General features: G+C 63.2%; 51 protein-coding genes, 2 tRNA genes and 2 pseudogenes (1 of these 55 running past the window's edge). 25 read left to right on the forward strand and 30 right to left on the reverse strand.

Going from position 1 to position 57,671, the window contains the following annotated elements:
• Positions 1-641: IS200/IS605 family accessory protein TnpB-related protein (locus tag C476_RS19400; RefSeq protein ID WP_008014007.1), on the forward strand; the 641-nt coding region annotated here is incomplete at its 5' end.
• Positions 642-1,038: 397 nt separating this feature from the next.
• On the forward strand, positions 1,039-2,118 hold the full coding sequence (locus tag C476_RS13775) for a hypothetical protein (RefSeq protein ID WP_008014011.1): 1,080 nt from the start codon (positions 1,039-1,041) through the stop codon (positions 2,116-2,118).
• Between the two features lie 20 nt (positions 2,119-2,138).
• Here the strand turns inward: C476_RS13775 and C476_RS13780 are convergent, their stop codons facing one another.
• From C476_RS13780 to C476_RS13790, 3 genes are all read right to left on the reverse strand, one after another.
• Entirely contained in the window at positions 2,139-2,903 is a 765-nt protein-coding gene (locus C476_RS13780) for a hypothetical protein (protein WP_008014012.1), read from the reverse strand.
• A gap of 135 nt (positions 2,904-3,038) precedes the next feature.
• Positions 3,039-4,427: a selenium-binding protein SBP56-related protein gene (locus tag C476_RS13785; RefSeq protein ID WP_049911885.1), complete on the reverse strand. Its 1,389-nt coding sequence runs from the start codon at positions 4,425-4,427 to the stop codon at positions 3,039-3,041.
• Between the two features lie 401 nt (positions 4,428-4,828).
• A tRNA-Val gene (locus tag C476_RS13790) sits at positions 4,829-4,903 on the reverse strand.
• Positions 4,904-5,090: 187 nt separating this feature from the next.
• Here C476_RS13790 and trpD point away from each other — a divergent pair.
• Genes trpD through trpG form a run of 4 tightly spaced genes read left to right on the forward strand, consistent with a single transcriptional unit; the run spans position 5,091 to position 9,128 of the window.
• Positions 5,091-6,107, forward strand: a complete 1,017-nt coding sequence (gene trpD, locus C476_RS13795; protein ID WP_008014017.1) for an anthranilate phosphoribosyltransferase — start codon at positions 5,091-5,093, stop codon at positions 6,105-6,107.
• Positions 6,104-6,760: a phosphoribosylanthranilate isomerase gene (locus C476_RS13800; RefSeq protein ID WP_008014019.1), complete on the forward strand. Its 657-nt coding sequence runs from the start codon at positions 6,104-6,106 to the stop codon at positions 6,758-6,760. The genes trpD and C476_RS13800 overlap by 4 nt, the downstream gene beginning before the upstream one ends.
• 5 nt (positions 6,761-6,765) lie before the next feature.
• Positions 6,766-8,484 (forward strand): anthranilate synthase component I, encoded by a 1,719-nt coding sequence (gene trpE, locus C476_RS13805; RefSeq protein ID WP_008014021.1) that lies wholly within the window; start codon positions 6,766-6,768, stop codon positions 8,482-8,484.
• Positions 8,481-9,128, forward strand: a complete 648-nt coding sequence (gene trpG / locus C476_RS13810) for an anthranilate synthase component II (RefSeq protein ID WP_008014023.1) — start codon at positions 8,481-8,483, stop codon at positions 9,126-9,128. The genes trpE and trpG overlap by 4 nt, the downstream gene beginning before the upstream one ends.
• 128 nt (positions 9,129-9,256) lie before the next feature.
• Here the strand turns inward: trpG and C476_RS13815 are convergent, their stop codons facing one another.
• On the reverse strand, positions 9,257-9,448 hold the full coding sequence (locus C476_RS13815; protein ID WP_008014025.1) for a hypothetical protein: 192 nt from the start codon (positions 9,446-9,448) through the stop codon (positions 9,257-9,259).
• Between the two features lie 453 nt (positions 9,449-9,901).
• Between C476_RS13815 and C476_RS13820 the strand changes: the two genes are divergently transcribed.
• Both C476_RS13820 and C476_RS19405 read left to right on the forward strand, forming a co-directional pair.
• Positions 9,902-13,021 (forward strand): adenosylcobalamin-dependent ribonucleoside-diphosphate reductase, encoded by a 3,120-nt coding sequence (locus C476_RS13820; RefSeq protein WP_008014026.1) that lies wholly within the window; start codon positions 9,902-9,904, stop codon positions 13,019-13,021.
• A 146-nt stretch (positions 13,022-13,167) separates the two neighbouring features.
• Positions 13,168-13,302: an HVO_2523 family zinc finger protein gene (locus C476_RS19405; protein ID WP_241430493.1), complete on the forward strand. Its 135-nt coding sequence runs from the start codon at positions 13,168-13,170 to the stop codon at positions 13,300-13,302.
• Positions 13,303-13,326: 24 nt separating this feature from the next.
• On the opposite strand, the gene C476_RS13825 is transcribed toward C476_RS19405, so the two are convergent.
• A complete protein-coding gene (locus C476_RS13825; RefSeq protein ID WP_008014028.1) occupies positions 13,327-14,043 on the reverse strand; it encodes a TVP38/TMEM64 family protein in 717 nt (238 codons plus the stop codon).
• A gap of 233 nt (positions 14,044-14,276) precedes the next feature.
• On the opposite strand from C476_RS13825, the gene C476_RS13830 reads away from it, so the two are divergent.
• Both C476_RS13830 and C476_RS13835 read left to right on the forward strand, forming a co-directional pair.
• Positions 14,277-14,361 (forward strand) — tRNA-Leu (locus C476_RS13830).
• A 216-nt stretch (positions 14,362-14,577) separates the two neighbouring features.
• Positions 14,578-15,141, forward strand: a complete 564-nt coding sequence (locus C476_RS13835; RefSeq protein ID WP_008014029.1) for a DUF420 domain-containing protein — start codon at positions 14,578-14,580, stop codon at positions 15,139-15,141.
• 28 nt (positions 15,142-15,169) lie between these two features.
• Here the strand turns inward: C476_RS13835 and C476_RS13840 are convergent, their stop codons facing one another.
• Positions 15,170-15,367 carry a DUF5800 family protein gene (locus tag C476_RS13840; protein ID WP_008014031.1) on the reverse strand — a complete coding sequence of 66 codons (198 nt, stop codon included), beginning with the start codon at positions 15,365-15,367 and terminating at the stop codon, positions 15,170-15,172.
• A gap of 138 nt (positions 15,368-15,505) precedes the next feature.
• Between C476_RS13840 and C476_RS13845 the strand changes: the two genes are divergently transcribed.
• The 6 genes and pseudogenes from C476_RS13845 (at position 15,506) to C476_RS13870 (ending at position 21,733) form a co-directional block, all read left to right on the forward strand.
• Positions 15,506-16,363, forward strand: coding sequence for a polymer-forming cytoskeletal protein (locus C476_RS13845; RefSeq protein WP_008014034.1), 858 nt, complete (start codon positions 15,506-15,508; stop codon positions 16,361-16,363).
• Between the two features lie 191 nt (positions 16,364-16,554).
• Positions 16,555-17,421 carry an electron transfer flavoprotein subunit beta/FixA family protein gene (locus tag C476_RS13850; RefSeq protein WP_008014036.1) on the forward strand — a complete coding sequence of 289 codons (867 nt, stop codon included), beginning with the start codon at positions 16,555-16,557 and terminating at the stop codon, positions 17,419-17,421.
• Between the two features lies 1 nt (position 17,422).
• Positions 17,423-18,856: pseudogene (locus C476_RS13855) on the forward strand (electron transfer flavoprotein subunit alpha/FixB family protein).
• Positions 18,856-20,538 carry an FAD-dependent monooxygenase gene (locus C476_RS13860; RefSeq protein ID WP_008014038.1) on the forward strand — a complete coding sequence of 561 codons (1,683 nt, stop codon included), beginning with the start codon at positions 18,856-18,858 and terminating at the stop codon, positions 20,536-20,538. The pseudogene C476_RS13855 and the gene C476_RS13860 overlap by 1 nt, the downstream one beginning before the upstream one ends.
• Before the next feature lies 1 nt (position 20,539).
• Positions 20,540-20,962 (forward strand): hypothetical protein, encoded by a 423-nt coding sequence (locus C476_RS13865; RefSeq protein WP_008014040.1) that lies wholly within the window; start codon positions 20,540-20,542, stop codon positions 20,960-20,962.
• Between the two features lie 153 nt (positions 20,963-21,115).
• Positions 21,116-21,733, forward strand: coding sequence for a hypothetical protein (locus C476_RS13870; RefSeq protein WP_008014043.1), 618 nt, complete (start codon positions 21,116-21,118; stop codon positions 21,731-21,733).
• Positions 21,734-21,818: 85 nt separating this feature from the next.
• On the opposite strand, the gene phoU (C476_RS13875) is transcribed toward C476_RS13870, so the two are convergent.
• From phoU (C476_RS13875) to C476_RS13930, 12 genes are all read right to left on the reverse strand, one after another.
• Entirely contained in the window at positions 21,819-22,490 is a 672-nt protein-coding gene (phoU, locus tag C476_RS13875) for a phosphate signaling complex protein PhoU (RefSeq protein WP_008014045.1), read from the reverse strand.
• A gap of 165 nt (positions 22,491-22,655) precedes the next feature.
• Positions 22,656-23,147: a metal-dependent hydrolase gene (locus C476_RS13880; RefSeq protein WP_008014046.1), complete on the reverse strand. Its 492-nt coding sequence runs from the start codon at positions 23,145-23,147 to the stop codon at positions 22,656-22,658.
• Positions 23,148-23,304: 157 nt separating this feature from the next.
• Positions 23,305-24,180 carry a phosphate ABC transporter ATP-binding protein PstB gene (pstB, locus tag C476_RS13885; protein ID WP_008014048.1) on the reverse strand — a complete coding sequence of 292 codons (876 nt, stop codon included), beginning with the start codon at positions 24,178-24,180 and terminating at the stop codon, positions 23,305-23,307.
• A gap of 18 nt (positions 24,181-24,198) precedes the next feature.
• Positions 24,199-25,701, reverse strand: a complete 1,503-nt coding sequence (pstA, locus tag C476_RS13890) for a phosphate ABC transporter permease PstA (RefSeq protein WP_008014050.1) — start codon at positions 25,699-25,701, stop codon at positions 24,199-24,201.
• 387 nt (positions 25,702-26,088) lie between these two features.
• Complete coding sequence (gene pstC, locus C476_RS13895) at positions 26,089-27,036, reverse strand: phosphate ABC transporter permease subunit PstC (protein ID WP_008014052.1); 948 nt, start codon at positions 27,034-27,036, stop codon at positions 26,089-26,091.
• A 48-nt stretch (positions 27,037-27,084) separates the two neighbouring features.
• Positions 27,085-28,050, reverse strand: coding sequence for a phosphate ABC transporter substrate-binding protein PstS family protein (locus tag C476_RS13900; protein WP_008014054.1), 966 nt, complete (start codon positions 28,048-28,050; stop codon positions 27,085-27,087).
• 359 nt (positions 28,051-28,409) lie between these two features.
• Positions 28,410-29,435, reverse strand: a complete 1,026-nt coding sequence (locus C476_RS13905; protein ID WP_008014056.1) for a PstS family phosphate ABC transporter substrate-binding protein — start codon at positions 29,433-29,435, stop codon at positions 28,410-28,412.
• 125 nt (positions 29,436-29,560) lie between these two features.
• Positions 29,561-30,280 carry a phosphate signaling complex protein PhoU gene (gene phoU, locus C476_RS13910; RefSeq protein WP_008014058.1) on the reverse strand — a complete coding sequence of 240 codons (720 nt, stop codon included), beginning with the start codon at positions 30,278-30,280 and terminating at the stop codon, positions 29,561-29,563.
• Positions 30,280-31,206, reverse strand: a complete 927-nt coding sequence (gene pstB / locus C476_RS13915; protein ID WP_206536891.1) for a phosphate ABC transporter ATP-binding protein PstB — start codon at positions 31,204-31,206, stop codon at positions 30,280-30,282. The genes phoU (C476_RS13910) and pstB (C476_RS13915) overlap by 1 nt, the downstream gene beginning before the upstream one ends.
• On the reverse strand, positions 31,203-32,774 hold the full coding sequence (pstA, locus tag C476_RS13920; protein WP_008014061.1) for a phosphate ABC transporter permease PstA: 1,572 nt from the start codon (positions 32,772-32,774) through the stop codon (positions 31,203-31,205). The genes pstB (C476_RS13915) and pstA (C476_RS13920) overlap by 4 nt, the downstream gene beginning before the upstream one ends.
• Positions 32,771-33,835: a phosphate ABC transporter permease subunit PstC gene (gene pstC / locus C476_RS13925; RefSeq protein ID WP_008014063.1), complete on the reverse strand. Its 1,065-nt coding sequence runs from the start codon at positions 33,833-33,835 to the stop codon at positions 32,771-32,773. Before pstC (C476_RS13925) ends, pstA (C476_RS13920) begins: the two co-directional genes overlap by 4 nt.
• A 49-nt stretch (positions 33,836-33,884) precedes the next feature.
• Entirely contained in the window at positions 33,885-34,949 is a 1,065-nt protein-coding gene (locus C476_RS13930; protein ID WP_008014065.1) for a PstS family phosphate ABC transporter substrate-binding protein, read from the reverse strand.
• Positions 34,950-35,230: 281 nt separating this feature from the next.
• Here C476_RS13930 and C476_RS13935 point away from each other — a divergent pair, with 281 nt between their 5' ends.
• Together C476_RS13935 and twy1 are read left to right on the forward strand one after the other, a co-directional pair.
• Complete coding sequence (locus tag C476_RS13935; protein WP_008014067.1) at positions 35,231-35,563, forward strand: hypothetical protein; 333 nt, start codon at positions 35,231-35,233, stop codon at positions 35,561-35,563.
• Positions 35,564-35,810: 247 nt separating this feature from the next.
• Positions 35,811-36,818 carry a 4-demethylwyosine synthase TYW1 gene (gene twy1 / locus C476_RS13940; RefSeq protein ID WP_008014069.1) on the forward strand — a complete coding sequence of 336 codons (1,008 nt, stop codon included), beginning with the start codon at positions 35,811-35,813 and terminating at the stop codon, positions 36,816-36,818.
• Between the two features lie 46 nt (positions 36,819-36,864).
• Here twy1 and C476_RS13945 read toward each other — a convergent pair whose 3' ends face one another.
• Positions 36,865-38,316, reverse strand: a complete 1,452-nt coding sequence (locus C476_RS13945; protein WP_008014070.1) for an oligosaccharide flippase family protein — start codon at positions 38,314-38,316, stop codon at positions 36,865-36,867.
• 308 nt (positions 38,317-38,624) lie between these two features.
• Here C476_RS13945 and C476_RS13950 point away from each other — a divergent pair, with 308 nt between their 5' ends.
• Complete coding sequence (locus tag C476_RS13950) at positions 38,625-39,578, forward strand: alkaline phosphatase family protein (RefSeq protein WP_008014071.1); 954 nt, start codon at positions 38,625-38,627, stop codon at positions 39,576-39,578.
• 25 nt (positions 39,579-39,603) lie between these two features.
• Here C476_RS13950 and C476_RS13955 read toward each other — a convergent pair whose 3' ends face one another.
• The 8 genes from C476_RS13955 to C476_RS13990 form a co-directional block, all read right to left on the reverse strand.
• Positions 39,604-40,527 carry an alkaline phosphatase family protein gene (locus C476_RS13955; RefSeq protein ID WP_008014072.1) on the reverse strand — a complete coding sequence of 308 codons (924 nt, stop codon included), beginning with the start codon at positions 40,525-40,527 and terminating at the stop codon, positions 39,604-39,606.
• 40 nt (positions 40,528-40,567) lie between these two features.
• A complete protein-coding gene (locus C476_RS13960) occupies positions 40,568-41,701 on the reverse strand; it encodes a sulfatase-like hydrolase/transferase (RefSeq protein ID WP_008014073.1) in 1,134 nt (377 codons plus the stop codon).
• Positions 41,698-42,609, reverse strand: a complete 912-nt coding sequence (locus tag C476_RS13965; protein WP_160162901.1) for a glycosyltransferase family 2 protein — start codon at positions 42,607-42,609, stop codon at positions 41,698-41,700. Before C476_RS13965 ends, C476_RS13960 begins: the two co-directional genes overlap by 4 nt.
• Before the next feature lie 67 nt (positions 42,610-42,676).
• Positions 42,677-43,630, reverse strand: coding sequence for an alkaline phosphatase family protein (locus tag C476_RS13970; protein ID WP_008014075.1), 954 nt, complete (start codon positions 43,628-43,630; stop codon positions 42,677-42,679).
• 46 nt (positions 43,631-43,676) lie between these two features.
• On the reverse strand, positions 43,677-45,095 hold the full coding sequence (locus C476_RS13975) for a sulfatase-like hydrolase/transferase (protein ID WP_008014078.1): 1,419 nt from the start codon (positions 45,093-45,095) through the stop codon (positions 43,677-43,679).
• 16 nt (positions 45,096-45,111) lie between these two features.
• The gene (locus C476_RS13980) at positions 45,112-45,831 is read right to left on the reverse strand and encodes a glycosyltransferase (protein ID WP_008014080.1); all 720 of its coding nucleotides are present in this window, start codon (positions 45,829-45,831) and stop codon (positions 45,112-45,114) included.
• Positions 45,828-47,057, reverse strand: a complete 1,230-nt coding sequence (locus C476_RS13985; RefSeq protein WP_008014083.1) for a glycosyltransferase — start codon at positions 47,055-47,057, stop codon at positions 45,828-45,830. The genes C476_RS13980 and C476_RS13985 overlap by 4 nt, the downstream gene beginning before the upstream one ends.
• Entirely contained in the window at positions 47,054-48,217 is a 1,164-nt protein-coding gene (locus C476_RS13990) for a glycosyltransferase (protein ID WP_008014084.1), read from the reverse strand. The genes C476_RS13985 and C476_RS13990 overlap by 4 nt, the downstream gene beginning before the upstream one ends.
• Positions 48,218-48,448: 231 nt before the next feature.
• On the opposite strand from C476_RS13990, the gene C476_RS13995 reads away from it, so the two are divergent.
• The 4 genes from C476_RS13995 (at position 48,449) to C476_RS14010 (ending at position 52,408) form a co-directional block, all read left to right on the forward strand.
• A complete protein-coding gene (locus tag C476_RS13995; protein ID WP_008014086.1) occupies positions 48,449-49,648 on the forward strand; it encodes an AI-2E family transporter in 1,200 nt (399 codons plus the stop codon).
• Between the two features lie 227 nt (positions 49,649-49,875).
• Positions 49,876-50,583 carry a DUF120 domain-containing protein gene (locus C476_RS14000; RefSeq protein WP_008014088.1) on the forward strand — a complete coding sequence of 236 codons (708 nt, stop codon included), beginning with the start codon at positions 49,876-49,878 and terminating at the stop codon, positions 50,581-50,583.
• Positions 50,580-51,296, forward strand: coding sequence for a 3,4-dihydroxy-2-butanone-4-phosphate synthase (gene ribB, locus C476_RS14005; RefSeq protein WP_008014089.1), 717 nt, complete (start codon positions 50,580-50,582; stop codon positions 51,294-51,296). The genes C476_RS14000 and ribB overlap by 4 nt, the downstream gene beginning before the upstream one ends.
• Positions 51,297-51,469: 173 nt before the next feature.
• A complete protein-coding gene (locus C476_RS14010; protein ID WP_008014091.1) occupies positions 51,470-52,408 on the forward strand; it encodes a branched-chain amino acid transaminase in 939 nt (312 codons plus the stop codon).
• A 353-nt stretch (positions 52,409-52,761) separates the two neighbouring features.
• Here C476_RS14010 and C476_RS14015 read toward each other — a convergent pair whose 3' ends face one another.
• On the reverse strand, positions 52,762-53,451 hold the full coding sequence (locus tag C476_RS14015) for a DUF502 domain-containing protein (protein ID WP_008014093.1): 690 nt from the start codon (positions 53,449-53,451) through the stop codon (positions 52,762-52,764).
• A 121-nt stretch (positions 53,452-53,572) separates the two neighbouring features.
• Between C476_RS14015 and C476_RS14020 the strand changes: the two genes are divergently transcribed.
• The gene (locus C476_RS14020) at positions 53,573-54,949 is read left to right on the forward strand and encodes an MFS transporter (protein ID WP_008014094.1); all 1,377 of its coding nucleotides are present in this window, start codon (positions 53,573-53,575) and stop codon (positions 54,947-54,949) included.
• An 8-nt stretch (positions 54,950-54,957) separates the two neighbouring features.
• On the opposite strand, the gene C476_RS14025 is transcribed toward C476_RS14020, so the two are convergent.
• A complete protein-coding gene (locus tag C476_RS14025; protein WP_008014095.1) occupies positions 54,958-56,484 on the reverse strand; it encodes a stage II sporulation protein M in 1,527 nt (508 codons plus the stop codon).
• Between the two features lie 246 nt (positions 56,485-56,730).
• On the opposite strand from C476_RS14025, the pseudogene C476_RS17910 reads away from it, so the two are divergent.
• Positions 56,731-57,541 (forward strand): annotated as a pseudogene (locus tag C476_RS17910) (MBL fold metallo-hydrolase); the annotation flags it as partial.
• A 12-nt stretch (positions 57,542-57,553) separates the two neighbouring features.
• Here C476_RS17910 and C476_RS14040 read toward each other — a convergent pair.
• Positions 57,554-57,671: the 3' end of a nuclear transport factor 2 family protein gene (locus C476_RS14040; protein WP_008014096.1), read on the reverse strand. The gene runs 242 nt beyond the window's last position; the window shows 118 of its 360 coding nt (coding positions 243-360); the start codon falls outside the window, past its right edge; its stop codon occupies positions 57,554-57,556.

The raw sequence follows: 57,671 nt of genomic DNA on the forward strand, positions 1-57,671 counted from the left end.
CGACGCTGAAACGGCTCCAAGAGCGTGACGCCGCGGAGTGGCGGATTGACGAACGATTCGGCCATTACCAAAACGCGCTCACTGACATCCTCGAGAAGGCGTCTCGACGTGCCGTCGAGTACGCCTGCCAGTTTGAGAAGCCAGTTCTCGTGCTGGAAGATCTCTCGTACATCCGCGAAGACCTCGATTACGGCGAATGGATGAACCGACGCCTCCACGCATGGGCGTTCGCCCNGTTTGAGAAGCCAGTTCTCGTGCTGGAAGATCTCTCGTACATCCGCGAAGACCTCGATTACGGCGAATGGATGAACCGACGCCTCCACGCATGGGCGTTCGCCCGCCTCCAACAGCGTATCGAGGACAAGGCACGAGAGGCCGGGCTGCCGGTCAAATACGTCCGACCGGAGTACACGAGTCAGACGTGTCACGAGTGCGGCCACGTCGGACACCGAACCGGCGACGAGTTCCGGTGCCAGAATGACGAGTGTTGGATCACAGAGTACCACGCAGACCTCAACGCGGCGGTCAACATTGCTGACCGCCACGACCCGTGGGGTGAGAGCCTGCCGCTGAAACCGGCGGGCGATGACATCTCACGAGATGGGAGCGCCTGTGACAGCGCCACGACCCCCTCCGAGTAGAGCCAACCACAGCAGATGACGCTCGGAGAGNGCGATGACATCTCACGAGATGGGAGCGCCTGTGACAGCGCCACGACCCCCTCCGAGTAGAGCCAACCACAGCAGATGACGCTCGGAGAGGTCGGGTCGGAACCCACTGCCGGTAGTTAGCCGGTATTCCCCTGCAGGGAAGCCGCGCCGTTCACGGCGCGGAGGATGTCACGTGTCGAGCTTTCACACCTCAGTTTCGTCTGAGTCAGCTCTTTGTCGGAGGCGCTCAGCCAGCGTGAGTGAGCGTACTGATCGATATCGACCGCGACAGCCCCGTTCGATCGATCGGCAGGAACCTGATAGCTACCCTGCAACACGGCGTCGATTCAGAAATGCTCATGATGTGTTATACATATCGATCACTATCATGAAACTCACCCGTCGGAACGTGCTAGGAGTTGCAGGCGCGTCGATGGCGACCGGTGTCGCCGGCTGTCTCGGATCGAATGAAGCGGGGAACGGCAACGGCAATGGCGTCGACTTGCCCGAGTATCACCGCTGGCTCACGACCCACAGTAACGGCTCGCTCAGTTACGTCTACGTCGATTGGAACCATCTTTCGAACCTCGAGTCCGGAAACCAAAGTACCAGCAACGCCACCACTGGCTCACAGTCGGACCCGATGCTTGGACTTCCGCTGACCGGCATGGTGGCATCGGTTTTCGTCGTCGGGTTTGGCCTCAGCGCGTACGGGCTCTCGGGGATGATCAACTACGGCCAGTACAGTCAGTCAGGAACTGAGACTGACGAGACCGGGGGCATGAACTCGAAAAGTGATGCAATGCTCTCGACGAACGAGGCCATCGTCCTGACTGGAGACATCGACACTGAGGAGGTCGATGGGATTCTGACAGCCGAGCCGGAGGGCTTCTCGCTTTCCAAACAGTACGAGCAGACCGACGAAATCGACGATTACGCCGTCTATACGCCGGTCGACGAGGAGGGCAGCGAGGCGATCGCCGTCAGCGATGGCGCGCTCGTCTTTACCAGTGGTGACGACATCACCGAGCCCGTTGACGCGATTCGGACCCCGATCGAAGCCGCCGCGGGTGAGACGGAGCGGGCGACTGAGGCGAACGACGACCTCGAGTGGCTCGTCTCGACGGCGGGGCACGGTCACCTCGTGATTGGCGGCTACGGCGAGTCGTTCGAGCCCGCCGCCGAAAGCGACGACGGCGATAGCGGCGACAACGTCTCCGATTTCGGAAGCGGAACCCAGGACGAATTCAACATGGAGTATACCGAACTCGAGGCCGTCGACAGCGGCGTCAGTTCACTCACGTTCGACGACACCGGGTCGCAGGCGACCGGCGAGTTCGCGGCGATCCTCGACGACGGGGACGCGAGCGCGCTCGAGGACTCGCTCGGCTCGTCGGCCGCTGAGAGTTCGGTCGAAATCGAGGACGGTCGCGTGACCGCCTCCGCGACCTGGGAATCACTCAACTGACGCTCGCAACGCGTTCGACGTCACGCCTCGAGACGATGCCGTCGCCCCATCGCCGCCACGCGGAACTCGGTCGTACCCGTGACGAGGAGGGCACCTCCGACACCCGCGAGGAGGAGGGTGGTGACCGGCGGTGTGATGGTGGCGACGAGGACACCCCCACCGACGGCACCGGCGACGAAGCCGAACTGAACCGCGAGGACGCTCGCGACTCCCCAACTGCGGCTGACCGGCGCGTACAGCCCGCCGACGGCGACCGTCTCAGCGAGTGCGTGTACCGTCAGGACGGTGAGCGCGACCAGGCCGAACGAGGCGCTCGTCGCGTAGATGCCCGCCACGAGGACCCCTTCGACGACGCGGTGGGTCAGTATCGCGCCGAGTGCCGCATCCGCACAGCCGGCGTGGGGTGACACACCGTGTGTGCGCCCGATCCAGGCGACTGTTCCGCCGAGCAGCCCGCCACCGATCGCCAGGAGCCACTGTTGGGTGAGTCCCGACAGCAACGCTGCGAGTCCCAGTACGATCACTAGGACCGTCACCTCGCGTCGCGTCGTCGCGTCGTGGACGTCCGTGACGGCAGCGGCAGCGTCGGATCGGTAGTGAGAAACGGTCCCGAGTCCGACCGCGACGCCGAGCAGCGCCGAGAACCCGATCGCGACGACGAACGGAATCGCCGGCTCGTTGGCACCGGCCGCTGCTGTCTCCGAGCCGGTCCCGTGGGCGCTGACAACTGGAGGCCAGATTGCGAGCGCGACGAGCGCGCTCGCGGTCGCTCGGCTCACCCGCATCGCCGCCCACCAGTTTTCGTTGAGTAGATCATCATCGTATCGTCACCGTTTCGATCGGCCCGGTATCCCACAGCGGGCCGCCGCCCACCCCCACGAGCGATCGTCGTCTCGAGGGGGTGCCTTCGATCGTCGTTTCTACATCCAGACGTCGCTCGTGCAGTCGCCGTCGGGCCAGCGGATCTCGTGGGCGCGAGCTGGACCTTCCGGCAGCGTCCCGAAGTCGACGAGGAAGTCCTCGTCGAGGGTCATCGTCCCCCTGCGGGGATCCACGTCGGCTTTCAGCATCACCGAGCCCTGTTTTCCTTCCTCGGGGAAGAACTGGTCGTCCCACGTCGAGTACAGCGACGTCGTGAAGTACAGGCGCTCGCCGTCGAGCGAGAGCTGGAGCATCTGCGGGCCGGCGTTGATCGGCCGGCCCTGCACCGCCTGGCGGTCACCGAAGAGCCCGCCCACGGAGAACGTGTCGGCCAGCCGTGGGTTCGATGGATCGGAGATGTCGTACATGCGGACCTCGCCGTGGAGCCAGTTCGCAAAGAACAGGTAGCGGTCGTCCATCGAGACCAGGAGGTCCGTGATGAGGCCGGGCACGGGCATGTCCCAGTCTTCGTGTTCGCGGGCCTCCACATCGATGACGTTGTCCGCGTGCCATTCGCCGTTCTCCCGGTACAGGTGGAACATGTTCGAGGAGAGCGCAGCCCCGACGTAGGCGTGGTCCGATTCGGGCGTGTGCAGGAAGCGCACCTCGAGTGGGATCATCCCCTCTTCGCCGAGGTCGATCGTCTGCTCGACCGTCCGGTCGTCCCAGTTCCAGAAGTGCAGTTTCTGGCCATACTTCCCGGCTTCGACGTCCTCGAGGTCGAATCCCGGCTGGTAGGTCGAGGGTGCGGCCCACTCGCTCGAGACCATCACGTTCCGGCGGGGCTGATACCAGTAGTCGTAGTTCATCTCGATGTCGCCAGGCGTATCCCACCGCCCTTCGACCTCGAAATCCTCGTTGAGGAGGAGGAATCCGCCCGGGAGGTCGCCGTCGGCGTCGCCGAGCATGCTGATCATGATCTTCCCTTCTGGGATGCAGTGGACCGTATGCGGGGCCGAGAGGTCGTACTCGAAGACCTCCTCGGGTTCGATCACGTTGACGAGTTCGGGGTTCTCGCGGTTTTTGGTATCGATGATGTGAATACGCGACGAGCGGTTGCCGGGAACGACGAGGTACCGTCGCTCTGCACCCTCGACGTGGCAAGACGACGAGCAGGCGTTCCACCCGAAGTGGTGTAGCTCGTCACCGACGGTCGGCATTTCGATCCGATCAATGACGTTACAATAGGTCGACGAGTCGGGGTCGACGTCGATGACAGTCAGCATATCGGGCGCGTCGATTCCCGTCCCGACGTAGAGCGCCGGGACGTAGGCGACGCTCTCTCGAGTCGCCTCCTCGATGGCAGCCTGTGGCGTCTCGTAGCCCACCGCCCCGGGGTGGTGTTCGTGGACGCGACTTTTACTGCCGTGCTTTGAGTGCGAACTCATATCCTATATTGCATCGAGTAGTAGCATAAACAAATATCGTGGAAAACAGTGACAATTTTTCAGTCAGGTGTTTCGGTGAACCAGTCTTCTGCTGGGAAAAGGCACAGTCGACTCGAGCCGTCTGTGGCTGATTCGGGATAATTCAGAAGGGTGGCTTGTCCGCGGTACACAGTGCTACACCCGCTCGTCGGTCGCTGTTGCGCTGTAGTAGTCACTGAATATCAGTGTGTGAATGGTTTCGGTTGTTACGATAGACGGGACTGGAACAGATTTGAACCTCGCCGAGACGTGCTCGCTCACTGACGTTCGCTGTGTGCGACTCGTCTGGTTCAAACGACCCGTAACGACTTTTCGAGCGACGCGCTCGTCGCGTCGCTCCTCGCGTAGTATCGCTCGAAAAATGGGTTGGGGCAGATTTGAACTGCCGGCCTCCTCCATGTCAAGGAGGTGTCATAACCAGACTAGACCACCAACCCGTCTGGCTTCGGTCTGCGTGACCTCACTGCCACGCTTCCTGACTGCATTCAATCGTTGCTCGCCACCGTAATTGAAGGTTTCGAATCGGACGCCGTTCGGGAGTCGGACCCATGGACCCGGGCGATACGCTTAAGTTGATGTACGGATTTGAGCATTACAAGACAACAACGTACATCGGTGTCTACTATGAAGGAATATGTCGAGCGGGTGACCGAGGGACAGGATCTGACACAGAACGAGGCTCGAGCGGCGTCAACGGCCGTTTTCGAGGATGCAACCGAGGCACAGATCGGCGCGCTCTTGACGGCGCTGCGCGCAAAAGGAGAGACGGAAGCCGAGATCGCGGGCTTCGCCGAAGGGATGCGCGATGCGGCCAGAACGATCTCGCCGGATCGGGAGCCGCTGGTCGACACCTGCGGTACCGGTGGCGACGACTACAACACGATCAACGTCTCGACGACGAGCGCGATCGTCGCTGCGGGCGCTGGCGTTCCAATCGCCAAGCACGGCAACTACTCGGTCTCCTCGTCGTCGGGCAGCGCGGACGTCTTGGAGGAAGTCGGTGTCGACGTCGAGGCCGAACCGCCGGCGGTCGAGGAAGCAATCGAAGACGACGGTATCGGCTTTATGCTCGCACCGGTGTTCCACCCGGCGATGAAGGCCGTCATCGGGCCGCGCAAGGAACTCGGGATGCGGACGATCTTCAACGTCCTCGGGCCGCTGACCAACCCCGCCGGCGCGGATGCACAGGTTGTCGGCGTCTACGATCCCGATCTCGTGCCTGTGCTCGCGGACGCGCTCTCCCGGATGGACATCGAGCGCGCGCTGGTCGTCCACGGCGCAGGCACCGACGAAATCGGCATTCACGGCGAGACCGTCGCCGCCGAAGTCGACGGCAGCTCCGTCGAGGAGTATACGCTCGAGCCCGCTGATCTGGGCCTCGACGAGCACAATATCGACGACATCGCCGGCGGCGCTCCCGAGGAGAACGCCGCGGACATGCGCGGCATTCTCGAGGGCGACGTAACCGGTGCCAAACGCGACGTCATCCTGGCCAACGCTGGCGCGGCGATCTACGTCGCGGGCGAAGCAGCGTCGCTCGAGGCCGGTACCGACGCCGCCCACGAGGCGATCGAATCCGGCGCGGCGGCCCGGAAACTCGAGCAACTCTGTGGCGCGGCGCCACAGCCGGAGGGACGATGACGCGGGTCAAGGTCTGTGGACTCACCAACGAAGCCGATCTCGAGACAGCCGTCGACGCGGGCGCGGACGCGGTCGGCTTCATCTGTGACGTGCCGGTCGAGACGCCGCGTGAGGTGTCGCTCGAGCAGGCCACGAAACTGGCGGCTGCCACGCCGCCGTTCGTGACGAGCGTACTCGTGACGATGGCTGACGACCCTGCCGACGCGGTCGAACTGGTCGAGGCGATCGAGCCCGACGCACTCCAACTCCACGGCGGCGGCCATCCTGACGACCTCGACGCCCTGCAATCGGCGGTCGACACCGATCTCCTGCTCGCGATCGACGCCGATGACGTGACGAGCGCTGCGGTCTACGATGGCATCGTCGACGGACTCATCGTCGACACCGCGGGCGAGGACGGCGGTGGCGGGACCGGCCGGACCCACGACTGGGATCGAACCCGGTCGGCCGCGGCCGACCTCGAGTCGCCGGTGATCCTCGCGGGCGGGCTCACGCCCGCAAACGTCACCGATGCAGTCAGGACCGTCGAGCCCTTCGCCGTCGACGTCGCAAGCGGCGTGGAGAAACGTGGCGGCGTCAAAGACGTCGACGCCGTCCAGTCGTTCGTCAACCGCGCGAAGACCGCCCGCCGACCGGCGGAGCCGGAGCCGTGACCACTATGACCGAGTCCGATACTACTGAGCCGCCGACGTTCGACATCGACCGCGAAACGTTTCGTTCCTACGCGGGTGCGAGCGCGGATCGAGCAGATCAGCCGGCCGTCGTCCGCACCGTCGCGACGCTCGAGGTCGACACAACCCCGCTTGCAGCCTATGCCGCGCTCACCGGCCGAACTGACGCGACCGACCGTGACCGCACGCCGTATGCGTTCCTCCTCGAGAGTGCCGAAAAGACCGCCTCGAGCGATCCGGACGGGGCGTTCCGACCGAGTACGACAGGGGCCGAGCGCCACGCGCGGTACTCCTACGTGGGCTACGATCCCGAGGCCGTCGTGACGGTCGAATCCGGCGACGCAACAGTCGAAGCGCTGTCCGATGACGCGCCGCTTGCAGCGATCGAGACGGACGCCGACGGCGACACCGTCGACGCGCTCCGGGCGGCGATGCCGGACGTACGCCTCGAGAACGTCCCTGACCACGACCGCCAGCATCTCGAGGGCGGGCTGGTCGGCTTTCTGGCCTACGACGCCGTCTACGACCTCTGGCTCGAGGAGGTCGGACTCGAGCGGCCCGACTCGCGATTCCCCGACGCACAGTTCCTCCTGACGACGAAGACGCTGGCGTTCGACGAACGCGATGGGACGGTCTCGCTGGTCTTTACGCCCGTCCTCGAGGCCGACGACAATCCTGACGCGGTATACGACGCGCTCGTCGACGAGGCGGCCGCCGTCGCGGCAACGCTGCGCGAAGCCGCCCAGCCCGAGACTGGCGGGTTCGTCCGCGAGGACGAGGTCGCGGGACCGAAAGACGAATACGAGGAAAACGTTCGGCAGGCCAAAGAGCACGTCCTCGACGGTGATATTTATCAAGGCGTCATCTCCCGCACGCGAGAGCTGTACGGCGACGTCGATCCCCTCGGCTTCTACGAGGCGATGCGCGAGGTGAACCCGTCGCCGTATATGTACCTGCTAGACCACGACGACCTGACAGTCGTCGGAGCCAGCCCCGAGACGCTCATCTCGGTGCGCGGCCGCGAGGTCATGTCCAATCCGATCGCGGGGACCTGCGACCGGGGCTCGAGTCCCGTCGAGGATCGCCGACTCGCGGGCGAGATGCTCGCTGACGGGAAAGAACGGGCCGAGCACACGATGCTGGTCGACCTCGCGCGCAACGACGTGCGCCGCGTCTCGGAGCCAGGGTCCGTTCGCGTCGACGAGTTCATGAACGTCCTCAAGTACAGCCACGTTCAGCACATCGAGTCGACAGTGACCGGCCGGCTGGCCGACGATTCGGACGTTGCCGAACCGCGTTCGACAGCCCGGGAGACCAAGTCTCCCGACGCGTTCGATGCGACCCGGGCCTCGTTCCCCGCCGGGACGCTTTCGGGCGCGCCGAAGATCCGCGCGATGGAGATCATTGACGACCTCGAGTCCGAGCCACGCGGCCTCTACGGCGGTGGCGTCGGCTACTACTCGTGGACCGGTGATGCAGACTTCGCGATCGTGATCCGGACTGCAACTGTCGAAAACGAGGGTGATCAGGACCGCGTTACGGTACAGGCCGGTGCAGGACTGGTCGCCGACAGCGACCCGACCGCCGAGTACGAGGAGACAGAAAAGAAGATGGGTGGCGTTTTAGCGGCGCTCGAGGAGATCGAACGCCCGGCTGCAGAGTCGGACATCGGTGACACGGAAGCAACGCCGGAGGTGAGTCGATGAGCACGACGACGGGTGAAGTGGACGCGACCGAAGACGAGCACGACGGCGTGACAGCGGAGCCGCTCACGGTCCTGTTCATCGACAACTACGACTCCTTTACGTACAACCTCGTCGAGTACGTCAGCCAGCTATCCAACACTGAAACCGAGGTGCTGAAGAACACGGCCTCGCTCGCGGACGTGCACGCCGTCGACCCTGATGCGATCATCATCAGCCCCGGCCCCGGCCACCCGAAACACGACCGCGACGTCGGCATCTCGATGGCCGTCCTCCGGGAACTCTCACCCGAGGTGCCGACGCTGGGGGTCTGTCTGGGCCTCGAGGCCGCCGTCTACGAATACGGTGGGACTGTCGGCCGGGCTCCCGAACCGATCCACGGCAAAGCCTCCGCGGTCGACCACGACGGCGAGGGCGTCTTCGACGGCTTAGAGCAAGGCTTTCGTGCGGGCCGATATCACTCGCTGGTCGCGACCGAGGTCCCCGACTGTTTCGAGGTGTCGGCAACCGCAGAACACGGCGAGGAAACGCTCGTCATGGGTGTGCGCCACTGCGAGTATCCACTCGAGTGCGTACAGTTCCATCCCGAAAGCGTGCTCACGGCGGCCGGCCACGACGTGATCGAGAACTTCCTCGCGCAGGTTTGATACGGACTCCTGTAAATCAGTGCCGGTGCAACTCAGGACGGTCGCGGTTGCACCGGTACACAGTTACAGCAGACCGTATGAGTCCGACAAGCCTGCGGTTTCGTGGCAGCGAAACGTGACGGTAGCGCTCAGAAAAAGGGGAGAAACGAGAGATCGGTGATGCCAGCAGCGTAGAGCCCCGCGAGGACGACGGCGGCGACGATCCCGATTCTGACGGCGAGTTTGATCGCGATCTTGACCGCGACGACGATGACGGCGAAGGCGGCAAGCGCAGTCAGCACCAGCAGGATCGGTGGTACCGACGTGAGTGCGTCGAGCATACGTGATTCACCACACTACAGGGACGTAATCTTTCTGGATATCGTGACTGCTCAGCGACAGTGAGTGATCGGTTGAGAGCCAGTGACTCGAGCCACCTCGGTCCAATGGCCGCTTCGGCTGCTTTGTGAAAGAGAAAACCACGCGAAAGCGATGGGTTTCCGTCGCTTACAGTCACTTTCAGTCCGGTCTGAAAATCGTTAAGACGGTTGGCAACGTAGTGTCGAACGACCGCACAGGCGGCCGTTTCGACGGCCGCGGGAGACCTAGACACGATAGGCTACAGAGACATCTATACAACTATATTTGTACTACTACAAGAAGAGTAGGAGAAAACACCACGCTTAAGATGAATACGTGAATACTGAACCTTCGTCACGAATGATTAGAGTCAGGACCCGGACCCTCGACAGAATCGACGCGTTGCAGCGGTGTAGCGACGAGGTGGCTCGCGCATGAGCGACGCCGACCTCTCCGCGGCGGAGTTGACCCTCCCGATCAAGCGCACCGAGGGCGACACCCTCGAGGAGCGACTGACCGACAACGCCTACCACAACATTCTGCCAGCGCGCTATCTGCGCAAGAACGCCGACGGCGACCTCATCGAAGAACAGGAGGATCTCTTCGAGCGCGTCGGAAAGAACATCGCGCTCGCAGAAGCCGTCTACGAGGCCGAAAAGCAGGACCTCGAGATCACGGTCACGCCCGGCCAGCTCAAGCCCGACCACCCGCGGCGAGACGAACTCGCCGAGGAGGTCTTCGGTGCCGGTACCACTACGGACGACGATACTGAAACGACGCTTTCTATCTACAACGTCAACAAGTTCGCCTACGACACCGTCGTCCCCGAACTCCCCGACGAGATCCGCGAGCACGTCGAGGACGTCGCCGACGAGTTCCAGGAGATGATGGCGAACCTCGACTTCATGCCGAACTCGCCGACCCTGATGAACGCGGGCGACGAACTCCAACAGCTCTCGGCGTGTTTCGTCGACTCCCCCGACGACGATATCGACGACATCCACCAGACCGCCAAGGAGGCCGCGCAGGTCTTCCAGAGCGGCGGCGGCATGGGCTATGCCTTCTGGCGGCTCCGTCCCTACGGCGACGCGGTCGGCTCGACCGGCGGCATCGCGTCGGGACCGATCACATTCATGCGCACGTACGACCAGATGTGCGAGACGATCGCCCAGGGCGGCGCTCGCCGCGGCGCGCAGATGGGCGTCATGCGCGTCTCCCACCCCGACGTCATTCAGTTCATCCACGCCAAGAACAAGGACGTCTCGCTGGCCGAGACGCTGCGCCTGAACGACCCTGACGACTACACCCACACCTCCTTCCAGGACGCCTTGGACGAAGCCCGCGAACTCATCGACGACGAGGGGCGGGTCCCCAAGCATCTCCGGAACGCCGTCGAGGGCCACCTCTCGAACTTCAACATCTCCGTCGGCATCACCGACGACTTCATGGAGGCCGTCCAGAACGGCGAGGAGTTTACGTTCACCAACCCCCGAACGGGCGAGGCACACATCGCAACGGAAGAGACGAAAGAGCTCTACGACATGTTCGGCCTCGGCGAATACGTCACGGTCGGCGAGGAGCTGTCGATCCCAGCCGAGGAACTCTGGGACGACATCGTCGAGGGCGCTCACGAGAACGGCGAGCCCGGCGTTATCTACCTCGAGCGGGTGAACAAGCAACACTCCTTCGACGTCGAGAAACACCCCGACCACCGCATCCTCGCGACGAACCCCTGTGGCGAGCAGCCCCTTGAGGAGTACGAGGCCTGTAACCTCGGCCACATCAACCTCTCGACGCTTGCGGACCTCGAGGCCCCTGACTGGCGCGTCTGGTACGACGAGCACGGCGATGAGTACGACACGCTCGCGGACGCCGTAGACGCTTTCCTCGACGACGCCGTCGACTTCGAGGACCTCGACCGCCGCATCGAGATGGGCACCCGATTCCTCGAGAACGTCGTCACGATGTCGGACTTCCCAGTCGAGAAGATCGAACAGAAGGTCCGGGAGATGCGCAAGATCGGCCTGGGCATCATGGGTCTGGCGCAGCTGTACATCCAACTTGGCATGGAGTACGGCAGCGAAGCCTCCAACGAGGTCGCGCGCCAGCTGATGACCCACATCGACCACACCTCGAAGTGGACATCCCACGAACTCGCCGAGGAGCGCGGGAGCTTCGACGAGTGGGACAAGTCCAAGTACGCGAACCCGACCGAGTACCGCGAGTGGTTCGAGAAGCAGACCGGCCTCGACGCCGACGAGTGGGAAGACGGGTTCCCAGTCCGGAACCACAACACGACGACCATCGCCCCCACAGGCACCACGAGCATGGTCGGCAACACCACCGGCGGCTGTGAACCCATTTACAACGTTGCCTACTACAAGAACGTCTCCGACGACGTTCAAGGCGACGAGATGCTCGTCGAGTTCGACGACTACTTCCTCCGCGTCCTAGAGGACAACGACATCGACGTCGACGCGGTCAAGGAAGAGGCCAAAGAGCAGATGGCGACCAACCAGTTCAACGGCGTCGAGGGACTCTCGACGGTGCCCGACGCCATTGGCGAACTGTTCGTCACGACCGGTGATCTCTCGGCAAAAGAGCACGCCGGCGTGCAGGTCGCCTGTCAGGAGGGCGTCGACTCCGCGATTTCGAAGACCGTCAACGCGCCCAACGACTCCACGCTCGAAGACGCCAAGGACGTGTTCGAGTACATTTACGATCACGGCGGGAAAGGCGTCACCTACTACCGTGACGGCACCCGCAGCAAACAGGTCCTGACGACGCGAGCGGACAACGCCGACTTCGCTGACGAGACCGAAGCAGCCGAGACGCTGGTCGAGCAGATCGACGAGATCTTCGGCGGCTTAGAGCAGTTCCTCGAGAGCGAGGAGGTTCAGGACGTCCTCGAGGACGACGTCGACTCGCTGCTGGGCGACGCCGAGCCGATGCAGGTCGACTTTACCGAGAAGCGCGAACGGCCCGACGCCCTTCAGGGCGTCAGCCAGCGCATCGACACCGGCTACGGGAAGATCTACGTCACGATCAACGAAGATCCCGAGACCGGCCAGCCGTTCGAGCTGTTCGCCAACATCGGCCACTCTGGTGGTTTCACCAACTCCTTTACCGAGGCGCTGGCGAAGGTAATCTCGACCTCGCTGCGCTCGGGCGTCGATCCAGACGAGATCGTCGACGAGCTCTGTGGGACCCGCAGTCCCAAGGTCGCCTGGGACAAGGGCGAGCAGATCCAGTCGATCCCCGATGCGATCGGTACCGCGATGCGTCGCTATCTCGAGGGCGAGATCGACAAGCCGTATCCGAAACAACAGACGCTCGAGGAGTCGGCTGACGCGGATCGCGTCGAACCCGCCGGTCATGAAACCGACGGCGGTGCGGCCGCCGCACAGGGCGGCGCGGCGGCTGCCGACGACGATGCGACTCAAGATCTCATCGATGCCGGCGAGTCGCCGGAGTGTCCCGACTGTGGGTCGATGTCGCTGTACTTCTCCGAAGGCTGCAAGACCTGCGAGTCCTGTGGCTGGAGTGAGTGCTGACTAGGCGCTTCGACGTCTATCTCTCTGTCTCGTTTCGCTCTCGCTTTTCGTCGTGTACCCAGCAGAACACCACACTTAGCACTTGCCGGCGAGAACACGGTGCCATGACTGGCAACGGTGGGGAACGTACTGCCGGTGGTGCAGAGATGGACGACACAAGTGACCGCGGGGCCGGTGGTCCGCGCTGTCCACACTGTGAGGAACCGATGTACAAACGCCACTGCAAGTACGTCTGTCCACACCACGGCGTCATTATCGATTGCAGCGACCCCTTCCGGTGAGTGGTTTTCGAGCGCAGAACTTCGTTAGCCGTCCGTCGATCGCCTCGAGCCGTCGGCTCGCCGCTGGGTCCGCGCGCGCAGCGCACGATAGAGCGGACCGGCGAGCAAGAGGGTCGCAGCGAGCGCACAGCCAAGCGAGAGTACGAGCCCGAGATCACCGAGCCCGTTCGTCGAGACCGTCGCCGCGGAGGCACCGACGACGACCGCGGCGATCGTCCAGGGTAGTTCACCGATCGCCGTTCCGACGATCAGATGCCGGTGGTCGACATCGCTGACGGCGGCTGCACACGTCGCGACGTCAGAGGGGATCGGTGCCAGCCGCGAGGCGGTGACGCCCCGTAGCGGCCCCGCAGTGTCGTAATAGCGCGCGACGGTTTCGCCGGCTCTCTCGAGCAGCCCGCCGTCGTTGTCGGCCGCGGGAGCTGTGTCGTCGCCGGTAAGCCACCGAACCGCGACGAACGTCGGGAGGACCGTCGTGACGACGCCGGCGAGCGCGATGGGAACGCCGGCCGCGACGCCGAAGCCGTAGCCGACGACGGCTGCAAGCGGCGTGGTTGGCCAGGCCAGTGCTGGTCGCACGAGATAGAGTCCCGCGACGGCGGCCCCAAACAAGACCGGATCCGCGGCCATCGCGTCGACGGCCTCGAGCACTGTCGTCGGCGAGACGAGGATGCCGGCGGCGACCATCCCAACGGCGACGAGCGCCCCGGCGAGCGCGCGCGACCGACTCGACACAGCCATCGGTCGAACCTATCGCTCGAGCGTTGAAACCTTTGTGACTGTCCTGCTCGTCGTGAAGATAGCGGCAAGTATCGCGACTATCGGGGATCGATCGACCAGCAACGAGGCGAATCGAGCGGAAACTCATCATTCAGGTATAACTAGGGGTGTGTGATTCGACCGCAGTCGCGGACGCAAAGGAAAGGGCTTTTATAATCACACTGGATACGATTGAGTGCAGACAAAGACAGCGAGCGTGGGTAGCCAAGCCAGGCCAACGGCGCAGCGTTGAGGGCGCTGTCCCGTAGGGGTCCGCCGGTTCGAATCCGGTCCCACGCATCGCATGCGCGGCCACAGGCCGCGGAACGCAAGGCGGTGTAACCGCCGAGCACAACGATGCAGGTGATCTCCCTTCGTGGACATCACCCACGCATAATCCTTTCCGACACTACTTCCGACGAGTGACAGCCATCGTCACGATGATGCGCTGACTCGAGCAGAAGCGACAGCACCCCAGAGAGTAACCACTTTCCCGCTGCGCTCGAACGACCACACATGGAATACGTCCCCAGAGAGCGCGTGCGGCTTCTCACCGGCGTGTTGAGCGTGGTATCGCTGGCAGTCGTCTTCGCGGCTGCGGGCGGCCGAATTCCGTCCTCGAGCGTCCCTGCAGCTCCGGAGTGGGTCATCGAGACGATTCCGCTCGTGAACGCCGTGATCAGCGCGGCCGCGATCGGAACGATCACGATGGGGTGGCGAGAGATCCGTCGCGGGAACGTCGACCGCCACCGGATCGCGATGATGGCGTCGTTCGGGCTGTTCGTGGGCTTTCTCGTCCTCTATCTGTACCGATTGACTGTGACTGGCGGCCCACAGCCGTTCCCTGGCCCGGAGACCGTCTACCAGTTCGTCTATCTGCCGTTGCTGGCGATCCACATCCTGCTGGCGATCGTCTGTATTCCGTTGGTTTACTACGCCCTCATGCTCGCGTTCTCCCGGCCGGCTGCGGAACTCGCGCGGACGAGCCACGCCCGCGTGGGCCGGATCGCGGCAACGCTGTGGCTAATCTCGTTTACACTCGGGATCGTGGTGTTCGTGATCCTCCACGTCGTCTACTAGCGACCCAGAGACAGGATCGCAATCCGCTTCAGTCCAAAATATCGCCGATCCGGCGTGGCTCGCCCTGCAGGTTCGGCTGTTCGGCAACGATTTTCAGGACTTCGTGGTCGGTCACGTCGTAGTAGGATTTCTCGGTGGCTTCCTCGACTAAGTCCCGCTCGAGGCGGAACTCGGTCCCTTCGTAGACGACATCGACGCCGTCGTCGTCGAACGCGAGTGTAGTCATGACTGGCCGTACGCAACGGGAGTGTAAAAACGGGGCGACTGTCCGCGACCGCCACTGCTCTCATCCGGCAGACACACGTCAGACGAACGGCCGACGACGCGCGACATTTATTAGGTGATATGTCCTTGTGACGTGAATGTGGCCTTCAGCAGGGATCCACTCGACGAACTCATCGTTCCGGATGGAACGGAAACGCAAGAGCGCGACGTCGTTACCGACGGGGACGTCCTCGTCGGTGGGCGCTCGACCGTCGAGTTTGGGGTCCGCGGCCGGAACGTCTTGGCCGGCGAAGGGGCCGAGTTCGGCGGCGCGATCGAGGCCGACGGTGACTGTCGGCTCGACATGTGGTGTGACGTCGCCGAAAACGTCCTCGTCGGGCAGGACGCATATATTGGCGAACGCGTCCACGTTGGCGGCAGGCTGAAAGTCGCGGGCGATCTCGACATCGGCGACGACGTCGAAATCGAGGAGGGATTCGAGGCAAACGGCTGGATCGTCATCCGCAACCCGATGCCGACGATCGTCTTCCTGTTCGTCTATCTCAAACACCTCCTGTTGATCGGCGAGGACGACACCGCCCAGCAACTCGTCTCCGAACTCCTCGAGGACGACGCGGACGACGCCGACACCGAACCGCTGGTGATCCCACAGAACGCGACCGTCGGTGACGACGCCTGGCGCGTCTCGACGCCCGCAACGATCGGCGACAACTGTCGCCTTCACGGGAACGTCCGCGCGGAGACGATCGACGTCGGAACGTCATGCAATATCTTCGGGAGTCTCCGGGCACGCGGTGATATCTTCGTCGGTGACGGTACGCGAATTCACGGCGACGTCACCACTCGTAACGGCGATGTCGAGGTCGGTGCCGATGCGCGCGTCCTCGGTGACGTCTCCTGTGGCGATCTCGAGCTCGGCCCTGACGCCGAAGTCGACGGCACGATTCGCGCTGCCGGCGAGATTACGATGGGGACGACCGAACGCGAACAGGAATAAGACCGATCGGCCATCCCGATCGCACGCGGGTCACGGCGGCTCCTGCCGACGCGATTTTCCTGATATCACTCGAGAGAAGCCCGCTTCGTGGCCATTTCCTGCTAGCGATTACCTCCCCTATTCTTAATACTGATACTATGATAGGGGGCCACAGACATGCGAAGAGTAACCACACAGTTGCGGAGGGGACGATGAGATCAATCGTACTCACGAAAGGCGTCCCGGACTTCTCGGAAGGGGCCGTCTCGTTCGACGAAGACGGCCACCTAGAGCGGGGGAAGACGCCGACCGTGATGAACCCCAACGACGAGTTCGCGTTACAGGCCGCACTGCAGACGAAAGTCCGCCACGGCGGCCACGTCACCGGCATGAGCATGGGGCCGCCGGGGTACGCCGAGGTCTTGCAGGGGGCGATGGAGACGGTCTACGCCGACGACAGCTATCTCCTCTCGGATCGGGAACTGGCCGCCTCCGATACCTGGGCGACGGCGATCACGCTGAGCGCCGGCCTCGAGAAGTATCAGGAGGAAATCGCGAACGTCGATCTGGTCTTTGCTGGATTCAAGACGGCAGACGGAGAGACTGGCCAGACCGGTCCGCAGACCTGCTGGGCGATGGACTGGCCGATCGTCACCCACGTCATCGCACTCGACATCGATCCCGATGAGCGAACGTTGCGTGCGAAACGGCTCGTCGAGGGCGATATCGACGAGGTCGAAACCGTGGAAGCTCCGTTGCCCTGTTTCGTCGTCACGGATCCCGAGTTCGAGCCGACCTACCGGAAGGCCTCGCATCGACTAACACACAAGGAACTGCGAGCCGAAACCCAACAGCGAGCCGCGAACCACGACGACTACCTGACGATGTGGGATCACACCGACCTCAATCTCGATCCCGACTACATTGGGCTCGACGGGTCGCCGACGATCGTCTCGTCGGTCGATCCGATCCCAAAAGCGCCCTCCGAGCGGGAGGCGACGATGATCGACCCTGCCGAAGACGAGATGGCACCGGTTCTTGAGGAACTGCAGCCCCACGCCGCGGAGGCAGGTGATTAACATGACCGCCATCGATCCGGACGACTACACTGTCGAGGAACTGACTGACGAACTCGAGACGATCGACGACGTCGACGACTTGCAGGCGATCTTCGAGGCCGAGCAAGCCGGTCAGGATCGGACGACGGCCCGCGAGGCGATCCAAGACCGGCTCGAAGCGATCGAGGCCGCCGACGGCGAACACGGCGATACCGAAGCAGGTGAAGCGGCGGCGGACGGAGGCGATGCGGATGACGAGTCGGAGCCAGACAGCGAGGAAGCCGAAGAAGACGATGACCTCTCACGTCCCACTCGGGACAAAAAACACGTCCGGGCGCTCGAGGACGGCGAATACGCGGACATGTGGGTCTTCTGTGAGACCCAGGGTGGCGNTCAGAGATGTGTATAAGAGACAGTGGGCGACGACTGCGAGGGGCTGGCCGAGGAGTGTATTGCCTACGGGGCTGACGTCGCGGTCTATCACGACGACGAGCGCCTCGAGCGATTCTTGCACAAACCCTACACTGAGATCGCGGCTCACATGGCACGCGGGAAGGGAACCGTCGAGAGCACCGACTGGCGCGACTACGACGAGCCACGGTATATCCTGTTCCCCGCGACGAACAACGGGCGGGACCTCTCTGCGAAGGTCCAGGCCGAACTCGACTCCGGGCTGGCATCGGACTGTTCGGACCTCTTTATCGAAGCGGAGGAGGTATCGAACCCAGTCAAGACCGGCGAACCCGGCGTCAAGAAAACCTTCGAGAAGGTCTTGCACATGAAACGGCCGGACTTCTCTGGCTTCGAGTACTCGACGATCCTCTGTCTCGACAATCCGGGCCGGGAGTTCCACCCGCAGGGCTGTTCGGTCATTCCGGGGAGTTTCGAGCCCATCGAGCGCAACCCCGACCGCGATGGGTTGGTCGTGGAACACGACATGGATCTCGAGGATGACTGGTTCCGCGTCGAAATCACCGACCACGACCGTCTCGAGGCCGGGATCGACCTCACTGGCCACGACGTGATCGTCTGTCTCGGCCGCGGGATCGCCGACGACCCCACCGAGGGGATGGAACTGGGCCTCGAGTTGGTCGATGCCTTCGACGACGCCGCACTCGGCATTACACGGGGGATCGTCACGTCCTCCTACCAGTTCGAAGGCCACGTCGAGTCATACTCGAACGAGGAGCGCCAGATCGGCGAGACCGGCCAGGTCGTCGCGCCCGACGTCTACATCGCCGCGGGCGTCTCCGGGGCGGTCCAGCACAAGGTCGGCATGGACGAATCCGACACGATCGTCGCGATCAACACTGATCCCGATGCCCGCATTCGAGACTTCAGCGACTACTTCATCGAGGGCGACCTCTTCGAGGTCCTGCCACGGCTTACGGAGGCCGTCGAATCGGGTGGGCTGGGCCTCGAGCCCGAGGCCGTCGCCGACGGAGGTGACGAGTGATGACGAGCGAAACGGACGTCTACGAACACTATGAGGCCGTCGTCGTCGGCTGTGGTCCCGGCGGGGCTGCAGCGGCCTCCCGGCTGGCAGATCACGACATCGAGACACTTGTCCTCGAACGCGGCACGGAGGCGGGTGCGAAGAACGTCTCCGGTGGACTGATCTACGCCGAAGAGTCGGCTCCCTACACGATCGACGACCTCTTCGATGGCTTCCGCGAGCGCGCGTCCGAGCGGCCGGTCACGGACTATTACATCCACAACATCGCCGGCAACGCAGTCAAGACCTACGACCTGACCGATCTCCACGAGCACGACACCGACTGGTGTGACGCCGTCCTCCGCCGGGAGATGGACACCTGGCTCGAGCAACGAGTCCACGAAAAGACCAGCGAAACCGGTGGTGGCGTCCTGACGAACGTCCGCGTCGACGGCCTCCTCAGAGAAAACGGCGAGATCGTCGGTGTCACCTGCGACGAACTCGACCCGATCAAGGCGGACCTGATTGTCGCGGCCGACGGCGTCAACTCCGAGCTCGCCCGCGAGGCAGGGCTGATGGACTGGGAAGAACCCGACGAGTGGTTTCAGGGTGTCAAGGCCGTCGTCGATATGGACCCCGGCGCGATCGACGACCGGTTCGACATCGCGCCCGACGAGGGGGCCGCCCACCTGTTCTCGGGTGACCTCTTCAGTGACGTTCGCGGCGGTGGCTTCCTCTATACGAACGAGGATTCGCTGTCGATCGGGACTGTCTTCCACCTCGATAGCCTCGTCGAGCAGGAGGCCGAACCACACGACCTGCTCGACGCACTGCTGACGCATCCGGTCTTGGCGGGCTGGTTCCAAAACGAGTACCACGAGCGCGAGTACGCGGCGAAACTCGTCCCCGACTCGAAGAAGGTCGCCCACCGCCGTCCCTACCGCGACCGGCTCGTCCTCGTCGGCGACGCCGCCGGCCAGATGCAGGCCCAGGGACCGATCATCAAGGGGATGAACCACGCCGTCAGCGCGGGCGCGCTCGCGGCCGATGCCTTCGCCGTCACCCGCGGCAACCGCGATCCGGAAGCCGCTGGCCGGCGCTACACGAAACTACTCAATGACTCCGGGACGATGGATAAGCTCCGGCCTCGACGGTACGAACTCAGCCGAACCGTCAGCGAACACGATGCCGTGACGAACGCGGTCGAGCGAGTACTCGACTCGCCGCTTGGCTCGCTGGCCGTCGGCAATCCGATCGCCGACCGGCTGCTCGAGCGGGCGTACAACTCGCCGTTTTTGGTCTCGATGTTGCCCGATACGAAGACCGGCTACGTCTCCCTGCCGACGCTGATCGCTGCGGAACACGGCAAGACGATCTACTGGGAGAGCGACATCGAGCCACCGTCTCTCGAGGAGCGCATCGGCGAGCTTACGTACGATACCGACGTCGGCAATCCGCACATCGAACTGCTCGACGAGTCCTACGAGGAAAGCGGTGCAGCCGTCACTGCCTGTCCGGTCAGTGCCGAAGATTTCGGCGGCGGCTGTTACCGGTCGGAGACGGTCAAGACCAACGGTACCGCCGAGACGCTAGTCAGTCTCGACACCCAACCCTGCGTCGAGTGTGGGACCTGTGCGGTCGTCGCCGACACGGCGTGGGAACACCCCCGCGGCGGCAAGGGCGTCGAGTTCCGCGAGGGATAGTATGAGCCGGTATGGGCCGCAGATCGCCGCGCTCGCACGTCGCGCCGAACGCGAGCGAGCGGCGTTCGACGCGGTCGAGGTCACGGCGAGATCGGGCAGCGATCCGATTCCGGACGGCCCGGCGAGTCCCGACAACGCCGTCGGCTACCTCCGAGCGGGCGCAGGGCAGTCAATCTGGCTCTACGTCGAGGCCCGGACCAGCGGCCGGCTCGTGCCGTTCTCGGACGCCGAATTCACCGCCCTCGAGACCGCGATGAACCGCTGGCTCGAGTGTTACACGCGCTGTCACGGCGTCGCGCTCGAGGCCGAGTTTTCCGTTCGTGAGGCAGCAGAGCTGTTGCTCGAAACGCGAAACATCGTCGATACGGCACAGTTGTTGACCTGCGTTCCGGCTCGCCGTGCCCGCCAGCAACCGACGCAGTGACGCGGGGCGGGCACCCAGATTGTGAAGTTATGATATAAAACTGTCATACACCTGCCCGTATTTGACTTCCACGCAGGAGACGGGTATTCGGCTATTCCTGTTGAGCGCAAAGCCAGCGTGATGGCACGAGACGATCGGTTATCCCGACGACGAATGCTTCAGTTGACAGGTGTTGCCGCGTCGACGGCGTTTGTCGCAGGCTGTGGCGGCGATGGTGGCAACGGTAATGGGAACGGAAACGGTGGGGATGGCGGCGGCGTCGAAATCGAACCCGGGACGACGATCGACTTCAGCGGCCAGACGACCCACTGGGAGGGTCTCGAACCGTCCGCGATCGAGGGCGAACAGAATCCGGCACTCATGCTGCAGGAAGGCGAAGACTACACGATCGGCTGGTCGGAAGGTGATGGTGCCAACCACAACATGGAGATCCGCAATGCCGACGGCGAAGTAATCGACGACCTGACTACCGGTGATCCCGTCTCAGACCCTGGCGANGATGGTGCCAACCACAACATGGAGATCCGCAATGCCGACGGCGAAGTAATCGACGACCTGACTACCGGTGATCCCGTCTCAGACCCTGGCGAAGGCCAGTACATCGACTTCACGGCAAGCAGCGATATGGCGACGTATAACTGCGAACCGCACCCGCAGATGGAGGGTGAAATCCAGATGGGGAGCGGTGGTGGCGGCGGTGGCGGCGGTGGTGGTGGCGGTAACGAGACCGGTAACGAAACTGGAAACGAAACCGGTAACGAAAGCAGCTAGCGCTTGAATTGCGCCGAGTGTCTTTTTCGAAATGCTCGATACCAGTCCGTGAACGCCCGATCGCACGCGAGACGCGATCGGTAGATCAGTAGATGAGTTCGTCGTCGTTTTCGACCATATACAGCGTCCGCGCGGCGATGTTGACCGTGTGATCGCCGACGCGCTCGAGGTCACGAATCGTCAAGAGAAGCCGTGACACGTCCTGGAGTAGCTGTTCGACCTCGTCGGGTGACTCGAGTTCGCGCTCGATGAGGTCGCGGACGACGATCTCGCTTGCTCGTTCGGCGAAGTGGTCGAGTTCATCGTCGCGGGCTGCCAGTTCGCGACAGGCGTCGGTGTTCTCGTCGTCGTAGGCGAGCATCGCGTCCTCGAGCATGTCGAGAGTCAACTCGCCCATTTCCTGGACGTCGACGTCGGGGAACAGATCGCGCTCGGCGTCGAGTGTGTACTCGCCGAGGTTGGTCGCGAGATCGCCGATTCGCTCTAAGTCGGTGATAATCTTGAACGAGGCGGCGATAAAGCGCAGATCGCTCGCCACCGGCTGCTGCAGCGCGAGCAGGTCGATACAGTCCTGCTCGAGATCGAGGTACATGCGGTTGATCTCGCCGTCGCCTTCGATCACTTCGCGGGCGAGGTTCTCGTCTTTCTGTTCTAAGGCGTCCAGTCCCATGCGAAGCCGTTCCATGACGACCTCGCTCATGTAGAGCACGTCCTCACGGAGTTCCGTGAGCTTGTCCTGATACGATTGTCTGGCCATACCGTTTCCACGGTGTCCGTTCCTGATAAAGGCTGTGTGCAGTCCCAATTTTGTCGATAGCGACAGTATGGGAACTCCTGGCGAGGCACACGGCTCGGGCGTCGCTGCTCTCTCCATTCGGGATGCATAGCGAGTGGCCCACTGGCGATCGGTCGGAAGAACGGGCTATCGGAGCCACTCGAGAACAGCGGTCAACGACAATGAGGGGAGTCGGTACTCGACGTCGTGTTTCAGTGTGAGCAACCCCCCGAGGATCATAGGGACTGCAACGGCTGATGTGAGCGAGTTGAGCAGCAACCAATCGACCGACAGCCCATACAGTGTCTGGTCGAGAGGTGCGAACAGTTGGACACCGCCGGAGAAGACATCGAGAACGAGATGCGATCCGAACCCTATAGCAGCAGCCCACCGAGGGCCGAAATACGCGAGGAGGGCGACCACGATGATCCCGCCGAGAAGCGAGTGTGTGAGCCCCCGATGACTCCAGAGGGCACCGGCGACGTATCCGAGTTCGACCAGTGGCTGAAAGACGAACGTATCGCTGTCGGGAACGGTCGCGGCGAGCGCCGCAACGAGGTACGGCTCGGGCCGTCTGGATCGACCCATCAGCATGACCAGTGCCAGCCCGACCAGGATGTGAACCCCAGTGGCGACCATCGTGTCCGATTCATGTGAGAGCGACCAATAAACAGCATAGTTAGTAACTCACACACAACGCGTGCCATAACTGTCTCTGTACGGACTACGTTGGGATGAGAACACACAAGCGATCGTACGCGACGGGCCGAACGAAACTGCGAGTCGAAAGCGGAGACTATCCGAACTTACCGGTGATGTAGTCTTCGACGCGTTGGCTCTCGGGGTTCTCGAAGATCTTGTCGGTGTCGTCGAACTCGGCGAGTTCGCCTCCAGTCAGGAAGACCGCCGTCTTATCCGAGATCCGGGCGGCCTGTTGCATGTTGTGCGTGACGATGACGACCGTGTACTCCTCGGACAGCTCTTCGATCAGATCTTCGATCTTCGAGGTTGCGACCGGGTCCAGCGCCGACGCCGGCTCGTCCATCAGGAGCACGTCCGGGTCGGGTGCGATCGCACGCGCGATACAGAGGCGCTGTTGTTGCCCACCGGAGAGGTCTAGTCCGCTCGAGTCGAGTTGGTCTTTGACCTCGTCCCAGAGTGCAGCGCGGCGGAGCGCCTTCTCGACGATGGCGTCGTAATCGCCCTCGATTCCCTGAACGTCCAGGCCATAGGCGACGTTGTCGTAGATGCTCTTGGGGAATGGATTCGGCGACTGGAAGACCATCCCGATTTTGCGCCGAAGGACGACCGGATCGACGTCGTCGTCATAGACGTTTTTCCCTTCGAAGTTCAACTCGCCCTCGATTCGTGCAGCGTCGACGAGGTCGTTCATCCGGTTGATACACCGGAGGAACGTCGATTTGCCACAACCGGACGGACCGATGATCGCCGTGACCTTCTCGGCCGGGATCTCGATGTCGACGCTCTGCAGCGCCTGCGTCTCGTCGTAGAACACGTCGAGGTTCCGGGATTCGATTACTGTCCGGGTTTCTCCCCCGGAACCGCCCGACTGGCCAGCGTCGATCGACGAATCGACGAGCGGATCACTCGGTTGATTCGATCCCTCGAGATCGGTCGATTGGCTACCAGTACGGCTGTCCGGGTCAGTCATTGAATCTTGTGTCATAGGTTACTCTCGGCGTTGATACTTGTTACGAATCAGGATTGCAGCACCGTTCATGAGCAGGAGAACGACCAGTAGCGTGACAACGCCAGCTGCCAGCACCCCGTGTCGGAACGCGGCGTCGATCTCGCCCGACCAGGTGTAGATCTGGCGCGGCATTGCGCTGAACTTGTTCGTGAACGAACTCGGCGCGATGCGAACGACCGCTGGCGCGCCGATGATGAGCAGCGGTGCTGTCTCACCGATCGCTCGGCCCATCGCGAGGATGTTTCCAGTCATGATCCCCGGTAGTGCCTCCGGAAGGACGACGTTGCGAGTCGTCTGCCACTTGGTCGCGCCCATACCGTATGATGCCTGGCGCATCGAGTCAGGGACGGCACTGATCGCCTCTTGTGAGGAGATGATGACGATCGGGAGAATCAACAGTCCGACGGTGAAGCCGCCGACGAGGGCAGTTCCTGAACCGAGCCCGCCCGCTCTGATGAACAGTGCGAGCCCGAGGACCCCGTAAACGACCGATGGCACGCCGGCGAGGTTCCCGATGTTGACCTCGATCAGGTCGACGAGCCGGCCCCAGCGACCTCGTTGCGGGGCGTACTCCTCGAGATAGAGCGCAGCGCCGACGCCGACCGGGAACGCGGAGATGACAATGATGAGCAACATCATCACCGAACCGACCAGCGGCGGATAGAAGCCAGCATCTTCGGGCGTCCGCGAGGGTGTGTTTGTCAGGAATCCCCAGTCGAGCCACGGCGTCGGGCCGGCGAATCCGAGCGCGTCCGTGAGGACGACGCTCGCGACGATCCCTCCGACAACGATCAGCGGGAACGCAAGCCCGGACACGCCGGCCCCACGGCGGATGACGCTCTCGACGTAGAGACTGACAGGGACGGCAGTGACCGTAACGAGCAGCATCCAGACGAACGGGGTGATGCCGACGATGGGTGCAACGCCGAATCCTGCTGCCGCCCCGACGAGTGTCAGTACCGCAGCGATCGCACCGTCACGGTCGTTTTCGCGCTGTCTGCGGACGAACAGGCCGACGACGACTGCGACCGGCACGACGAACGATCCCAACAGCGTGAGCGACTGCGTCGGCAACATCGGCAGTGAGAGGATGAGCCCCGGAATGAACCAGAGTGCAAGCGCTGGCACAGCCACGACGACCACGAGTCGCTCGAGGTCGGCCTCCGTCCGAACGCGGCTGTGGGCGTACACGATCCCGCCGGCAACGACGAGCGAGACGAGGATCGAGAGCCACTGATAGACGCTGACGACGTGTTCGAACGTGATGAACACCCCGCCGGTGAGCAACAGCGAGACGACCGGTAAACCGAGCGCGATGGTCGCCGTCTCACCCGCTCTCGTATCGCGCGTATAGTAGTAGCTGACCGTCGCGAGGGAGGGGATAATGACCGTCCCGATGGGGACGAGCAGCCACCCCATGTCCGCCGAAAAGGGCTGGAAAGCGTCGTTCGCGACGTACAGGAGGAGCACGAAGACGGACACCAGGGCCAGAAGGGTCGCACTGAGACCTGTNCCCCGCCGGTGAGCAACAGCGAGACGACCGGTAAACCGAGCGCGATGGTCGCCGTCTCACCCGCTCTCGTATCGCGCGTATAGTAGTAGCTGACCGTCGCGAGGGAGGGGATAATGACCGTCCCGATGGTGACGAGCAGCCACCCCATGTCCGCCGAAAAGGGCTGGAAAGCGTCGTTCGCGACGTACAGGAGGAGCACGAAGACGGACACCAGGGCCAGAAGGGTCGCACTGAGACAGAGCGTCTTGAACGCTTTGCCACGGACGCGGCTAACTGCCTTGCCCGTTCCGTACCACGTCCCGGTCTGCTGGTCGGTCGCCATTATCGGTACACCTCCATCATCTCGTTGGTGTCACTCATTGGTACTCCTCCTTGTAGCGTGATGCGACGTAATCGCTCGCGAGGTTCATCACGAACGTGATGACGAACAGCGTCAGTCCGAGTGCGAACATGCTCAGATACGTTGCCGAGCCGCCGGTCGCGTCACTGGTGACGGCGCTGACCATACCCGCGGTCATCGGTTGGCCTGAACTGAGCAGGTTGTCGAGTGGGTTCGCGAAGTTGAACATCCGCGGTCGCAAGCCGGCGGCCATAACGACGATCATGGTTTCGCCAATCGCTCGTGAGAGCGCAAGGATGAACGACGAGAAGATGCCGGAGATGGCGGCCGGAATCACGATCCCGGTCGATACCTCGTACTTCGTCGCCCCCATTCCGTAGCCCGCTTGCCGGAGCGAATCCGGGACGGAACTCATCGCGTCTTCCGACAGCGATGAGACCATCGGGATGATCATGATCCCGACCATGATTGACGCGGACAGCAGATTGAACGTGCTGACGGGGATGCCGATCCACTGGAGCGCAGGGGTCAGGTAGACGAGCGCCAGATAGCCGTAGACGACCGTCGGAATCCCGGCGAGGATCTCGAGCGACGGTTTCAGAATCGACCGCATCCGGTCGCTGGCGTACTCACTGAGGTAGACGGCGGCTGCGACGCCGGTCGGCACCGCGACGAGCGCCGAGACGAGGGTGATAGTTAGCGTCGCAGTCACGAGCGGCCAGACGCCGAAGGTCCCGCCGTCGGAGCGGGCGATCCACTCCGTTCCGGTAAAGAACCCAGCTACCGTGGCGTCTTCCGTCATGAAGAACGAGATCGCGTCGGTAGCCAGCGTGTAGATGATCGCCGCGGTAACGAACACGGTCAGCGCGGCACAAGCGAACAGCAGCCACTTGTAGATGCGCTCTTTGACGACTCGACTTGACGATGCGCGTGTCAAGTCGACATCTATCGATCGTTCACTCATTTGTGGGGCGTAATTGACTTACCATGGTGAATCGTTCGATTCGCCGCGTCAGTTCGCTTCGCTCTCGAGTTTGTCGAGGTTCGACTGGGCCTGCTCTTCGCTGACGGGGACGTAGCCGACATCGGAGATGACGTCGGTCGAAGACTGCTCGATGTAGAACTCGACGAAGTCGTAGACCGCATCCTGCTGGAGCGCGTCCTTGTTAACGTAGATGTACAGCGGTCGCGCCATCGGATAGGCATCCGACTGGGCCGCATCGATGCTCGGTGCGGCACACTCGTCGTCCTCGGTCTCGCGGATCTCGAGTGCTTTGAGTGCGTCCTGATTCTCCCGATAGTACGCGTAGCCGAAGTAGCCGATCGCGTTTTGAGTCGACGAGATGCCCTGCACGAGCTCGTTGTCGTTTTCGGTCTTCTCGTACTGTGTGACGTGGCTCCCGGCGTCGCCGATGACGTTGGTGCTGAACCAGTCGAAGGTTCCAGACGTCGATGGCGGGCCGAAACGTACGATCTCCTCATCGGGCCAGTCGGAGTTGACGTCGGACCACGTTTCTGCGCCATCTTCGCGCCAGATTTCGGCGAGTTCGTCGTAGGTCATACAGTCGATCGGCGAATCGTTGTGGACGGCCATCGTGACCGCGTCTTTGCCGATCTGGAACTCGATGGGTTCGACACCGCTGTCGCTGCATTCTTCGACCTCGGCGTCCTTAATCTGCCGCGAGGCACCATTGATCTCGGAGTCGCCTGGGCAGAAATTGTTGTTGAAGCCGCCACCGGTCCCGGTCGAGTCGGTGGTGACGCTTATGCCGTCGTTTTGATTCATGAACTCTTCGGCGAGTCTGTCGGAAACCGGGAACACCGTACTACTTCCCGTGACGACGACACGCTCGTTCCCACCATTACCCGCGTTTTCGGTACAGCCAGCGATCGCGGCGGCGCCCACTGCGCCCGTCGCGGCCAGGAGCTTTCGTCGAGAAAACGAGCGACCCGAACGATCCATCTGGGTATCGGTCATCAGGTGAACGTTCGACTGTGTATAGAAATACGATGCTATGTTAGATATATACTGCTATATAGAACAGCGACCTCCTCGCGGCTCATCCAGCGAAGAACAATTGCGCTCTATTGCACGGCCAGACGTGTGAATGACGGTACTAGGAGATATGATTGCGTTCACCATATCTTACATAGCCGACTACAGCTGGCGTGGACTATAGTTTTGCAAAATCTATAGTGGGCGTCCGTCTAAACGAGATATCGTTGCCACTCTCAAAAAACCGTTCCGATACGGCGACATCATAGCTTCGAAATCCGCAGCAAAGATGCCGGCCGATTCAGCTCGTCCCTGTTCGGTCGAAGCTGACCGCAGTCCCATTACTCCCCGACGATTTCCGCGAGCGTCTGGAGATTCGTCTCGGCCTGCTCGTCGCTCGAGGGAACGTAGTTGATCTCGTCTGCGATCCAGTCGGCCGTCGCGTTCTCGAGGTAAAAGCGCACGAATTCGGCGACTGCCTCGCGCTGGAGTGCTTCCTCGGATGGATACATAAACAGCGGCCGAGCCATCGGATAGGTGCCCGTTTTGGCTGCCTGCAGGCTCGGGTCACCACACGCGTCATCCTTGTTCGCTTTGACCGCGAGCGCTTTGATACGGTCTTTGTTCTGTGCGTAGTAGGAATACCCGAAGTAGCCGATCGCGTACGGACTCCCCTCGAGCCCCTGGACGATGGTCTCGTCGTCCTCGGTACTGACGTAGTCGGATCGGTGGGTGCCGGCACGGCTGACGACATGCTGGGAGAACCAGTCGTAGGTCCCCGATGTCGTGTCGGGGCCGTAGCGTTCGAACGGCTCGTCGGGCCAGTCGGCGTTCAGGTCGGCCCACGTTTCTGCGCCGCCCTCGCGCCAGATCTTGGCGAGCTGGTCAAAGGAGAGACACTCGGCCCACATGTTCTCGGTACTGACGGCCATCGTGAGCGCGTCGCCCGCGATCTGCATCTCGACCGGCGTCACGTCGTTTTTCCCACAGTGGGTTTTCTCCGCGTCCTTGATCGGGCGCGACGCTGCATTGATATCCGAATCGCTGGGACAGAAGTGGTTCTCGAACCCGCCGCCGCTGCCGGTCGAATCGACCGTAACGGTGACGTCCGGATGCTTCTCCATGAATCGAGTTTTCATCTCTTCGGAGATCGGATACACCGTACTCGAGCCCGTAATCGTGACCTCGCCGGAGAGGCTGTCGCCATCCTCAGTTTCATCCGTGCCATTACCAGTGGGTTCGCCATCACTACTGGTCTCGCTCCCGAGACAGCCGGCGAACGCAGCCGCCGTTATCCCACTAGTTGCCGTCAGGACGTTCCGTCGTGACACTCCCTCGAGAGACCGCTCGAACAGATCTCGTCTCATTACGTGAACGTCTCGGAACAATATAAAAATACGATGCTATGAGGACTGTATATCGATCAATAGTAACCCGTTGATATATAGATGCGTTCTGGAGACCGCTTCTCACCCGATCGTCTATGTCGGCGTCAGGCGAGCAGCTCCTCGCTGTTCTCGAGTGCATAGAGCGTCCGCGCGGCCACGTTTACTGCGTGGTCGCCCACCCGCTCTACATCGCGCACGATCACGAGCGTCCGGGAAACGTCCGTGAGGACGTCCTCAAGCGGCCACTCGTCCGACTCGGTTGGAAACGCCTGTGCACTATTGACTGCATCGCCGTCGACGCGGAGGTCGATGAGCGTGCGGACGACGCGCTCGGTCACGGCTTCACAGCGGGCATCGAGTTCGTCGTCACGGTCTGCGACCGCAAAACAGGCGTCCACGTCGTCCGTGACGAACGCCTCGATCGCGTCCTCGACTAACTCGAGTGCGAGCGCGGCGATCCGCTCAAAATCGACATCGGGAAGGGTCGGTGCAGACCCAGTCGACGCCAGCGTATACTCTGCCAAGTTGGTCGCGAGATCGCCCACGCGCTCGAGGTCGGTGACGATCTTGAACGTCGCGATGACCTGCCGAAGGTCACCGGCGACCGGCTGGTACAGCGCCAGCAAGTCGAGACATTCGCCCTCGATCTCGAGCGAGCGGCGATTGACGGTCCGATCGCTTGCAATCACCTCGCGTGCGAGCGAACGATCGCTGGCGAACAGCGCGCTGAACCCGTCTGCGAGCTGGTCGCGGACGAGATCGCCCAGTGCGATGACCGTCTCGCGAAGGCGCTCGAGGCGGTCCTGATAGTCCTCGCGCGTCATCACCCGAACTTGCCGGTGACGTAGTCCTCGACGCGCTGGCTCTCGGGGTTCTCGAAGATCTTGTCGGTGTCGTCGAACTCGACGAGTTCGCCGCCGGTTAGGAAGACGGCCGTCTGATCGGAGATCCGCGCGGCCTGTTGCATGCTGTGAGTGACGACGATGACTGTGTACTCTTTGGCCAGTTCCTCGATCAGGTCCTCGATCTTCGCGGTCGCGATGGGATCCAGCGCGGAGGCCGGCTCGTCCATCAGGATGACGTCGGGATCGACGGCGAGACAGCGCGCGATACAGAGTCGCTGTTGCTGTCCACCGGAGAGGCCGAGCGCGTTGTCGTCGAGGCGATCGCTCACTTCCTCCCAGAGTGCGGCTTGCTTGAGACAGCGTTCGACGAGTTGCTGTTCACGATCGGTCGAATCGGTGCCACGCAGCCGAGCAAGCAGTCCGGTCTCGAGTTCGCCGTGCTTTCGCGGGCCGTAGGAGATGTTGTCTCGGATTGATTTGGGGAACGGGTTGGGCGACTGAAACACCATCCCGACGCGTTTCCGGAGTTCGACGAGGTTGATGCCGTCCTGATAGATCTCTTCCCCGTCGAGTTCGACCGATCCCTCGACGCGGGCGCTTTTGATGCGGTCATTCATCCGGTTGAGACACCGGAGGAACGTCGATTTCCCACAGCCAGAGGGCCCGATCAGCGCAGTCACGCTGTTCTCGGGAACCTCCATCGTGATCCCCTGTAGCGCCTGCTCGTCCCCGTAGTAGACATCCAGATCCTCGACCGAGAACTTCGGGTCGCCCTGGAACTCGTATTCAGTCCACTCCGGCTGTGTCTTCTCCTGGGATTCACCGGCTGTCGTCTGCGTAACGCTATCAGTCGATCGTCGATTCGATTCCGCTGGTTCTTGTGGTTCGTTCATTCGATTGCTCATGCGTGTAGCTTTTTCCGGAAGTACATCCGCGTCACAATGCCGATCACGTAGAACGAGAGGACGACGAGCAAGAGGACGAACGCTGTCGCCCACCCGTATCCTGGGTCATCACCCACGACACCGGTCGTGATCGCTCCGTACAGCTGATAGGGAAGTGCGCTCGAGCCACTGAGCAACGCGTCGTTCACGATAAACGGTGGCGTCGCCGTGAACTCGAACGAGCCGAGGACGGCCGGTGCGAACTTCCGCTGTGGATTGTCGGCGGTGACGATCAGGATCGGTGCCGTCTCGCCGGCGATGCGACCGATACCGATGATGACGCCGGTGACGATGCCAGGCATCGCCGACGGAATGGTGACCTCCTTGATCGTCTCCCACTTGGAGACGCCAAGCGCTGCGCTGGCGTCACGGTACTCGTCGGGGACGCTCTTGATCGCCTCGCGGCTCGTGATCAACACGAGCGGGAGCAGCATGAATCCGAGGACGATCATCCCGGCTAACAGGCTCGTATTGTTTCCGAGTCGAGGAACGAGGAATGCGTAGCCGAACAGGCCGAAGACGACGCTGGGGGTGCTCCAGAGACCGTTCGTCGCGACCTCGACGACGGACGTGAACCGTCCCTGTTCGGCGTACTCGGTCAGGAACACTGCCGCGCCGACGCCGATCGGAACCGCCAGCACGACGGCGCCGACGACGAGCCAAAACGTGCCGACGATCGCCGGGAAGATGCCCTTCTGCCCGAGGAACACATCGTATCCGTCCATCACGAAGGGCCAGTGGAAGTGCAGGCCAGGCCCGATCTCGATACCCTCGACGGCATACCCGAACCCGTTCTTGACGATGAACGCGATCAACAGGACCAAAACTAGCAAGATGAGCGCAGCGTTGGTCCCGATCAGGAAGAACGCCCCCGCCTGACGGCCGGCCGCGCCGAATCCTTGAAACGCGTTGGCAGCCGCCCACGCCCCGACGAAGCTCGCGACGATCGTCAGCAGCGGGACGAAGACGGTACCGAAGAACGTCACGCCGAATCCGGCCGGGCTGAACGTCCAGCTCGGATCGATCACATCGAACAGGAACAGCCCGCCGATCAGGAGTGAGAACAAGCCCGACGGAACGGTCACCCCGAAGTCCTCGCGCGCAAACAGGATCGAACCGGCGACGAGGACGCCGACTACCGACGCGGGAAGCGCCCAGCGGACGCCGCCGAGTCCGAACGTCTGCGACGCGGTCAGACCGATCGCGCTGAAGGCGACGAATCCGAATCCGGACGCGACGCCGACGCCGGCCGATCGATCTGGCGTCGTGTCGACTATCTCGAGTCGCGACGCCGCTCCGGTTGCCAGAAGACAGGCGCCGGAAGCGAACAGCAACGCGGTGAACACCGTCTCGAGTGCGAGCCCGAAGAGCGGCGACTCGAAGCCAAGCCGTCCGGCCAGCGTCGCACTGCCGACGACGAACGCGACGAGAAACAGCCCGATCGGGACGACCGAGAGTCCCGTCAGCGTTGGAGAGTGCTCGACGGTCAACGCGTTCTGTGACTGGTACTGCAGCGAACGTTCGCTCATAGGTCACCTCCGAGGTTCCGTTTTACGCGCGCTTCGATTACCTGTGCAGTGACGCTCAACGCCATAACAGTGATAAACAAGATCACGCCGGCCGCGAACAATGCCTCCCTGTGAAGGCCGTGTGAGTTGCCGTACTGGCTGGCGATGAGGCTGGTTAGCGTAACTGTGTTTCCGAATACGTTGTACAACGGCTCTGGCAGTTCCATGACGTTTCCGAGGATAACGGTCGCCGCCATCGTCTCTCCGACCGCTCGACCAACGCCGAGCAATACTGCGGCTGAAACCCCGGAAAAGGACGCAGGAATCGTCACGCTCTTGATCGTCTGCCACTTCGTTGCGCCGATCGCGGCGGCCCCGTCTTTCATGTGATCTGGAACGCTCGCGATCGCGTCCTCAGCGACAGAGGCAACTGTCGGTAGCGCCATTAGCCCGACGACGACGCCGACGACGACGATGCTGCCGATCGAGGTGAGGCCGAAGTTGTCCATCATGTAGCCGTTGATGATCGTAAAACCGATGAACCCGTACACGATCGACGGAATCCCGGCGAGCGTTTCGACGGCCGGCTTCACGATCTCGTGGGCCCACGGCGGTGCGATTTCGCTGATGAAGATCGCCGATGCGATTCCGAGCGGAGCGGCGACGATCGTCGCCAGGATGGTCGTGAGACCGGTCCCCCAGATAGCCGGGTACAGCGAGTACCAGTCGTTGGCGCGGCTCCAGAAATCGCCGTCGGTGTAGAGGATTTCGAGCCCCATGTGTCCGAACGCGGGAAGCGAACGGATGAACAGGAAGGCGATGATGAGAACGAGAACGAGCGCCGTCGAAACGGTCGCGAGGAACATCAGTCCTTTCGCGGTTCGTTCCTGATAGGCGAACCAGCCGTACCCAACGACCGCGAGAAACGCGATGACGAAAAACACCGTGAGCCACGGTGCTACCAGAAACGTCAGCAACGAACCCCCAAGCGAAGCGCCGGCGACGAGACGTAGGAGCGATTCCCTCCGGTCGTCGCCCTCGTCGATCTCCGACTGATCACCTCTCTGTAATGTGTTACTCATTTATAATGGAATAGTGATGGTTGCATGAGCGATCGTCCGCCTGCGCTGGTTAGTTACTCGGCTCGGGAAGTTTGCTCAGTTCCTCCTCGCGACGTTCGTCCGTCAACGGGAGATAGTCTGCCGGTTCGACGAACTGCTGCTGTCCATACGGATGCAGGATCATGCGGATGAACGCGGCTTCCTTCTCGGACGTGTCCTCCCACGTGTAGCAGTGCAGGTCTCGAGCGAGCGGATACTCGGGATCGGCCATCTTCTCTCGCGTGTACTCCGTGCCGTCGATCACGAGGTTGACCATCGGCGCCTGGTCCGAGACGAACGCGAGGCCCGCGTAGGCGATGGCGTTGTCCGACTGCTCGAGGGTCGTCTGGACCTGCTGGTTCTCGCCCTTGCGCGAGTCGACTTCCATCTCGGCGTCGGGATCGCCGAGGACGTTGTTCCGGAACGACGTGTCCGTCCCGGAGCCCTCGGCGCGACCGATGACCTGAATTTCCTTCGACGGCCCGTCGTAGGCTTCGACCTCGGTCCAGTCAGAGATCTCGCCCTGGTAGATGCCCTGGACCTCTTCGAGCGTGATCTTGTCGAGGCCGTCGTCCTGAACAGCTTTGCTCACCATGAGCGGCTGGGCGTCAACGGCAACGACGTGGTCGACGAACGGCTCGAGCTCGCTCTCACTTCGGTCGGGGAACTCCGCCGAGACGGGCGCGCTCGCGTCGCCGATGTCGACCTGTCCCTCCTCGAGTTTCTGCAGCCCGACGCCAGTGTGGTTCAGTCCGATCGACGTCTCGAACGGTGGCTTGCCGCTGTCGTTCGCCTCGAAGCCGTAGAGACCGGCCCAGTAGTCCGCGAGGTTCTCGTCGGAGTCGATATCGTACTGACCCGGGCCCCAGTACTCCTCGTCGTCGGCCGGCGGGTTCGAATTCCACAGCGATCCGGCCTTGCTGGTGATCGGATAGACGGTCGAGGACCCGTCAGCCGACAGTGAGCCCTCGCTGCTACCCTCGCTTGCGTTCCCGAGACAGCCGGCGGCTGCCATCGATCCGAGAGCGCCGGTCGCAGCGATGAACTTCCGTCGCGATACCCCGTCAGCAGAGCGCCCGAACTGGTTGTCTGCCATCACGTGAGGAATTCGGGAGACTATAAAAATAGGATGCTATGAGCCATATATATGGATCAGTTGCCACATAGTTCTCTAATACCTATATAGTTCTATAGAGCACTACCGGTGATTGGCTCATCTGATCTCCTGTCACTGCGTACTGGTGCAACTGCGACCGTCGTGCGGGTGTACTGGAACTGACTGACAGAAGCCCGTATTTACACACTCGAGCATGCGCGAATCGTGGCTTTGTCGGCGAATCGCGACACTCACTTACAGTCCCCGGTCTAACTCACTGTATGGTTTCGCTGCAGGGAATCGCAGTCGCGCTGGTGGGAGTCGCGGCTATCTTCGGCTGTGCCGCCGTCGTCTATCGGGACGCGACACGAAACGAAGTCTCGAGGCCCATACTCTGGGCAAGCGTCGTGATCGTCGCCTGGGGCAGTGCGCTGGGACTCTATCTCGCACCACTTGCCGTGCCGATCCCTGGCCTGCTCGTGATGGTCGTTGGGGGGCCGGCGCTGTACCTGTTCGAGCGCGACGACGCGACATACGGTGACGAACCCGCCGATCCGTTCTCGTTGCCGGACGGCCCTGACGACTCCTCGAGCGATAACAGTCGCGACGAGTGAGACGGGCTATTTAGCGTACCAACTGAAACGGACTCCTGTCAGTGAGTGCCGGTGCAACCGCAACCCGCACTGCGGACCCATCGGGACAGCAGACCGTATGAAACGGTTTACACACTGATCGCACAGTCGTCGGGACGCGATCGAGTATTCACTGACGTTTGTCCGGTAGTATGCGGAGTCCGTCTGGCCGACCGATCGCTCGGCACCCCACACGTCTTTTGCCCGCCCCGGTCCAACGGCCGCTAACATGAGCGATTCCGCACCTTCCGGGACCGACGCCGACGACGATGGCGGACCGGCACAGGTCTCGAGTCCGGACTACCACAGCGAGAACCACACGGCCGCCCAGACCTGCGGCTGGACGGCTAACGCCCTTCGTGGCGAAGGCAAGTGTTACAAGAACATTTTCTATGGCATCGAATCACACCGCTGTATCCAGATGACGCCGGTCGTCCGGTGTAACGAGCGCTGTGTCTTCTGCTGGCGCGACCACAACGGCCACGCCTACGAGCTGGACGACGTCGAGTGGGACGACCCCGAGGCGGTGGTCGACGCCTCGATCAAACTCCAGAAGAAACTGCTCTCTGGCTTCGGCGGTAACGAGGAAGTCCCACGCGAGGTCTTCGATCAGGCGATGGAACCGCGCCACGTCGCCATCAGCCTCGACGGCGAGCCGACGCTGTATCCCTATCTGCCCGAACTCATCGAGGCTTTCCACGATCGGGACATCACGACGTTCCTCGTTTCCAATGGCACCCGCCCCGAGGTGCTCGCCGAGTGCGATCCTACCCAGTTGTACGTCAGCGTCGACGCTCCCGAGCGCCACACCTTCGACCAGGTCGTCGGCGCGATGGAAGACGACGCCTGGGAGAAGTTGCTCGAGACGATGGCCGTCCTCGCCGACAAGGACGAGACCCGCACCGTCATCCGGACGACGCTGGTCGACGGCGAGAACATGCACCACCCCGACTGGTATGCCGGCTTCTACCAGCAGGCCGATCCCGACTTCATCGAACTGAAGGCGTACATGCACGTCGGTCACTCGCGGGGCCGCCTCGACCGCTCGTCGATGCCCGACCACGAGGACGTTGTCGAGTTCACGGAATCAGTGGCTGAACACATGCCCGAGTTCGACGAGGTCATGGGCGTCCCGGCCTCCCGCGTCGCGTTGCTCTCGAAGACGAGCGATACGTGGGTGCCAAAACTGAAGAAGGACAGCGAGTTCTGGAATCGGGACCCCGTGACCGGCGAGTGATCCAACGACGACATACCAGCTGCGGCGAGACGCGAGCCAAAGCAGATCAGTTACTAGATATATCGAGTCGGGACTCCCGAACGACACCCTCGATCGTCACGCGGAGTTTGCGGCTGATGGCGAACAATGCCACTGAGTATACCGCCGCACCGAACCCGACGACGGCGAGGAGCTGATACCATCGATCGACAGTGACGATGTCGATGAGCGGCCGCACCAGCACGAACATCAACACCGCGGCGGCGACCTGCTCGAGCAGTGTCCGGGGGATCAATTCGACAGCCGGCAGTTCCCGGCTGACGACGTATGCGGAGAGGAGATACCGCAGCGTCTCGGCGACGACTGTCGCGATCACGACCCCGATCGCCCCGTATGCAAGTGTCAGTGCGACGCCAAGGACGATGTTCAGCGCAAGCGTCGTCGACGAAATCCACGTGTTGACGTCCGGCCGGTCGATCCCGCCGATCGCGCTCGTGAGTGGGCCACTTTGTGTGCTCACGATTTGGAACAACGCGAGCCCGACCAGCAGCGCGGCGGCGTCGGCGTACTCGGACCCGAACGCGGTCACGACGAGTAGTTCGGGCATCGCGACAGCGCCAAAGAACATCGGAATCGAGACGATGCTCGCGAACGCGAGCGTGTTCGAGACGTCATCGCTGACGTCCTTGCCCTGGCTGTGGAGTCGACTGACGCGAGCCATCAGCACGCTCTGAGCGGCCATCATCACGAACGTTGCCGGGACAGTGAGCTTCAGCGCGACTTCGTACTGGCCGGCCGCCGCTGGTGCGAGGAGATAGCCGAGCAGAAGGATGTCGAACCGGTCGTAGGTCTGTCCCAGAAACGAGTTCGGAATGCTGTATTTCGCGTACGACCAGAGACTTCCGATGGTGTCGTGGGAAGGCATCATCGGTTTCGTCCGCACGAAATACCAGAGAACCGGCAGCGAGAGGAACGTCGCCGCAGCCAGCCCATAGGCCATGCCGGCAGCACCGAATCCGAGGAGGACGAGTGCAAGCTGGAGCGGGAACGTCAACAGCGACCGGAAGGTGTCGACCCACATCGAGGCACCGACGAGGCCCCGCGCCTGGACGACGCGGTCGGTCGGCTCATAGAGCGTAACAGCACTCATCAGGACGACGAACAACACCGGTGCCGCGGCGAGTCCCGTATAGGACACGAGCCACTGCGAAGCGAGGACGCTGACAGCACCCATGAGCCCCAGCCAGCCGAGTGTAAACACCAGTTGGCCGCCGATCAGCTCACGCTCGGGAGCCCCGGCTTCCGAGAATCGCTTCATGATCGCCGTCCCCCAGCCGTTGACCGCCCGATCGCCGAGTTTGACCAGCGAGAAGAGTAGATAGAACCCGCCGAACCCGGCCGGCCCGAGCACCCGCGCGAAGACGATGGTGCCAGCGAAGCCGATCGCAGCCATCGTGAACTTCGCGGCCGTCGCCTTCACCGTCTCGCCGCCCAGGCTGACCGACGTCGCATCCGTCATTCGTTTCGGGCCGAAGACGACAGACCGACGATTCTAGCGCGACTCGTGTGGCCGACGGAGCTGGCCATCCCAGCTATTGCTCGAGCGATCGCGTTCGATCGACGTACCCGATACGGGAGGGGACTCGGCATCATGGCTAGCAGCGGCGTCGTTGCGTGCGGTCACACTCATTATCCGGGCGTATCAGTGTACCGCCTGCTCCGACCGTCGAATCGATAGCGGGGGTTCGATCTCCGGCCTTCCCCGTCAGCGACATCGAGAGAGACGCTGCCCGGATGTTGAAGGGGCTAGTCGTGGTGTGTCTCTGCATGACGACGCTGGGGATTATCGCCCTCGACGCCGCCGACTACGACCTCGCCCGCGCGTGGGGATGTGAGAACATGCTGCTCGAGACCCACGGGGAACTCGAGACGTTTGCCCATTCCGGCGCGAACCCGAACACGCTCGAGGTCTGGACGTCGGTCGCGACGGGCGTCGAGCCGCCGAGCCATGGCCTCGCCTCGACCGGCGAGCAACAGCAGTGGCGCAATCCGATCCTCGAGTACGCGAGCGCGGTGGCTCCGTATCTCCTGCCAAAGGCGGCACGCGTCAGGATCGGCACGTGGCTGCGTGGCGACGGCGGCGGTGCGACCGAAGACGGCGGTGGAACTGACGGCGTCGGGATGACGCTCCGACAGACCGACCACTCGCATCTCTTCGAGCCAGCAGGTCGCGTCGTCCGCTGGTGGCCCGGCGTCACTCCCGGTGAGCACTTGAGCGAAACCTGGCACTGGCTCAACCTCGCCTCGCGCGGTGCCATCTCCGACGACGACCTCTGGCGGCGGCTGTACGGGAACGCCGGACTCGAGGCCGGCTGGCTGCAGGGGATGGGACAGACGGATGTCGCCGTCGCCGGGGTCCACATGCACGCCCTCGACGCCGCTGGCCATGCCTTCGCGACGCATCCGGACCGCCTGCGGGCGGTGTACGAACGGGTCGATCGCCTGCTCGGATCCGTCCGCGAACACGTCGACGACCTGCTGGTGCTGTCGGATCACGGCATGCAAGTCGCGTGGATCGACGGCGATTCCAAACCTGGCTTTCACAGCTGGCGGGCGCTCGCATCGACGACGCTCGCCGACGACCTGCCAGAAAGCGTGTTCGACGTTCGCGACTGGGTCGACGAACACGTTGCCGACAGCGACGACAGACGAGCCGAGCGACAGCCGGCAGTGATGGACACGACGGAAGAACAGCTTCGGGATCTGGGCTACCTCGAGTGACTGACGAGCAATTGCCCGTCGCCGCTCACTCGAGATAGCCGAGTTCGCGCAGATGGTCCTCAGGGACGTCGATGGCCTCCCCGCCCTCGTCGTTCTCGCGTTCGACGCGCGTGTCGCTGACGTGTGCATCGACCCAGTCTCTGACGTCGAACACCGACTCAGGACGGGTGTCGGTCGTTGCACTCGCGTACGCCCGCCAGGAGTGTGTCGCGGGATTCTTGCCGGCGTCAGGCGGGTAGAAGTCAGTGCGCATGCCGTGGTCGCTAAGGAGCAGGAGGTCGTCGCCGTCCTCGAGTGCGTCGACGGTCTCCTCGACGAACTCGCCGACGCGGGCGTAGGCGTGTCGAAGCGCGTCCTCGTCGTCGGCGTAGGCATGGCCGGCGGCGTCGAGGGCGTGGACGTGGACGCCAGCGATCGAGACGGGATGGCGGAGCATCTCGCGCGCCCAGGCGAACTGCTGGGCACACTGACCGAACAGTTCGCGCTCGAACTCGCTGCGAGACAGCCCTTCGGCAACGGCGTTCATCAGGTCCCACGCCCGCTGAAGTGGCTGGCCATCGGCGACGCCGGGCCAGTTGTGGACGACTGCGCCCTCGGCATCGAAGATCGATGCGGCATCCGTGCGGCCGATCCGTTCGCGCTCGCCCGTTTGCGACCGGACGACCTTCCCGAGCGTGCCACGCGTCGACTCGTCGAGCCGCCCGGAGATGCGCGAGAGTCCCTCGAGGACGGGGTTGTCCCACTCGCTCGTCCCGCCGCCAGTGATGCCGTGCTCCTCGGGATGCAGACCGGTCGCGACCGTCGCCCACACCTCCGGCGTGTACGGCAGCTCCTGTGTGTGCGCGAACGTCCCGAGGTCGCCACTCGAGGCGAGCCGAAACGCATCGAGATCGAAGTGCTCGACCAGTCCGGCATCGAGCGCGTCCAGTGCGAGGACGATCACCGTCATCCGTCGCTCCCTCCGTCAGTCGTGGGCCGCAACTCTCCGATCATGCGTATCCGAGATCCTCCAGATCCTCCTGCAGCGCGTCCTCTTTGACCACGTACTCGGGATCGAACCGCTCGAGCTGTCGTTCGAGTGCGGGATCGGTCGCCGGGTCGCCGTCCGAGAGCCCAAGGGTCCCCTCGTTCGTCGCGAGGTGTTCGTTGTTCATCGCCGCCTTGTGCTCGCCGTAGGCAGCGAAGGCGACTTCGCGCTCGAGCGTGCCGACGCCGTGTTCTCGCCCAGAGAGGACCGTCGGGACGTCGACGAGCGAGACGACATCGCCGAGGTCGGGCGCGTTTCGCGTGCCGAAGGGGACGCGTAACAGCTCCGGCCGCATCTCGCCGGGATGGCCCCACAGGCCGTCTTCACCCAGAAGTTCGCCGTGGTCGGCACAGAAGACGACGCGCGTCTCGTCGGGAATCCCCTCCCAGAGCCGTGCGAGTTTCCGGTCGAGTTCGACGACCTCCCGTCTGTAGAGGTCGCGAACGAGATCTTCATCAGCCGCCGAGCCGCGCCCTGAGAGGACGCGGCGGGTCACCCGCTGGGCTTCGGCCCGACTGACGCTCGCGCTGTCCGGATCGTACGGATGATGTGGCTCCATGAAGTGGAGCCAGCCGAACCACGCGTCGTGTCCCTCGCATTCCGTGAGGAACTGCTCGATCACGTCGTCTGCCGGTCGAAACGACTTCTCGATGTCGGTTACGCGACTCCGAAGCGCCTGATACCGGTTCCAACCCCAGCTCGCGATGCGATAGGCGAGGGTCCCGCGATCAAGTACCACTGCCCCCTTCTCTTTGAGCGTCTCGCCACCACCTTTCGGGGAGCTAAACGAGTCGAAGCCGTCGTCGTAGCCGTATTCGGCCGAGAGAAGGTGATTCGTCGTCACGCCAACGCAGTGACGGTCGAACGCGCGGGCGACGCTCGTTCCGTCCCCGAGGCCGCTACCGGCGGCGTACTCACCGCCGATGATCGCGGGGAAACTCCCGAACGTCGCCGTCGACGTCGAAAATGCCCGTGGGTGCGTCCGCTCGAGGAACGCTCGCGTCCGCTCCATCTCATCGAAGTGATCGACCCGCAACGAGTCGACGGTGACGAGCAGCGTCGTTGCCGGTGCAGTGATGTCGGTTTCTTTCGTCATCGCTGGATCACCTGTCTCAGCAGGTGTGTCGGTGTCATGGCCTCGATGCGCAGCCGGGCGTCTCGTGCGTCCATCACTTTCGCCTCGAGCCACGTCGGAAGCGGGAGGTCGCTATCGAGGATGGCGAGTGGCTTGTCGACGGACTGCGTTCCGAGCCAGAACTCGCGGGCGACGACCTGCTCGTAGCCCCACTTCTCGCGGAAGTACGCCTTGCTCGCCAGTAGTTTGGCGCGGTTTCGCCGGTTCGCGTCGTACTCGCTGCCGCCGCCGGGATGGTGTGGAAAGACCACGGCGGGACAGGTCCCGAATCGCCAGTCGGTTGCCTGCCAGTGGGCGACGAAGAAATCGAGGTGCTCGCGGCCGATGACGTAGGTTTCGTCCCAGGCCTGCTCCTCGAGACATGCCCGTCGAAACGTTACGACGTTCGGCACGAAGTCGAACTCGACGAGCGGGTAGCCCGCTACCTGTGTTGCCGTCTTCGTGCCCGTATCGCGGATGAGCACGTCGCCCTCTGCGAACAGATCGTGACACAATCCCTGAATCCGTCCGTGCTCGAGCAACAGGCCGCTGATCCCGCCGAACTCGGGGCGGGCCTCGAGCTGGCGCGTGAGGACATCGACGTTCGTCGGCACCTCGTGGTCACTGTCGACGACCGTCAGGTACTCCTCGGAGAGGGCGTCAACGATCGCGTTGCGGCCGACGCCGAGTCCCGCATCGTAGGGGAGATCGAGCAGTTCGAGGTCGAACGGCCACGATCGCTCGTAGAGGTAGGCGCGCTCCTCGGTCCGTCCGTCGTCGGCGACGTAGACCGTCTCGTAGGCGTCCGGGGGGACCGACTCGAGGAGCGCCTCGAGTTTCTCGGTGCGGTTGAACACCTTGAGACCGAGGGCAGTGCTGGGGGTGCTCACGACGAGTTCACCCCCGTCGCGGTCGCGTCGTCTCTCGTCTGTCGATCGAGTTGTCTCGTCATGAGTCTCACTCCGTGTATCCAAGCGACGTCAGGCGGTCCTGAACGTCGACGCTGACCTCGCGATCGCGGTCTGCCTCCGCCTCGAGCGTCGGCTGTCTGGTCTTCTCGTCGCGGGCCTCGAGTTCGATCCATGGCACCCGCCGGACGCTCGAGACGGGTTTGTCGGGGTGGCCCCAGATGCCGAGTTCGCCCATCGCGTTGCCGTGGTCGGAACTCACGATCAGCGTGCCGTCGACGTTGCGCCGGAGCGTCGCCACCGATTCCAGTCCGATTCGCAGGTTGTCGGCGTAGGCTGCCCACACCTCGTCGCTGTCCAGGTCGCCGCGTCGCACCCGGCCCCAGGCGTCGAGTCCAGCCTCGTCCGGATCCACGACCGACCCCGGCGACCCCCAGTGTGCCGGGCGATAGCCTGCATGAAGGTCCGGCCGCTCGAGAAACGGGACGTGTGGCTGCATGTAGTGGACGATGACGCGGTCGAACTCCCCGGACCGACAGACGCGGATCGCGCGGTCGGTGATCGGTTCGGGCCGGATCGTGCCGGCGTCGTCGTCCCAGGCGTACCGCCACACTTCGTCGAGTAGTCCGAGCGGCTGCTCGTCGCCGAGGACCGCCGCGGAGAAGGGATTCCCCGTCACGTACGCCGTCCGCTCGAGGGTCGCCGCATGCGCCGGCGTGAACGTCCGGCGCATCCACTCTTTCGACGACCCCGCGACCGAATCGATCGCCCCCGCCTCGACGTCGGCCGGCGAGGGCAGCCAGTCGTATTCGGTGGCGACCTCGGCCATCAGGTCGACCCGACAGGCGTCCAGCAGGACGAGGACATCCCACTCGCGCTCGAAGACGGTCCGATCGGCGAACTCGCCCATCCACACATGCCGACCGACCCACTCGTAGACGACCTCGAGCGACCGGCGAACGCCACGGTCGGGCAGGTTCCGGATAAATCGGCTGATCCCCATCAGCTGACCACCGCCCTCGAGTGCGACATGCGGATTCGATGCCCACTCATGCGTATCCCAGATCCTCGAGTTGTTGCATCACCGAGTCGTCGAGTTCGCCGTCTTCCTCGACGTCCTCGCGGCGCTCGAGCGAGTCGACGAGAGCGCACAGTCGCGCCGGCGGGTCCTCGTAGGGCGCGTCGCCCCACTCTGCGAATCCGTCGAACGTTTCGTAGCCGAAGTACCCGCCGAGCGCGATCCCCTCGAGCCACCGAGTTCGGTACGCAACGTCCTCGAATCCCTTCCGGCGCATGGCGTCGAGGTGTCTGTCGGGGAGGCCGTGATACTCGGCGAGGGTTTCGCCTTCGCGGAACCCGCCAGATGTGCGCTCGCCGTGGCCCGCAGCATCGGCATCGTCGCGCTCGCCAGCAGTCTCGGCGTCGCGTGCCGGGAGCGCAGTGAGATCGCGGCCTCGAGTGGCGAGGGCTGACTCGAGGCCGGCCCCGGCGAGAACCGTCTCGTAGACGTCCATGAGGTTCACCGATCGGTTATCGGTCGTGATCTCCTCGACGGGCCCGTCGCGTGCGTCGTAGACCGACAGCGGCACCCGGACGAGTTCGGGATAGATGCCCGAGAGGTGTTCCCAGCCGCCGTGTTCGCCGAGGAGTTCGCCGTGGTCGCTGACTGTGATAATCAGGTCGAAGGAGTCGCGTAGGGCCGCGAAGAGCCGCTCGTACATATACGAGAGGTAGCGGACGCTGTCGTCGTAGGCCCGTTCGATGTCAGCGGGGTCGTCTTTCGGCTCGCCAAGTGAGGCGGCCAGTCCCTCGATATCGACGTCGGCGGTCTTCCACTCCGAGGGAGGATCGTACGGCGAGTGAGCCTCCATCAGGTTCATAAACAGGAACTCGTCGTCGCCGAACGCCGTCTCGCGGGCGAGATCGAGCGCCGTGCTCGCACCGTCGTCGACGAACTCGGTGTGGCGACCGAATCGGGTATCGCGCAGTTTCAGCTTCGCGCCGTGTTTCAGCGACGGGAGCGTTCGGTTGTCCCCCAGCAGGACCTTCTTGAGCGCGAGCGCGTACCGCTCGGGGCCGCTGTCGCGCGTCTGGGCGATAAATCCATCCCAGTCGAAGAGGTCATCGCCGTGGTGTTTGAGCCGCCAGCTCTTTTCGAACTGCTCGAAGCCGCGATCGGCGTCGAATACCGGCGAAATGTTGGGATTCGCGCTGAACGCCCGGGTCGTGTAGCCGCCCTCCTGCAGCCGCTCGGCGAGCAGCGGTTCGGGACAGTCGAACGTCTGTGCGCCAGCGTAGATGCCGACCTCGCTGGCGTACCGTCCCGTAAACAGCGATGCATGGGCCGGAACCGTCCAGTGGCTCGTACTCCAAGCGTACTCGAATCGCCGGCCGGGCAGCCAGTCGAAGTGCTCCTCAAAGGCGTCGTATCGCAGCGTATCGAGGACGATGAGTGCAACGTTCGTCATGAATTCGTATGGAGGGTTATCTGTTGGATCGAATCGCGTTCGGCAGGTCATACCGGACCGTGTCGACGAGGTTCCAGACCCCTTTTCGCCACAGCCAGTCGTTTACCCGCCCCGTGAGCGTGTCAGGGACCAGCACCGCCTCGTAGCGGTCGGGATACTCCCGGCGCAGGCGGGCCTCGAGCGTCTCGTCGAGCGTCGCCCGCGGCGGGTCAGGATGGTGCATCCGAACCTCGTCGTGATACGCACAGTGGCCGTCGGCGTCGCGCTCCATCCGCCAGCCGAACTCGGTGTCGTCGCGCCAACCGGCGAACGTCGAGCGAAAGCCGCTGACGGCAAGCGCCGTATCACGATCGAACGCGAGGTTACAGCCGACGTACCGGCGCTCCCCGTCGTAGGTCCGCCCGCCGGAGACGGCACCCTCGAGACAGACGAGTTCCGGATCGCAATCGAACGCGGCCAGAATCTTCGAGAGCCAGTCTCGAGGAGCCAGACAGTCGTCGTCGGTTAGCGCGACGAGTTCGCCGCGGGCAGCGCGGATCCCGTCGTTTCGCGCCTCGCAGATGTCGAGCGTCGCATCGTCGACGACGAGCACCTCGTATGCGTCGGCCGTCTGTTCGCGGAGGGACTCGACGACGGCGTCGTGACTGTTTGCGGGAACCGTCGGGATGACCACGGAGATGTCCGGATCCGGATGGTCGATCGGGCGCAGCAGCGAGCCGGCTGTGGGTTCGGTCACTCGTCGGTCACCCCCTCGAGCGACGCGTCACGGTTTTCATCGAGGGCGCGGATCGCCTCGGTGGGGCGGCGTCGCTGGCTCGGTCCGAGCCGGTCCAGTTCGTCGGTGCTGGGGCCTAGGTCAGCAGCCGCCGTCTCCGCGACGACCGCACGCAGGTCTTCCGCGAAGCGGTCGTATTCGTAGCGTCTGGCGGCCTGGCGAATCTCGACAGGGTCGAAGTCGTCGGGGTCAAACTGCCGTACCGTCTTCCGGATCGACGCGACGGTCGGCTCGAAACACAGCCCCGTCCGCCCACCTTGGACCTGATACCGCGTGAACCCCTCGTCGACGCCGAGTAAGGGTTTGCCGGCCATCATCGTCTCCGCGCCGACGAGGCCGAAGTCCTCCTGTTTCGGCGCGTAGACGACTGCGGTGGCCCGCGCAACCAGCGACTCGATATCGTCGACGTAGCCCCGGACCTCGATGTTGTCGTGCTCCGCGGCAAACGCCTCGAGTCGTTCGCGTTGCTGGCCGTCGCCGGCGATCACGAGCCGTTCGTCCAACCCCGCGAAGGCCTTCGCGATCAGGCCGATCCGCTTTTCGGGGGCGAGTCGCGACCAGGTGACGAAGTAGCCGTCGTCGCCGTCGTTTCGCCAGTCACCGGTGACAGGCGGGTAGACGACCGTCGCGTCGCGGTCGTAGTACCGCCAGATCCGGTCCCGAACCAGTTCGCTGTTCGCAACGAACTGGTCGACGTAGTCGTTGGCTTCCTTGTCCAGCGCCCGCCACCCCTTCGCGTAGGCCTTGACGCCGGCCTCGACGATCGGTTTGCGAAACGACGAGAGCCGGTCCCGATAGAGGTCATAGAGCCATCGCGGCGGACTGTGTGGGTAATGGACGATCCGCTGGCCGACCGCGGGCACGTAGGACTTCGACAGCGGCGCGCTCTCGAGAATTACGTCGTACTCTGCAAGCCCCGGATGTGCGTCGGTCATATCGAGTGCCACGTTGAGCGTCTCGAGGGGATTCATCCCCTCGTTTTGCCACTCGAGAAACGGCTGCCACGGCAGCGAGGTGTATTTTTCCTGCCGGAACGGGACCACGGTGACATCGTCGGGAACGTCGGTTCCGGCGGCGACGTAGGCCGTGTAGATCGGTGCGTCGAGGACGCGTGCGGCCTCGATGGCAAACTCCTCGCCGCCCCCGATACCGGGGAACCGATCGTGGAGGATCGCGACGTCGGTCACTGTAACACCTCCCGGAGTTCCTCGTCGGGCGTCCACGTGCCGTCGTGGGTCTCGTCGTCGCCGTCTGCTCGAGCGCGCAGCAGGGCAACGCTCGCGCGAAACAGCGAAATCTGGGTGTCGAACAGCGAGTAAATCGGCTGGAGCGGGCCGAGCGCGTCGCGGGAGCCGAGTGCGGTGAACGCGAAGATACCGGCCGGTGTCACCAGTCCGAACGGGCCAAGCAGTGCCAGCGACCCGATCGTGGCCAGCGCAAGTCCGGCCGCGACGAGCCACGGCGAGACGATCATGAACCACCAGTTGAAGGGGAGGACGACCCGGCCGTAGGCTCCGTGGCGACCGAGGGTGTCACGCTGTCGCCACAGCAGCCGCAACAGCCCCATCGCGCGCCGGTCTTTCTGCTCGCGGCGCTTGCCAAAGGACGAGTGAGCCGCCTCCTTGTAGTGGATCGCCGGATCGAAGACGACCCGGCCGCCGTTGCGCCGGATTTTGAGCGCGAGTTCGGTGTCGTCGGCAATCGAGTCCTCGTCGATCGGGACGATCGCATCGCGTTCGAACGCCGAGAACGGCCCGTGGAAAATCAGCGTCGAGTCGATGTGGGACTCGAGCACCTGAATCATCGTCTGGATGTCCCGGTAGCCCCGCTCGACTTCGCTGTTGCCGATGACCTCGGCGTTGCGGCCGGTCACCCCCGTGACCTCGGGGTCGGCGAGGTTCGCCACGGCCCGCCGGACGGCGTCAGGTGCGATCCGGGAGTCACAGTCGGTCTTGATGACGACCTCGTTTGCCGCAGCCGCGTAGGCCTCGTTCAGCGCGACTGCAAGCCCCCGGCGCTCGTCTTCGCGGATGAGCGTCAGCTGCGGTTCGTCTCGGCCGGCGAAGAAGGTCTCGACCAGGTCGGCCGTCCCGTCATCGCTCGAGTCGACGACGACGAGTTCGACCTTTGCCATGGGGTAGTCGAGGTTGACTACCTCCTCGAGTTTCGACTCGACGATGGCGGCCTCGTTGTAGGTCGGCAGGACGATGCTCACCGACGGCTCTCGCGGCCGCGTGTCGGCGGGCGTCCCCGATGGCCGTCGGAGGTAGTAGACGCCGAGATAGATCAAATACGGAAGCCCAGTCAGTGCGACCAGCCCGAACAACGCCTCGAGGAACCGCTTCATGCGAGTACGCCTGAACGCTCAACGGTCCGCGGCAAAGCACGACGGCTTGCATTGTGCAGGGGGTGGTCGTTCTCCCCCGATTCCGGTGTTCTGTTTCCGGTGGATACACCGATGCGTTCGTCTCTTGTGATCGGCCCGTGATTGACCGAATCGGCGCCGAACCGCCTGTTTCCGAGTCATTCAGTTCGTAGATGCACGTTCGTTAACACTGTGGATGTGGTATTTCCTCCCATGGAAGAAACGAAGTCACCGGTTCGGAACGTCCGCATCCTGGCAGCACATGGTCATCTCGGCTGGTGGGTGCTCGGGGCCGTGTTGCTGGCCGTGCTGGGACTCGTGGTCAACCAGTATCTCCCGTGGCTCGTCTTCGGACTGTTCATCTACTATGTCGCACGGCCAATCACTCGACGACTCGAGCAGCGGATCGCCTCGCCGACGCTCGTCGCCGCACTGACGCTGCTCCTGATCGTCGTTCCGATCGTCGTGATGATCGGCGCGATTCTGCTCGTCGCGCTCGGGCAACTGGTGACGGCGGCCGCGGACCTGCCGGTCGACAGGATTCTCGCACAGTTGCCGGTCCAGCTCTCGGAGCTGCCGAACACGCCCTCGGAGGTGTACGACACGACTGCCGTATTGATTCAGGACCCATCGGTCCAGAACATGGTCGGCACAGTCGGTGGCGCGATCGGGGCGGTCGGTGCGGTGCTGTTCAACATGTTCATCTCGCTGCTGATCGCGTTCTTCCTGCTGATCAGCGACCGCAATATCGCCACCTGGTTCGAATCCAACGTGTTCGGCGAGGAGAGTCTGGCGACGGAGTACCTCTCGGCCGTCGATCGGGGACTGAGTTCGATCTACTTCGGCTACACGATGACGATCTTCGCGGTCATCATCCTCTCGGCGATCATCTATACGCTGTTTAACGCCGTTGCGCCCGCCGGACTGGCGATCCCGTCAGCAGTGCTATTCGCCGTCGTCACCGGCCTCTTTACGCTCGTGCCGCTCGTTGGCCGGTCGATCGTCTATTTTACGATCGCTGGAACGCTTGCAGTGCAGGCAGCAATGACCGAACCGCAACTCCTCTGGGTCCCGCTGGTCTTCCTCGCGGTCATGATCGTCGCGTTCGACAACCTCGTCCGAACGTACATCCGCCCGTACCTCTCCGGGCGACTGCTCAACACCGGACTAGTCATGTTCGCGTACCTGTTTGGTCCGCCGCTGTTCGGCTGGTACGGGATCTTCCTGGGGCCGTTCCTGATGCTGTTTATCGTGACGTTCGTCCGGCTGATCCTCCCGGTCCTGGCCAATCCTGAGCGAGAGCGCGTCGCCATCGAACCCGAGCACACGCTCGACGAGTTTACGGAGAGTGTCCCCGACCGCGAGAAGGCCCCGCCGTCGGATGTCGACCGAACCGATATTGGATCGGGATAAGGACCGTCGTCGCGAAATCCACGACTGAGATGGGCTGCTGTCCGCACCGCTGTCGTTCCCAGTACTGCGCGACGTGAACGGATGCTGGTCCATCCCACCGATCGGTGGCTTTTTTCTACTCCCCTCGAGATGTCCACGTACGTGGTCGCCGTTCGGCCCCTTATCACAATTCCGTTACGCATCCCACATTCGATATACTTTTAGGGAGCTACGGTATAGATGCGTATATGTCAGTGCTAGCGGAGTCCGCCGTCGGGCACGACGAACTCGCCGTGCTCAAACTGCTCGCACTCGAGGGCGGACTCGAGGGCGACGTCAAAATTTCCTGTTCGCATCTCGCCGATCGACTCGACGCGTCGAGTCAGACCGCCTCCCGGCGGCTTCAGCGCCTCGAGAGCGCCGACTTGCTCGAGCGCGATACCGTCAGCGACGGCCAGTGGGTCGCGGTTACGGAGACCGGCGAGCGGGCGCTTCACGCCGAGTACGAAGACTACCGGCGTCTCTTCGAGACGGACGCACAGATCGCACTCGAGGGCACCGTCACCAGCGGGATGGGCGAGGGTCGCCACTACATCTCGCTGTCGGGATATCAACGCCAGTTCGAGGAGCGCCTGGGTTACGAGCCGTTCCCCGGCACGTTGAACGTCGATCTCCGTGAGGACAGCGTCCGCCGACGCAGCGCCATGGCCTCGCTCGAGCCCGTCCCCATCGACGGCTGGGAATCCGAGGAGCGAACCTACGGTCCCGCCGTCTGTTATCCCGCGACGATCGAAACCGCCGACGGCGAGGTCTACGACACCGCCCACACCATCGCGCCCGAACGCACCCACCACGACGACGACCAACTCGAGGTGATCGCTCCCGACAAGCTCCGGGAGAAACTCGGACTGGAAGACGGCGATCACGTCACCGTCTCGGTGGGTGATCGCGAATGACCGGCCAAGCCGGCCCACGATCGAACGCCGACGGGGCAACAGCAGGGGCGAGTACCGCTTCGAGCGCGTTCGACCACGCCCTCGAGTCGCTGCGGGCGGGTGAGCCGATCCTCGTCCACGACGCGGCCGATCGGGAGGGTGAGACGGACTTGATCTATCACGCTGATGCCGTCACGCCCGACGCTGTCGCCCGGCTGCGCAACGACGCGGGCGGGCTTGTCTGCGTTGCACTGGGCCACGACGTCGCAGAGGCCTTCGACCTCCCCTTCTATTCGGAGGCGGTCGATCACCCCGCGACGGCCGACCACGAACTCGGCTACGACGACCGCTCGTCGTTCTCGCTGACGGTCAACCACCGCGATACGTACACCGGCATCACCGACGAGGACCGATCGACGACTATTCAGGCACTCGGCGAGGCCGCTGCCACGCCCGAGACGACAGATTTCGCCGACGAGTTCCGCGTCCCCGGCCACGTTCACCTACTAAAAGGTGCTCCCGACCTGCTCGCCCAGCGTGAGGGCCACACCGAACTCGGACTCGCACTCGCCGACGCCGCTGATCGTTCGCCCGCCGTCGTCGTCTGTGAGATGCTCGACGACGACACCGGCGAAGCACTCTCCCCCGCCGACGCTCGCGCCTACGCCGAGCGCCACGACTTCGCCTACCTCGAGGGCCGAGACGTCCTCGAGCGCCTCGGGAACGCCGCGTGACATAACGCCCGATCGGACGAATCGTCCCGTTAGACGGACTGCTATACTGGGTCTTGCTACGTCCATATGGCGAGTCGTGGCTGCGCCGGAATTGACTGACAGCAGTCCGTATGCGCCAGCCTACAGCCGCAAACCGCGAACACTTAGTACGGGGGCTTTCAACAGTTCTAATCATGGGATTCGACGAGATGGACGTCGAGACGATTTGGATGGACGGCGAATTCGTCGACTGGGACGAGGCGCAGGTCCACGTTCTCACGCACGGCCTCCACTACGGGTCGGGCATTTTCGAGGGCGCACGCTGTTATGACACCGAAAAGGGTCCCGCGCTGTTCCGCTGGGAGGAGCACTTAGAGCGGCTGTTCCATTCCGCAAAGCCCTACGAGATGGACATCGACTTTACGAAGGAGGAACTCACTGAGGCGACGAAAGAACTCATCCGACGCCAGGAACTCCCCTCCTGTTACGTCCGCCCGATCGCCTACTACGGCTACAACTCACTGGGAGTTAGCCCCAAGGACTGCCCGACCCGCACCGCCATCGCGGTCTGGCCGTGGGGTGCCTACCTCGGCGAGGACGCCCTCGAGAACGGCATCGACGTGATGATCTCCTCGTGGCGGAAACACGCCTCGAGTCAGATCCCGACCAACGCCAAGACGACCGGCCTCTACGTCAACAGTATGCTCGCCGGCGAGGAGGCCCGCCGCAACGGCTACGCGGAAGCGCTCGTCCTCAACAAGGAAGGCCACGTCGCCGAAGGCCCCGGCGAGAACGTCTTCCTCGTGCGCGACGGTGAACTCTACACGCCCGCCCTCTCGGAGTCGATCCTCGACGGTATCACCCGCGACTCCGTGATTCAGATCGCGGAGGATCTTGGCTACACCGTCCACGACAACGTCTCTATTTCCCGTGGCGAACTCAACACCGCCGACGAACTGTTCTTCACCGGCTCGGCGGCTGAAGTCACGCCCATCCGGAAGGTCGACAACGTCGTCATCGGCGACGGCTCGCGCGGCCCCGTGACCGAAGAGATCCAGCAGAAGTTCTTCGAAATCGTCGAGGAAGCCCCAGACGAGTACGCCGAGTGGTTCGAATTCGTCGACCTCGAGTAATCGATTCCTCGCGATAGAACTGAGTGTCGGGCTGGCTATAAGTCGATTGCTGCTCTTGTCTTCGAACGTGTGATCGCGGTGGCCGGGAGCGCGGCTCGAGCAGTTGCGAGAACCGCGCGACTCGGGGGAAGGCAGGCGATTACCGATACTCACCGCGAGCGACCGCAGGGAGCGAGCGGGCCGACGACTGATCGAGAGGCCGCGCAACGCGCGGCTGGCGTGGAAGGAGGAGTGCTTTTAATCGAATCTAAGCGGGATCGAAGATCCCGCGAGGTCCAAAAGAGCGTGTGCTCTTTTGAAGATTTTACCGAGGGTGCGCCAGAAGGCGCACCCGCAGCGCAAAACTTCGTTGTTTAGTCGTCGTCGGTCCGGCTCGTCTTCGCTTCGTCGATGACGTCGATCGAGATGCCGGCGTCCATGCCGCGGTGGTTCGCGTCACCGAAGCCGGCACTGAGCACACGCGTCAGCGCATCCTCGACGTCCTCGTCGAGTTCCGTAATCTCGTCCGGTTCGACTTCGATGACGTAGCCGGTCGTGATATTCGGCGAGGTCGGTAGAAACAGGACTTCGCGACCGTCGGTGGTCACCTTGCCGGTCTTGAACGCCGTCATCCGTAGTCCCTCCCAGGTTTCGATCTTGACCGGTTTCTGGAGCGATTCCTGTTCCCCGAAGGCCGTTTCGGCGGCCATCTTCGAGGCGTTGTAGACGACTCGGATCACGGGCACCCGATTCGCCAGGTTGTCGACGAGCCGTTCGACCAGCCCGCCGATGGTCGTCCGCATGAGATAGCCGACCGAAAACGTCAGAATGACGAACACGGTCAGCGCGACGATCACGCGGAGGAACTGGGCCACCTGCTCACGCGTCTGTGCGGCCTGCGCGCTCGAGCCCGAAATGAGCGGCTCGAGCGCATCTGCGCTGAGAATCAGCCCCGGTGTCAGACCAGCAGCCAGTCCGTAAAGCCAATAGATAGCGTAGAGCGTGACGAGAATGGGACCCAGGACGACGAGCCCACTGGCGAAGTCCCGTTTCCACGATGCCATGTCCTGAAACTCACACTACTGGCTAATGAGCCCTTCCCTTTGTCGTATTTCGCTGCCGGCATCGACGGTCGGCTCCGGTCGACGGAGACGTTTCAAGCCACTGGCCTGCAAACCAGGGGGTATGAGCCTCGAGCAGGAGCCCACGGACCGGCGGGCTGATCCGTTGGACGCGTTCCGGCAGTTTTTCGCGCTCGAGCGGGACGTCCTCGTCCTCTCGGTGGCGATGTTCGCCTTTAGTCTCGGCTTCCAGATGACCGGCCGCTATATGGCCGAGTACATGTCGGCGCTGGGGGCATCCGTGTTCGTCATCGGCCTCTTTGGCACGTTCGGGAACGTTATCAGCGCCGTCTATCCGTATCCAGGCGGCGCAATCTCGGATCGGCTCGGCTCGCGATACGCCCTGACGGTTTTTGGCTTCTGCTCGACGCTTGGATTTGGAGTCTGGCTCGTTGCACCCGTACTCGCAGACGTTACCGTCGGCCCGACGTCGCTTGCGATCGTCGCGATCTTTCTCGGCTTGCTGCTCGCACAGGCGTGGAAATCGTTCGGGCTCGGAGCGACCTTCGCCATCGTCAAACAGGCAGTTCCGCCCTCGCAGCTGGCTGCCGGCTTCGCGAGTACCGAGACGTTTCGCCGGAGTGCCTTCCTCGTCGGCCCGCTGGTCGCTGCCGCGCTGTTCGCGCCGTTCGGCTCGAGTGATAGTGCAGTCCTGGCTGCGTTCCAGCTGCTCTTGCTCGTTGCCGTCGGCTTCGGCATTATTGGGACGGTCATCCAGCACGTCCGCTATCGTTCCGACGAAGATGACATTGGCAAGGAATTCGAGGGTGTCTCCCAGTTTCTCACTGACCTCCGTGCGATGCCCGACGAACTTCGCCCCCTGCTGATCGGCGATACGCTGGTTCGTTTCGCCAACGGGATGGTCTATGTCTTTTTCGTCATCGTCGTCACCCGGTTTCTCGAGGTTGGCCTCTCACTGTCGCTGCCGGTGGTTGGCACGATTGCCCTCTCGCCGCAGTCGTATTTCGGACTCTTGCTGGGCCTCGAGATGGTCGTCGCTCTGTTGACGATGGTGCCGGTCGCGAAGGCTGCCGAACGCGTCGGGCTAAAGCCAGTCGTCGCGCTCGGATTTGCGGTCTATGCGGTCTTTCCGGTCCTGTTGATCAACGCACCCGCCGATCCGGCCGTCCTCGCGGTCCTCTTTGCCTTCTCGGGGCTTCGCTTTGCGGGTTTGCCGGCCCACAAGGCACTGATCGTCGGCCCCGCCGAACGGGGTGCTGGCGGTCGGGTGACCGGCGCGTACTACCTCCTGCGGAACGTGGTCGTCATCCCGAGCGCCGCGCTCGGTGGCCTGCTCTGGGACGGCATCTCGAACCCGCTGACGGGCGCGCAAGTGTTCGCCGGCGATCCGGTTGTCGCCTTCACTATCGCGACGGGAATCGGCCTCGCCGGTACCGCGTACTTCCTGCTATTCGGCGAGGAGTTCGAAGCCTATCGGTAGCCACCCCACTAGAGGAACAGCCGGTAGTAATACGGGCTGACGAACCCCTCGATGATCGCCGCGACCGCAAGCAAGAGTCCGATCCCGATGAGGACCCAGAACGCGCGCTCGAGCGCGTCTGCGAGTTCGGGCCGCTCGACACGCCCCCGCCACGTCTGCCAGACGGTGACGCCGACAGAAATCCCTAGCGCGCCGGCGACGAGGATCGCCGGAATCTCGAGGAGCCCGTGTGGAACGACGAACGCGGCGAGTTCCAGCGGATCGACCTCGAGCCGGGCGAAAATGCCGAGGCTGACGCCATTAAACAGCAACGACACGATCGCCGGGATCGTGAACGCAACTCCGGCGTAGGCTGTCGTGAGTGCGACCAGCCAGTTGTTGCCGAACAGGTTTGCTGCCATCGTCGGGGGAAACTCCCCCTCGAGACGGGCCGCGATCGAGGCCTCGAACGTGCCAACGAAGGGGCCGGCGGCCGCCCATCCCATCCAGAATCCGAGGATGCCGAGGGCAGCGGCGAACAGGTGGGTTCCGGGGTGCGTCCGGATGAACCCGATCAGTTCCTGCCAGCCGCGACGGAGTCCGGCCCGAACCCCGTCGCGAAGCGATCGCGTCGGTGGCTCCGGGGGTCGCAATCGATCCCGGTAGCCACAGTAGACGGCAGTCTTCAACAGATCCAGCGCCGGCATGGCAATCAGCGCAGAGAGCAGCGAGCCGACGGTAACGATATCGACCAGCGAAAACAGGCCAGTGATCGTCGAGAGCGCAACGAGCACGCCGATCGCAAGCACGTAGTAGAACACCGCGTTCACCGGCTGTGTGCGAACAAATCCGAGGACGTTCCGGAGGGCGGCAAACACGCCTGCGTCGTCGACGACGATTGCGACCGGCGCAAACGCAAAGAGGGCACGAACGACGAGCAAGCCGAGGAACGCGACGAACGCGCCCAGCAGGACGATGGGGATGGCGACGGCCCCCGAACCGGCCGCGAGCGAGATGCCACCGGCGAACAGCGCCGTGGCGATGCCGACGGTACCGAGGACGATCGCCCAGCACAGCAACTCGAGGACGAACAGTCCGAGAACCCGACGCCAGAACCGGGATGCACCGTCGAGCCCGATTCGGAGTCCGCGACTCCCACGAAGCCGGCCGTAACAGGCCGACAGCTGGCCTGCGGCGACGACGGCAGACAGCACTGCAAACACTAGCACGCTCGCGACGACCGAGACGCCGGCGAGTGCGAGCAACGGCGGCGTCACGAGCAGGTCGACGAGCGGCTCGAGCCCGCTGGCCCACGTCTCGAACGCCTCTGGATTCGCGTTGGGGTTCGGTGGCGACCCGAGGTCGGTCAGGTGGGCGCGGATCGTCTCGAGTCGCCCGGTCGCCGAGAGCTGCAGGTAGGCAACGCCGAGCGCGAGCAGTGGCACGACACGGACGATCGCGGGGATCGCAGCGCCGAGGAGGTACAGCGGCAGGAGATCAGACGGCCGACGACGGAGGACAGCGACGACGGCGGTAACGAAATCTGACAGAGCCATACTGGCCCTTTGCGTTTATATCAGTTAAATAACTACACTCGCCGATCCGCCGGGCTGTGAGTCTGCAGGTTCGATCAACCACTGTTCGGGGCCACGGCAAACCGGCGTGTGGCTCGACCGTGAAGCCACTGAGACCGGTGCAGTCCGGTGGTGACGTCGACCCCGGCAATTGACGATTCGGCGCTTACGTCACTCGAGGCAGTCTAGTCGTGTATTGTTACCACAATTTCGCCAGACCTGCTCGCGAAGTTGCAAGCCGAGGAAGCCGATCTCACGATTACGGGCGTGATCGACACGCACGTCCACGCGGACCACATCTCCGGCGGTCACCAGCTGGCCGACGACCTCGAGGCGCCATACTACCTCGGCGAGCACGCCAGCGAACGCGACGTCGAACGCGAGTACACTCCACTCGAGCACAACAAAGTGCTCTCCGTTGGCGAGCGTGAGCTTAAAGTCCTCCATACGCCGGGCCACACGAGCGAGATGCTCATACGGACTACTGTCAGTCATTTCCGGTGCAACCGCGACCCGCACTGCGGTTGCACCGGTAAATCGGTACAGCAGACCGTATCACCCTGCTGGTCGACGACCGCGCGTTGCTGACCGCCGACACGCTCCACGTCGACTCGACGGGCCGGACGGACTCGAGTTCGGGGGGAGCGAGGCGCGTAGCGCCTCGGAAGACGCGAGCGGTGAAACCGCGGGCAAAGACGAAGGCGAGAAAGGAGCACGAATGCTCTACGAGACGCTCCACCAGACGGTCCTGACCGAACCCGAGAGCCTCGTCGTCCTCCCGGGACACGTGACGGTCACCGCGAATGGTAAGTTCGAACACGGCGCGCCCGGCGAGCCGATCCGGACGACGATCCGCGACGCGCGGACGGGCATCGACCTGCTCGGACTCCCGGAAGACGCGTTCGTCGAGCAGATGGCCGACGCCGGCGAGAAGCCGTCGAACTACGAGGAGATCATCGAGATCAACCGCGGTGTCACTGCGATTGCGCCAGAAGACCGGGTCGAATTCGAGCTTGGCCCGAACAACTTCTCGGCCTGATCACCGCGAGAATCACCGCGAATAGGTCTCGAGGCGGTCGATCTTCCCATCCTCGAGTTCGAAGAAGTCCGCGAACTCGAACAGCGTCGTCCCGTCGTCGACCACGCGGCCGCGCACCGCGACGCGGTTG

The sequence above is a fragment of the Natrinema limicola JCM 13563 genome, assembly GCF_000337475.1.
GTDB classification, from domain to species: domain Archaea; phylum Halobacteriota; class Halobacteria; order Halobacteriales; family Natrialbaceae; genus Natrinema; species Natrinema limicola.

Excerpts from the sequence above, each read along its gene's own strand:
- trpD (WP_008014017.1), top strand. The coding sequence starts at position 5,091 with ATGAAGGAATATGTCGAGCGGGTGACCGAGGGACAGGATCTGACACAG.
- pstA (WP_008014061.1), bottom strand. The coding sequence starts at position 32,774 with ATGAGCGAACGTTCGCTGCAGTACCAGTCACAGAACGCGTTGACCGTC.
- C476_RS19405 (WP_241430493.1), top strand. The coding sequence starts at position 13,168 with ATGGACGACACAAGTGACCGCGGGGCCGGTGGTCCGCGCTGTCCACAC.
- C476_RS13900 (WP_008014054.1), bottom strand. The coding sequence starts at position 28,050 with ATGACCGATACCCAGATGGATCGTTCGGGTCGCTCGTTTTCTCGACGA.
- C476_RS13815 (WP_008014025.1), bottom strand. The coding sequence starts at position 9,448 with ATGCTCGACGCACTCACGTCGGTACCACCGATCCTGCTGGTGCTGACT.
- pstB (WP_008014048.1), bottom strand. The coding sequence starts at position 24,180 with ATGACTGACCCGGACAGCCGTACTGGTAGCCAATCGACCGATCTCGAG.
- C476_RS14000 (WP_008014088.1), top strand. The coding sequence starts at position 49,876 with ATGTCAGTGCTAGCGGAGTCCGCCGTCGGGCACGACGAACTCGCCGTG.
- trpG (WP_008014023.1), top strand. The coding sequence starts at position 8,481 with ATGAGCACGACGACGGGTGAAGTGGACGCGACCGAAGACGAGCACGAC.
- pstC (WP_008014063.1), bottom strand. The coding sequence starts at position 33,835 with ATGAGTAACACATTACAGAGAGGTGATCAGTCGGAGATCGACGAGGGC.
- C476_RS13880 (WP_008014046.1), bottom strand. The coding sequence starts at position 23,147 with ATGGTCGCCACTGGGGTTCACATCCTGGTCGGGCTGGCACTGGTCATG.
- C476_RS13820 (WP_008014026.1), top strand. The coding sequence starts at position 9,902 with ATGAGCGACGCCGACCTCTCCGCGGCGGAGTTGACCCTCCCGATCAAG.
- pstC (WP_008014052.1), bottom strand. The coding sequence starts at position 27,036 with ATGAGTGAACGATCGATAGATGTCGACTTGACACGCGCATCGTCAAGT.
- C476_RS13850 (WP_008014036.1), top strand. The coding sequence starts at position 16,555 with ATGAGATCAATCGTACTCACGAAAGGCGTCCCGGACTTCTCGGAAGGG.
- C476_RS14010 (WP_008014091.1), top strand. The coding sequence starts at position 51,470 with ATGGGATTCGACGAGATGGACGTCGAGACGATTTGGATGGACGGCGAA.
- C476_RS13785 (WP_049911885.1), bottom strand. The coding sequence starts at position 4,427 with ATGAGTTCGCACTCAAAGCACGGCAGTAAAAGTCGCGTCCACGAACAC.
- C476_RS13995 (WP_008014086.1), top strand. The coding sequence starts at position 48,449 with ATGGAAGAAACGAAGTCACCGGTTCGGAACGTCCGCATCCTGGCAGCA.
- trpE (WP_008014021.1), top strand. The coding sequence starts at position 6,766 with ATGACCGAGTCCGATACTACTGAGCCGCCGACGTTCGACATCGACCGC.
- C476_RS13835 (WP_008014029.1), top strand. The coding sequence starts at position 14,578 with ATGGAATACGTCCCCAGAGAGCGCGTGCGGCTTCTCACCGGCGTGTTG.
- phoU (WP_008014058.1), bottom strand. The coding sequence starts at position 30,280 with ATGACGCGCGAGGACTATCAGGACCGCCTCGAGCGCCTTCGCGAGACG.
- C476_RS13905 (WP_008014056.1), bottom strand. The coding sequence starts at position 29,435 with ATGAGACGAGATCTGTTCGAGCGGTCTCTCGAGGGAGTGTCACGACGG.
- ribB (WP_008014089.1), top strand. The coding sequence starts at position 50,580 with ATGACCGGCCAAGCCGGCCCACGATCGAACGCCGACGGGGCAACAGCA.
- C476_RS13945 (WP_008014070.1), bottom strand. The coding sequence starts at position 38,316 with ATGACGGATGCGACGTCGGTCAGCCTGGGCGGCGAGACGGTGAAGGCG.
- C476_RS13935 (WP_008014067.1), top strand. The coding sequence starts at position 35,231 with ATGGTTTCGCTGCAGGGAATCGCAGTCGCGCTGGTGGGAGTCGCGGCT.
- C476_RS13825 (WP_008014028.1), bottom strand. The coding sequence starts at position 14,043 with ATGGCTGTGTCGAGTCGGTCGCGCGCGCTCGCCGGGGCGCTCGTCGCC.
- C476_RS13970 (WP_008014075.1), bottom strand. The coding sequence starts at position 43,630 with ATGGGGATCAGCCGATTTATCCGGAACCTGCCCGACCGTGGCGTTCGC.
- pstB (WP_206536891.1), bottom strand. The coding sequence starts at position 31,206 with ATGAGCAATCGAATGAACGAACCACAAGAACCAGCGGAATCGAATCGA.
- C476_RS13975 (WP_008014078.1), bottom strand. The coding sequence starts at position 45,095 with ATGACGAACGTTGCACTCATCGTCCTCGATACGCTGCGATACGACGCC.
- C476_RS13955 (WP_008014072.1), bottom strand. The coding sequence starts at position 40,527 with ATGACGGTGATCGTCCTCGCACTGGACGCGCTCGATGCCGGACTGGTC.
- C476_RS13990 (WP_008014084.1), bottom strand. The coding sequence starts at position 48,217 with ATGAAGCGGTTCCTCGAGGCGTTGTTCGGGCTGGTCGCACTGACTGGG.
- C476_RS13930 (WP_008014065.1), bottom strand. The coding sequence starts at position 34,949 with ATGGCAGACAACCAGTTCGGGCGCTCTGCTGACGGGGTATCGCGACGG.
- C476_RS13780 (WP_008014012.1), bottom strand. The coding sequence starts at position 2,903 with ATGCGGGTGAGCCGAGCGACCGCGAGCGCGCTCGTCGCGCTCGCAATC.
- C476_RS13840 (WP_008014031.1), bottom strand. The coding sequence starts at position 15,367 with ATGACTACACTCGCGTTCGACGACGACGGCGTCGATGTCGTCTACGAA.
- twy1 (WP_008014069.1), top strand. The coding sequence starts at position 35,811 with ATGAGCGATTCCGCACCTTCCGGGACCGACGCCGACGACGATGGCGGA.
- C476_RS14015 (WP_008014093.1), bottom strand. The coding sequence starts at position 53,451 with ATGGCATCGTGGAAACGGGACTTCGCCAGTGGGCTCGTCGTCCTGGGT.
- C476_RS13865 (WP_008014040.1), top strand. The coding sequence starts at position 20,540 with ATGAGCCGGTATGGGCCGCAGATCGCCGCGCTCGCACGTCGCGCCGAA.
- C476_RS14025 (WP_008014095.1), bottom strand. The coding sequence starts at position 56,484 with ATGGCTCTGTCAGATTTCGTTACCGCCGTCGTCGCTGTCCTCCGTCGT.
- C476_RS13775 (WP_008014011.1), top strand. The coding sequence starts at position 1,039 with ATGAAACTCACCCGTCGGAACGTGCTAGGAGTTGCAGGCGCGTCGATG.
- C476_RS13800 (WP_008014019.1), top strand. The coding sequence starts at position 6,104 with ATGACGCGGGTCAAGGTCTGTGGACTCACCAACGAAGCCGATCTCGAG.
- C476_RS13960 (WP_008014073.1), bottom strand. The coding sequence starts at position 41,701 with ATGACGAAAGAAACCGACATCACTGCACCGGCAACGACGCTGCTCGTC.
- phoU (WP_008014045.1), bottom strand. The coding sequence starts at position 22,490 with ATGGCCAGACAATCGTATCAGGACAAGCTCACGGAACTCCGTGAGGAC.
- C476_RS14020 (WP_008014094.1), top strand. The coding sequence starts at position 53,573 with ATGAGCCTCGAGCAGGAGCCCACGGACCGGCGGGCTGATCCGTTGGAC.
- C476_RS13860 (WP_008014038.1), top strand. The coding sequence starts at position 18,856 with ATGACGAGCGAAACGGACGTCTACGAACACTATGAGGCCGTCGTCGTC.
- C476_RS13950 (WP_008014071.1), top strand. The coding sequence starts at position 38,625 with ATGACGACGCTGGGGATTATCGCCCTCGACGCCGCCGACTACGACCTC.